Source organism: Dietzia sp. HMSC21D01 (assembly GCF_001815995.1).
GTDB classification, from domain to species: domain Bacteria; phylum Actinomycetota; class Actinomycetes; order Mycobacteriales; family Mycobacteriaceae; genus Dietzia; species Dietzia cinnamea.
In genome coordinates this window covers 1-40,951 of the sequence record NZ_KV823755.1, presented here as the reverse complement: position 1 = coordinate 40,951, position 40,951 = coordinate 1, and the positions used below count along the sequence as shown (strand labels likewise).

Annotated in this window: 43 protein-coding genes; 18 read left to right on the top strand and 25 right to left on the bottom strand. The window is 65.2% G+C overall.

What is annotated here, in order from left to right:
* Window positions 1–65: 65 nt before the first annotated feature.
* The 13 genes from HMPREF3086_RS03395 to HMPREF3086_RS03330 all read right to left on the bottom strand — a co-directional run bounded on the left by HMPREF3086_RS03395 (window position 66) and on the right by HMPREF3086_RS03330 (window position 12,764).
* Entirely contained in the window at window positions 66–518 is a 453-nt protein-coding gene (locus HMPREF3086_RS03395) for a DUF350 domain-containing protein (RefSeq protein ID WP_070720163.1), read from the bottom strand.
* A gap of 43 nt (window positions 519–561) precedes the next feature.
* Window positions 562–981, bottom strand: a complete 420-nt coding sequence (locus tag HMPREF3086_RS18840) for a DUF4247 domain-containing protein (RefSeq protein WP_070720161.1) — start codon at window positions 979–981, stop codon at window positions 562–564.
* On the bottom strand, window positions 981–1,553 hold the full coding sequence (locus HMPREF3086_RS03385; protein ID WP_070720159.1) for a DUF2617 family protein: 573 nt from the start codon (window positions 1,551–1,553) through the stop codon (window positions 981–983). The genes HMPREF3086_RS18840 and HMPREF3086_RS03385 overlap by 1 nt, the downstream gene beginning before the upstream one ends.
* Complete coding sequence (locus HMPREF3086_RS03380) at window positions 1,550–2,176, bottom strand: DUF4178 domain-containing protein (RefSeq protein ID WP_061228835.1); 627 nt, start codon at window positions 2,174–2,176, stop codon at window positions 1,550–1,552. Before HMPREF3086_RS03380 ends, HMPREF3086_RS03385 begins: the two co-directional genes overlap by 4 nt.
* Before the next feature lie 416 nt (window positions 2,177–2,592).
* Window positions 2,593–2,862, bottom strand: coding sequence for a hypothetical protein (locus HMPREF3086_RS03375; RefSeq protein ID WP_024357673.1), 270 nt, complete (start codon window positions 2,860–2,862; stop codon window positions 2,593–2,595).
* 28 nt (window positions 2,863–2,890) lie between these two features.
* On the bottom strand, window positions 2,891–5,377 hold the full coding sequence (locus HMPREF3086_RS03370) for an AAA family ATPase (protein WP_024357672.1): 2,487 nt from the start codon (window positions 5,375–5,377) through the stop codon (window positions 2,891–2,893).
* A 76-nt stretch (window positions 5,378–5,453) separates the two neighbouring features.
* Window positions 5,454–6,770 (bottom strand): OLD family protein, encoded by a 1,317-nt coding sequence (locus HMPREF3086_RS03365; protein ID WP_141763972.1) that lies wholly within the window; start codon window positions 6,768–6,770, stop codon window positions 5,454–5,456.
* Window positions 6,767–7,936 carry a DUF262 domain-containing protein gene (locus HMPREF3086_RS03360; protein ID WP_070720157.1) on the bottom strand — a complete coding sequence of 390 codons (1,170 nt, stop codon included), beginning with the start codon at window positions 7,934–7,936 and terminating at the stop codon, window positions 6,767–6,769. Before HMPREF3086_RS03360 ends, HMPREF3086_RS03365 begins: the two co-directional genes overlap by 4 nt.
* Complete coding sequence (locus HMPREF3086_RS17840; RefSeq protein WP_024357669.1) at window positions 7,926–8,987, bottom strand: hypothetical protein; 1,062 nt, start codon at window positions 8,985–8,987, stop codon at window positions 7,926–7,928. The genes HMPREF3086_RS03360 and HMPREF3086_RS17840 overlap by 11 nt, the downstream gene beginning before the upstream one ends.
* Window positions 8,977–10,635: an HsdM family class I SAM-dependent methyltransferase gene (locus HMPREF3086_RS03345; protein WP_024357668.1), complete on the bottom strand. Its 1,659-nt coding sequence runs from the start codon at window positions 10,633–10,635 to the stop codon at window positions 8,977–8,979. Before HMPREF3086_RS03345 ends, HMPREF3086_RS17840 begins: the two co-directional genes overlap by 11 nt.
* A 178-nt stretch (window positions 10,636–10,813) precedes the next feature.
* The gene (locus HMPREF3086_RS03340; RefSeq protein ID WP_024357667.1) at window positions 10,814–11,995 is read right to left on the bottom strand and encodes a tyrosine-type recombinase/integrase; all 1,182 of its coding nucleotides are present in this window, start codon (window positions 11,993–11,995) and stop codon (window positions 10,814–10,816) included.
* Complete coding sequence (locus HMPREF3086_RS03335) at window positions 11,988–12,245, bottom strand: helix-turn-helix transcriptional regulator (protein ID WP_024357666.1); 258 nt, start codon at window positions 12,243–12,245, stop codon at window positions 11,988–11,990. Before HMPREF3086_RS03335 ends, HMPREF3086_RS03340 begins: the two co-directional genes overlap by 8 nt.
* Before the next feature lie 144 nt (window positions 12,246–12,389).
* Window positions 12,390–12,764: a hypothetical protein gene (locus HMPREF3086_RS03330; protein WP_024357665.1), complete on the bottom strand. Its 375-nt coding sequence runs from the start codon at window positions 12,762–12,764 to the stop codon at window positions 12,390–12,392.
* A gap of 200 nt (window positions 12,765–12,964) precedes the next feature.
* On the opposite strand from HMPREF3086_RS03330, the gene dprA reads away from it, so the two are divergent.
* On the top strand, window positions 12,965–13,957 hold the full coding sequence (dprA, locus tag HMPREF3086_RS03325; protein ID WP_024357664.1) for a DNA-processing protein DprA: 993 nt from the start codon (window positions 12,965–12,967) through the stop codon (window positions 13,955–13,957).
* 53 nt (window positions 13,958–14,010) lie between these two features.
* Here dprA and HMPREF3086_RS03320 read toward each other — a convergent pair whose 3' ends face one another.
* The 4 genes from HMPREF3086_RS03320 to HMPREF3086_RS03305 form a co-directional block, all read right to left on the bottom strand.
* A complete protein-coding gene (locus HMPREF3086_RS03320) occupies window positions 14,011–16,599 on the bottom strand; it encodes an AAA family ATPase (RefSeq protein ID WP_024357663.1) in 2,589 nt (862 codons plus the stop codon).
* A gap of 143 nt (window positions 16,600–16,742) precedes the next feature.
* Window positions 16,743–20,276: a MobF family relaxase gene (mobF, locus tag HMPREF3086_RS03315; RefSeq protein ID WP_083324280.1), complete on the bottom strand. Its 3,534-nt coding sequence runs from the start codon at window positions 20,274–20,276 to the stop codon at window positions 16,743–16,745.
* A gap of 64 nt (window positions 20,277–20,340) precedes the next feature.
* Entirely contained in the window at window positions 20,341–21,219 is an 879-nt protein-coding gene (locus tag HMPREF3086_RS03310) for a hypothetical protein (RefSeq protein WP_082914219.1), read from the bottom strand.
* Between the two features lie 305 nt (window positions 21,220–21,524).
* Window positions 21,525–22,772, bottom strand: coding sequence for an IS256 family transposase (locus HMPREF3086_RS03305; protein WP_070720151.1), 1,248 nt, complete (start codon window positions 22,770–22,772; stop codon window positions 21,525–21,527).
* Between the two features lie 390 nt (window positions 22,773–23,162).
* On the opposite strand from HMPREF3086_RS03305, the gene HMPREF3086_RS03300 reads away from it, so the two are divergent.
* Genes HMPREF3086_RS03300 through HMPREF3086_RS03280 form a run of 5 tightly spaced genes read left to right on the top strand, consistent with a single transcriptional unit; the run spans window position 23,163 to window position 26,971 of the window.
* The gene (locus HMPREF3086_RS03300) at window positions 23,163–23,810 is read left to right on the top strand and encodes an acrylate utilization transcriptional regulator AcuR (protein ID WP_076624041.1); all 648 of its coding nucleotides are present in this window, start codon (window positions 23,163–23,165) and stop codon (window positions 23,808–23,810) included.
* Window positions 23,810–24,793, top strand: a complete 984-nt coding sequence (locus HMPREF3086_RS03295; RefSeq protein WP_024357659.1) for an acrylyl-CoA reductase (NADPH) — start codon at window positions 23,810–23,812, stop codon at window positions 24,791–24,793. The genes HMPREF3086_RS03300 and HMPREF3086_RS03295 overlap by 1 nt, the downstream gene beginning before the upstream one ends.
* Before the next feature lie 37 nt (window positions 24,794–24,830).
* A complete protein-coding gene (locus HMPREF3086_RS03290) occupies window positions 24,831–25,472 on the top strand; it encodes an SDR family oxidoreductase (protein WP_024357658.1) in 642 nt (213 codons plus the stop codon).
* Window positions 25,473–25,484: 12 nt separating this feature from the next.
* Window positions 25,485–26,438 carry a TIGR03571 family LLM class oxidoreductase gene (locus tag HMPREF3086_RS03285; RefSeq protein WP_024357657.1) on the top strand — a complete coding sequence of 318 codons (954 nt, stop codon included), beginning with the start codon at window positions 25,485–25,487 and terminating at the stop codon, window positions 26,436–26,438.
* A gap of 47 nt (window positions 26,439–26,485) precedes the next feature.
* Complete coding sequence (locus tag HMPREF3086_RS03280; RefSeq protein WP_024357656.1) at window positions 26,486–26,971, top strand: Dps family protein; 486 nt, start codon at window positions 26,486–26,488, stop codon at window positions 26,969–26,971.
* A gap of 77 nt (window positions 26,972–27,048) precedes the next feature.
* On the opposite strand, the gene HMPREF3086_RS03275 is transcribed toward HMPREF3086_RS03280, so the two are convergent.
* Entirely contained in the window at window positions 27,049–27,459 is a 411-nt protein-coding gene (locus tag HMPREF3086_RS03275; protein ID WP_024357655.1) for a RidA family protein, read from the bottom strand.
* Window positions 27,460–27,532: 73 nt separating this feature from the next.
* On the opposite strand from HMPREF3086_RS03275, the gene HMPREF3086_RS03270 reads away from it, so the two are divergent.
* Complete coding sequence (locus HMPREF3086_RS03270; RefSeq protein ID WP_020622155.1) at window positions 27,533–27,910, top strand: winged helix-turn-helix transcriptional regulator; 378 nt, start codon at window positions 27,533–27,535, stop codon at window positions 27,908–27,910.
* Window positions 27,911–27,953: 43 nt separating this feature from the next.
* On the opposite strand, the gene HMPREF3086_RS03265 is transcribed toward HMPREF3086_RS03270, so the two are convergent.
* Genes HMPREF3086_RS03265 through modA form a run of 4 tightly spaced genes read right to left on the bottom strand, consistent with a single transcriptional unit; the run spans window position 27,954 to window position 30,708 of the window.
* A complete protein-coding gene (locus HMPREF3086_RS03265; protein ID WP_024357654.1) occupies window positions 27,954–28,529 on the bottom strand; it encodes a hypothetical protein in 576 nt (191 codons plus the stop codon).
* Window positions 28,513–29,250: an ABC transporter ATP-binding protein gene (locus HMPREF3086_RS03260; RefSeq protein WP_024357653.1), complete on the bottom strand. Its 738-nt coding sequence runs from the start codon at window positions 29,248–29,250 to the stop codon at window positions 28,513–28,515. Before HMPREF3086_RS03260 ends, HMPREF3086_RS03265 begins: the two co-directional genes overlap by 17 nt.
* Window positions 29,247–29,999, bottom strand: coding sequence for an ABC transporter permease (locus tag HMPREF3086_RS03255; RefSeq protein ID WP_308208606.1), 753 nt, complete (start codon window positions 29,997–29,999; stop codon window positions 29,247–29,249). Before HMPREF3086_RS03255 ends, HMPREF3086_RS03260 begins: the two co-directional genes overlap by 4 nt.
* 31 nt (window positions 30,000–30,030) lie before the next feature.
* Complete coding sequence (gene modA, locus HMPREF3086_RS03250) at window positions 30,031–30,708, bottom strand: molybdate ABC transporter substrate-binding protein (RefSeq protein WP_020622151.1); 678 nt, start codon at window positions 30,706–30,708, stop codon at window positions 30,031–30,033.
* Window positions 30,709–30,992: 284 nt separating this feature from the next.
* Here modA and HMPREF3086_RS03245 point away from each other — a divergent pair, with 284 nt between their 5' ends.
* The 6 genes from HMPREF3086_RS03245 (at window position 30,993) to HMPREF3086_RS03220 (ending at window position 35,960) form a co-directional block, all read left to right on the top strand.
* A complete protein-coding gene (locus tag HMPREF3086_RS03245; RefSeq protein WP_024357650.1) occupies window positions 30,993–32,084 on the top strand; it encodes a ThiF family adenylyltransferase in 1,092 nt (363 codons plus the stop codon).
* Window positions 32,014–33,276, top strand: coding sequence for a molybdopterin molybdotransferase MoeA (glp, locus tag HMPREF3086_RS03240; RefSeq protein ID WP_307723497.1), 1,263 nt, complete (start codon window positions 32,014–32,016; stop codon window positions 33,274–33,276). The genes HMPREF3086_RS03245 and glp overlap by 71 nt, the downstream gene beginning before the upstream one ends.
* Window positions 33,273–34,229 carry a bifunctional molybdenum cofactor biosynthesis protein MoaC/MoaB gene (moaCB, locus tag HMPREF3086_RS03235; protein ID WP_024357648.1) on the top strand — a complete coding sequence of 319 codons (957 nt, stop codon included), beginning with the start codon at window positions 33,273–33,275 and terminating at the stop codon, window positions 34,227–34,229. Before glp ends, moaCB begins: the two co-directional genes overlap by 4 nt.
* Entirely contained in the window at window positions 34,222–34,635 is a 414-nt protein-coding gene (locus HMPREF3086_RS03230) for a molybdenum cofactor biosynthesis protein MoaE (RefSeq protein WP_020628091.1), read from the top strand. Before moaCB ends, HMPREF3086_RS03230 begins: the two co-directional genes overlap by 8 nt.
* A gap of 184 nt (window positions 34,636–34,819) precedes the next feature.
* Entirely contained in the window at window positions 34,820–35,323 is a 504-nt protein-coding gene (locus tag HMPREF3086_RS03225; RefSeq protein WP_024357647.1) for a redoxin domain-containing protein, read from the top strand.
* 238 nt (window positions 35,324–35,561) lie between these two features.
* Window positions 35,562–35,960 (top strand): nucleoside/nucleotide kinase family protein, encoded by a 399-nt coding sequence (locus HMPREF3086_RS03220; RefSeq protein ID WP_141763971.1) that lies wholly within the window; start codon window positions 35,562–35,564, stop codon window positions 35,958–35,960.
* Between the two features lie 122 nt (window positions 35,961–36,082).
* On the opposite strand, the gene HMPREF3086_RS03215 is transcribed toward HMPREF3086_RS03220, so the two are convergent.
* Both HMPREF3086_RS03215 and moaA read right to left on the bottom strand, forming a co-directional pair.
* Complete coding sequence (locus tag HMPREF3086_RS03215) at window positions 36,083–36,319, bottom strand: MoaD/ThiS family protein (protein WP_020625377.1); 237 nt, start codon at window positions 36,317–36,319, stop codon at window positions 36,083–36,085.
* A 2-nt stretch (window positions 36,320–36,321) separates the two neighbouring features.
* On the bottom strand, window positions 36,322–37,380 hold the full coding sequence (gene moaA, locus HMPREF3086_RS03210; protein ID WP_024357645.1) for a GTP 3',8-cyclase MoaA: 1,059 nt from the start codon (window positions 37,378–37,380) through the stop codon (window positions 36,322–36,324).
* Between the two features lie 213 nt (window positions 37,381–37,593).
* Between moaA and HMPREF3086_RS03205 the strand changes: the two genes are divergently transcribed.
* The 3 genes from HMPREF3086_RS03205 (at window position 37,594) to HMPREF3086_RS03195 (ending at window position 39,232) form a co-directional block, all read left to right on the top strand.
* Window positions 37,594–38,187, top strand: a complete 594-nt coding sequence (locus tag HMPREF3086_RS03205; protein ID WP_024357644.1) for a molybdopterin-dependent oxidoreductase — start codon at window positions 37,594–37,596, stop codon at window positions 38,185–38,187.
* A gap of 104 nt (window positions 38,188–38,291) precedes the next feature.
* Window positions 38,292–38,945 (top strand): FAD-binding oxidoreductase, encoded by a 654-nt coding sequence (locus tag HMPREF3086_RS03200; RefSeq protein WP_231880237.1) that lies wholly within the window; start codon window positions 38,292–38,294, stop codon window positions 38,943–38,945.
* A complete protein-coding gene (locus tag HMPREF3086_RS03195; RefSeq protein ID WP_024357642.1) occupies window positions 38,945–39,232 on the top strand; it encodes a DUF6510 family protein in 288 nt (95 codons plus the stop codon). The genes HMPREF3086_RS03200 and HMPREF3086_RS03195 overlap by 1 nt, the downstream gene beginning before the upstream one ends.
* On the opposite strand, the gene HMPREF3086_RS03190 is transcribed toward HMPREF3086_RS03195, so the two are convergent.
* Window positions 39,202–39,840 (bottom strand): TetR/AcrR family transcriptional regulator, encoded by a 639-nt coding sequence (locus HMPREF3086_RS03190; RefSeq protein WP_029746983.1) that lies wholly within the window; start codon window positions 39,838–39,840, stop codon window positions 39,202–39,204. The genes HMPREF3086_RS03195 and HMPREF3086_RS03190 overlap by 31 nt on opposite strands.
* A 400-nt stretch (window positions 39,841–40,240) precedes the next feature.
* Between HMPREF3086_RS03190 and HMPREF3086_RS03185 the strand changes: the two genes are divergently transcribed.
* The gene (locus tag HMPREF3086_RS03185) at window positions 40,241–40,732 is read left to right on the top strand and encodes a hypothetical protein (RefSeq protein WP_024357640.1); all 492 of its coding nucleotides are present in this window, start codon (window positions 40,241–40,243) and stop codon (window positions 40,730–40,732) included.
* Window positions 40,732–40,951: hypothetical protein (locus tag HMPREF3086_RS03180; protein WP_141763970.1), on the top strand; the 220-nt coding region annotated here is incomplete at its 3' end. The genes HMPREF3086_RS03185 and HMPREF3086_RS03180, both read left to right, overlap by 1 nt.

The window sequence follows — 40,951 nt, the reverse complement described above, 5'->3', positions numbered from 1 at the left end:
CACGCGGCGCGGGACGTCCGGCGGGCTCGGCCCCGGTCCGCACGGGGTCCGCCGTGCGGGCCTCGTCAGGCAATGGCGGCCGCGTTGACGGCGGCGACGGCGAGCAGCGTGGCGGCGACGGCGAGCACGGCGGTGCTGAACCGTGGGGCGCTGACGAGGTCGCGGAATCGACCGGGGACCAGCAGTTCCAGGATCACCAGCGTGACGGCCTGGAAGATCACCCCGAGCAGGCCGTAGACGGCGACGTCGATCAGCCCCAGCACGAGAGAGTCCGACGCGTTCGTCATCACCGTGACGACGATGATCGCGAGGGAGATCGCCGAGGCCGCGAACAGCGCGGCCGCGTTGGGACGGTGGTCGACGAACACGTGGTGTCGCAGGCTTCCGGGCGTGAGCAGATCGAGCATGACGAACCCGAGCGTGAGGACCAGGGCGCCGACGCCGAAGTAGGCCAGCGACACCCCGATCCCGTCCAACAGTTCGGGTACGTGGTCGGCGGGTCCGGCGGCGAATGTCACCGTGTCTCCTCGGGTTTCGGGTAGTGAGAGGGCGTCTCGTGAGTCACTTCGCGCCGACCCCGCCGGAGCTTCCTCCGGCGGACCGGGCGGGGCTGCCGGGTCCGAAGGCTCCACCGAGGAAGATGAATCCCCCGGAGCGGAGCGTGCGGGAGTTCTCATCGAGCTGGACGCGACACGGGAGATCGCCGGACCGGCCGACGACGATCATGTCGTCCCCGTACCTCAGGTACCGGGTGTCCTCGTTCAGCTGGTCGGCGTCCGGCCGCTCGTGGTCGCGGATGTCCCTCGCCGTGGCGTCGCGGTCGCCCCGACACTCGTAGGTCTGGGAGGCGCCCGCCACCGGGGAGTAGTTCTCCCGGACGTAGCGCACCGCGTTCTGACCGGTCCCCACGAGGACGAGTCCCAGCAGGACCGCGCACAGTCCGGCGGCCAGCGCGATGATCCAGCCGCGGTACGCCTTCACTAAGCCACCTCCGCCGGCGCGCCGAGCCCGGCGACCCGGAGTCGGGACGAGGTGGCGACGACGTCGCCACCTCCGCGCCCGGCGGGGTCGTCCGCCGGGTAGAGATGCCAGGTGTCCCACGACCAGCCCGCGTCGTCGGGAGTCGGGGCCACCACCGTGAGCGCCCCCTCTGCACCGGGGAACCGTCCCGCGAGAACGGCGGGATCGGCCGCGGCGAGCGCGGTCAGACGATTTACCAGCTCCACGAAGGGACCAGCGGGCAGGGTCTCGGTGGCCCCGCGAAGGTGGTGGACGCCCCACGGGCCGGGGCAGGACATCTCGGCCGGCAACGGTGCACCCCCGGCGGCCGTCGCCCGGCAGGACACCTCCTCGGTCATCGCGTCGCGACCGTCGATCACGAGCGTCACCGCGTGCGACGCACCGAGGATGGACAGGCGTAGAGCGACGTCGTGCGTCGGGTGCGCCAGAACGGTCGAGACGAGGGCGTCCCGCTCGGGTGTGACGCCGATCCGGTAGCCGAGTGCCGCGGCCGCCACGTCACTCGGCTCCGCGACGAGATCGTGCACGGTCACCGCCTGTAGTCCGGGTCGCCGGCCGCGGGCGGCGCCGGGTAGACCGTCAGCTCGCCCCGGGACACCGGGCGGCCGGATGAGACCTCCCAGCCGGCGCCGTCCCAGTTCTCGAACGACAGCAGCGAGCTACCGTCCCCCGTGCGCATGTCCTGATACCGCATCCGTCCGCGCTCGGGCAGACCTGTGGTCCCCTCGCACGAGTACTCCGCCTCGCCCGACTCCTCGAGACGGTGCACACGATCGTCGACGATCACCTCGGACCCGGGGCTGACGCCGAGGCCCTTGCGGGTGGTCCACCAGGTCAGCTCCAGGGTCCCCTCGTCCTCCTCCACACCGAGCCACTGCGCACCGTCCCCGCCCTCGAGCAGGTGCTCCCACCAGACGTACGGGCCCTGGCGCAGGGTGATCGATCCACGCACCACGTAGTCGACACCGCCGTAGGCGACGATCGCACCGGGGCCGAGCTCACGCGGTCCGAATCCGTGAATCGGCTGGTCGGCGGCCAGCGGGTCGCGGCGGGGCGCGGCCGTGGCAGGCCTCGTCCCGCCCCGGGCCTTGACGATGATCCCGATGATCGCGACCACCGCGACCACCAACCCCACTATGACGAGTAGCTCTCCCACCGCGCATCCACTCCCGGATCGATGATCGACGGTCGACCCGGGCCGCCGCTTCGTGACCAGGAAAGGCTAACCCACCCGGCTCCGTGCGAGGCGCCCGGTTCACGCGAGGCGAGTCCATCTCGCCGAAATGGACTCAGGGCCGGCTCCCCGCTCGGGAAACCGACCCTGATCTCGTCCACTCTGTGTCGGGCTGACAGGATTTGAACCTGCGACCCCTTGACCCCCAGGCGTCCAGACAGCGTCGTCGAGGCCGAAATCCGCGTGATTCCGGGCCTCAGATCATGGAGCGCGACTCACGAGATGCATGAATTGCATGGTTCTGGTCCCCTTCTGGTCCCCCGCTCGGAAGGCGATGAATAGGACCGAATCTGGCACGACGCGAGTCAGGAGCGCGGGGTCTATCTCGGCCCGGCGGCCTATACGTGCTTGCGAATCCACTCCCAAGTGTCCTTCGTCAGCCAGCCCTGACGATCCTGGCCTGAGATGTCGACGACGAACAGCCAGCCGCTGTCGTCCATCGCACCTCGTAGGTGGGTGTACACGGAGTCTGCCGACTTGTTGGATACCACAATCCATGTGGACTTCATCAAGTTTGCCCATGTGCCATAGGACTTGATGCGCTCTATTAGCGACTCATAGTCCTGCCCCGGTGCGTTCAGGTCATAAGTGACCAGGTATGCACTCATGCATTCTCTCCTCTCAAATCTCTTGCATTCACGCCTGGGAGACTGCCCCTGGGGCCGTGTCAACGGTTTCAAGCAAGCCAGCGTCGCTGGCGATCCCCGACGTTCCCTGTCGCGTGTCGGCACGGGGCGTGAAACCTACCGGCTCGTTCGCGGCTTTCCGCTTCCCGAGATATGCGAGTGACCGAAGAGCGGTGTGAAGCTCTTCAATATCCTCGATGGCCTCGCGTGGGTCATCATCGAGGTGGAACCGAGGTCGCCATGAGCGCATCTCAGCCCGAACGTCTTCGGCTTCCTCGGAGTTGTCGAGTTGTCCAGAGATCTCCTCGATGAGCAGCAGGACGTGCTCGCGCGTTGCAGTAGAGACATGCTCTCGCATGAATCGATCTCGCGCGCGGTTGATGCGGCTGGAGACGCGTTCGACGCTCTCGGCGCGAACCGCTGCTCGCTGTCTCACACCGAGAGCCGTGAACAGCTGACGGAAGTTCGCGGCCAGGAGCTGGCGATCCTCCTCTTGCACCGCGTCGCTCGCGAGTTCTGTCAGAACACTCCGGGCAAAGCCGATCTTGTTCAGTTCGAAGCTCGCCTGTGACGTGAGCTTGCGGATGGCTTGCTCCAGAGCGTCTATCGTACCTTTGGCTCCCGCTTTGGTCGGTGCTTCATCGAACACCGTGCCAGCGCTGAGCCCGAGCGTCGAGATATCAATGTCGGGGACGAATTCAGCGCAGTAGCGGCTCGCAGCTGCGATCGCGATGTTGAACGGGATCAGATCTTCAATGGCGACCCTGCCGTGCGGGTTGTCGGTCGTGATGCCTTCGAGTTCTGCATCGGATAGTTGAAGCACGAGGTCGTCCGCGATGAGTGGCTTGCGTCGAGCACCACCCTTTCGGATCGTTGCCCGAGCATCGTTGCCTGCTTTATCGCCGTCGAGCAGCGCTATCACCGCCGGCTGTTCGATGTCACGCCCTCGGGCCAGGTAGATCAGGTACGGCACCTGGCTGACCCCGCCGGCAGGGACGAGGGTGATGCGGTTGAGGTCAAGCCTTTCGCGGTCGGGCGCGTTCTGACGTCCCAGCCAGCTCGAGATCCCGGCGAGCAATATCTGATCCGACGGTCCTTCCAGCATGAGGTTGCAGGTGCCGATGAAGGCTGTCTCGCCCACGAAGCTCCCGAACGCAGATCTGAGGGGTTCGTAGTGGTTCTGCGCGACGCTCGCGACGATGCGCGTACCTTCGTCGTGCTCGCCCTTTTCGAGTACCCGAATGCGCTCGGCGTGGTTCTTGTCGATCAGGAATGGGGAGTGCGTGACGTACAGGACCTGAACTGGAGCGCGGGCGTCGTCTTCGGGGTCGGCGAAGTCTGCGAACACTCTTAGGAGATCCTGTTGACCGGAACTCGATAGGAAACGGTCAGGCTCGTCCATCAGCAGGATCTCTGGTCGTCCGTCGCTCGGTGCTTCGTGAGCGAGGTATTGCACGAAGTAGCTCAGGAAGTACTTGAGGCCATCGCTTCTCTCGTCGAATCCATACGAGCGTCCAGTCCGATCCCGGATCATGAAGACCAGGTCGTATTCAAAGAGGGCAACGAACAACTCGAACTGACTGTCCTGCGTCCACCAGTGCGGGAAATTGAGTGCCTTGGACAACTCGCTGTTGATCGTGTCGACGATGCTGTTCGCGTACCCGTCCTTGGTGCGGACTGCGTTCTGCAACTCCACGAACTGGGAACGGTCGAGGCCTGCGACCTTGAGCAACAGATCAGCGGCGAGATGGTACTTCTTGAGCTCCTTTTCGTCGATTGATGTCGAGGTCTTGAAGGAAGTCGAGATCTCGTTCGCCTGGCTGACAACGGAGTCTTTCGAGTCGAACCAGTTGGAGTTGTTCGTGAAGGCATCCCAGATGCTGCGAAGCACACTGCGTCCGACTGCTGTCGTCGCTTTTCCTGTGGCCAGGAACTCCAGGGGGACGCTATCTGGCAGGGGCACATCGGCGTCTATGTTGAACGGCGCTGGAAGTCCGGTTTCGTTCAAGAGCGTCGGCTTCTTGACATGGATGGGTTCCATCCACTGGTCGCCGCGGTGGGCGTATAGACGAAGTTGCGGGGTCGTGTTCATCCGGAAGATGGCAACACGATCAGTTCTGCTGAGTCCTGTCTCGCCGGTCGCTTCCTCTATCGCCTTGATGTCAGCATCACTGATATCTCGGAACTCGGCTCCGAACTCTGGCCGAATGAGTGTCTTGTCCACGGAGAAGAACGGCGAATAACGGCAGAAGTCGCTTCTCTCATATCCTTCGCCGGTCAGCGCCGCGCGGACGGCGGCGAGTACCTGGCTCTTGCCTGACTCATTGCCGCCGACGACAGTAGTGATCTGGTCTTCCAGGCGCAACCGCACGAACGGGTACTGCGCTCCGGAAGGTGTCCCGTCCCAGGGGTCAGGGCTGTAGTTCGGATTCGACAGTCGAACGTAGTCATAGTTCAGGGAGCGGAAGAATCTTGCGTAAACGGCGGTGAGCTTCATTGCGTCAACCTTTCGGGACAGGTGATATCGGTGGAGCTTTCAGACGGGTAGGTGAACACACGAAAAGCTCATGACCTCAGAGAGCTTTGCGCAGGGCCTCGAAAAACGACTTGACCGTCGTTTCATTGCTATCAACCCACAGTTCGGCGAGCACCCTGAGCACGCGCGGACGTCCGTATTCTGCGCCGAGGTCATTGACCCAGTCGTGCGCGTCAACGCCTTCTTTTGTGTCGAGGAATCGCGAGAGTTCGCCGTCGGGAACGTTCAGTTTCGCTGCCAGCCGCGGGACGTCTGCTCGAAGTGTCCGGAAGAGAACATCTGGGTCGCTCTCTGTGGGCAGGAAGAGGGCTGGCCACCGATTCTGTTTGGATTCATGGATTTCCGCGCGCTTATCGCCGTCGAAGAGGTATGCGTACACGATCTCGGGCTGCGGAGGCCGAGGGAAGTGCTCTTGAAGCTCGACCATGTATCCGGACCCGTTCCCCCAGACAACCGCGCTTGCTCTTGCGAACCGTCTGTCATAGGCCTCGATGAGGACGTGGGCAAGCATCCATGCCGACTCGTCCTCTACGAAGAAGACATGTCGAATCGGGGGCCGCGCGAGAAGAGTGTCGGCTACTGTCGGCTCGTCCTGGCAATGTGTTGCGAGAGCCGTGCCTTCATCGCCAGTACGCACGAGGACGAATGCCTGCTCTTCGAGCGCGTCCGCAATCATCTCAGAGGAGTGCGTCGTCACAATCAACCGCCATTCGCGGTCCAAGCAGATCCTGAGCAGGCGAACCAGTAGTGCTGAGGCACCAATTGGTGGCAGGTAGGCGTCGGGCTCATCGAGTAGGAGTGTGAGGCCCTCGACATCTCGGTACTGTTCGAGGATCCAAAAGAGGAGGTGAACAGAAAACTCGCCCAGCCCCATCTCGCGCGATGAGTAGTGAACCCCTTTGTGTTGGACTTCGAAGTACGGGAGCAGTGGTTGCTCGCCGCCCCAGCGGAATCGTTCAGCGACTGCCTTGTCGCTCGGCTCCACCTCGAGTGCATACCAATCAATGAGTTCGTACTCTCGGCCGATGACGCGCTGGACGTCGTCCTGCCGGTCCTCGTCGGGGCCGAGGACATCGAACTCGGCTTTCATCTCGTCGAAGTCTTCGCGTGACCGCAGCACCGTCAGTGCTTGTTCACAGAGAAAGTGAAGGTCCAGAAGTAGTCCGTCGTCTCCTAGATGGTCTGTGATGGAGCGCAAGAGACGCGTCTTTCCAGCGCCGTTGCGTCCCCCAATCACGAGGCACGGTGTCGACAAATCGAGGGTGATCTCGTCGAACTTGGCGATGGCTGGCGGGTCCGCTCGTCGCTTCTTCTTGAGAGAGCGCCAGACTTTGACCTCTTCAGCCCGTCTCACGGCGCTGCTTCGGGCTGGACGAGCGGGTCACCCCAACGGACCCTTTCGAGGTAATCCGCCACGAGCGTTTGGGCGGAATCTGGTTCCTTGTCGAGTGCCGCAAGAAGCTCGCTGGAGTCCCGGTGAGGTGGCGTACCGTACCGAGCCCCGGAATATAGATGGACAGCAAGGTCACGGATCAAGACCGACGAAACGTCCGTCACGCGGTATGAAGCTCGATCATCGTAAAGTCGCAGCATCGCTGCTAGCGCCCGACTTTTCCCGTTGTCCGCTAGTTGTTCGCCTCTCTTGACGAGCGCGCGGTCCACCTCAAACTGAGTCAGCAGTGTCGACGGCACCGACCCGTCAGCAAGAGGCGCCCAATGGCAATAGATCAGCCACGTCTGAAGCGTGCCCTTGTTGAACTTGACTCGCGCATCACTCTCGTTGATCTGTCGAAGCAACTCTGCACCGGCACCGCGAACACTTTCGATTGTCTCGTCTGAAAACGGCTTCGAAGATCGGTAAAACTCTTCAACAACGTTGTTGTTGATGTGCTGTCGCAGATTCCCAACTTCGAACGCGACACAAGTTCGCGCGATGATGTCATCGTAGGCAAGGCGCCCGTTGGTGAAGCCAATCTTGGAGCTATTCAGCAGGCCAATCTCGGTGAGGTCGTCCACCATCTGCCTGACCTGATCGCGAGCCTTACCATGAAGGGCGTTACGCTTTTCGGGCGGAGTAAGATTGTACGCCTGATTGAGCCGAAAGAAGAGTTCGTTTGGCTCCTGGGGTCCGTACTCGCTGAGAGTGATGATGGGCAAGACAAACCTGTTTACAGCTTTCCGAACGGCAAGTGGCAGCCTCGAGTACTTCAACCCATTGAGGCTCGCAACGAGTTCGTCGTGCGGCTCGATAGTGCCGTCGATCTTTACCTTGTCCGCGAAGAAGTCGCGAATCGCTGCAAGCCTTTGCTGCCCGTCTAGGACAACTTCCTCGCCGTCGGTATCCACCACGATGTGTATCGCAGGGACATACCATTCGCGAAGGATGGTGTCGACAAGGCGCTGGCGTCGCTTCGTATCCCAGATCTCTCCGCGCTGAAAGTCGGGCTGGAGGTCCAGTTCACCGGCGTTGATCCGGCTCACAATTGTTTCGAGCTGAAGATCGGACTTGTCAAGCTTCATGGGTCTGCTCCTCCACCAGCGAGTTGGCCCGCGTTCCCGCGTCCATCCGCCGTCTGCGAGCGACCTTATGCAAGTTCACTGGCGTGGCGTCAAGGACACGTTCTACCATCTTCGCGAGAAACGTCGATGGGCTGAGATGGTCCGGAACCGCGTCGTGCCGAATGGTGACGATTGGAAGGTTCGCCAGTGCGCGGTCAACTTCCGACGGTGGGACATCCGAAAGCTCAGTGCCAGCATCCTCGTCAACGGTCAGACCGGCCGCGGCAAGAGGATCTTCGAGTTCTTCACCACTTTCCGTAGGCGGAGCGAGTGTGTCAGCGTACTCGATCATCACTAGACAGGTCGCATGATAGGCGTCGTCTTCACGTCCGAGCTTACCGAGCAGGTCGATCAGCCACTCGGCGGTATCCGGCTCCTTCTGGAGGATGTCGGAACGCAGTCCGAAGACGAATCCCAGGGCAGCGAGGGGATGTCGCAGGCGAAGGTTCTTGGCGTCGCCGTAGGATTCTTCGACGCGGTTGGCAGCGTTCTTGCCGTACGAAGAGTCCATTCGTTTGGTGGAGATCAGCAACTCTGGTCCGGTTGCCCAGTCAGTCATGATGACGTCGACTTGTTTGAGGTAGTTCTTGCCCAAGATGTTGGCGCTGGCAGAGGTGACTCCGGCAACGGCCGAGCTCCGCGTCAGTCGGGCGTTGAGTTGCGCGCGTTCCTTCGCGGGGACGGCTTTGAGGAGGTTGGCGACGGGCATCGGCAGGATACGGGGATGAGTGCCGCGCGGCCAGGTTGCGTCAGCATCAAAGCCTGCGCGACGGAGTTCGTAGCTCAGCCACACGTCGAGGGATAGAGCTGGCACACCGGTGCGGGTGTCAACGCCGAGGTACAGCGGAACGCCGAGGAGACGTACCAAGGTTTCGTAATCAGGGGCGTACTCCAGTCGCCCGTCGGCGTGCCTGCTCCAAGGGTTCGTGTAGGCCCCGGCGGGAGCAGCTTCCGCGACGATGCGGTCGAAGATGACCCATGCTCTTTCCTTCGCGCTTGGTTCAGCGGCCACTTCGCCCCCTCGCTGTGCGTCGGTCAGTCATGGCCGCATGGGCTTCCCGGACTCGAGCCAGGTCAACTTCCGAGACAATGCCCGCCTCTGTAAGTATGACGCGGTCCACGAGATCCACAGCCTGAGCGAGCTTCCCATGCTGCAGCAGTGTCGCGACCCTCGGTTTGATAGCGCGGAGTGCGTCGGCGTGCGCCTGCACGTGTCCGAGTGAAGGCATGGCCCAGACATCGGCTTCGCGAGGTTCGAGCTTGAGAATCCCGCCCCCGTACGAACGGCCAACCATTTCAGCATTCAGAAGAGTGACGGAGTTCAGACTGGCGAGAGGCAGCAGCTCTCGCCCCAGCTCCCGAGCATCGTCCTTGAGGTAAACGCCGTGGACGGAATTCAGGTGCCCAGCCTGTGCGCTGTTGGTGGTCAGGCGTGGGGTATCGGCGTTCATGCAGGTCAGTAGCAGGTCCGCAGGCGGCAGAAGCGGGACTCGATACCAGGGCTTACGGACCCGGCACTTGTATGCCTCATCGACGCCGGCGAGATGTCCGGTCTCAATGTATGCCTGAGCCGCGGGAGAGGGGGTATCGGACGGGCGGAACAGCCAAGTAGCCTTGCCCTTCTGCCCCAGTCGGGTCATGGCATCGCTGGAAAGCTCCAGTCCGCGGAGATGGGAACTCCCTGGCGGGGAAAGCCTGACCAGGTCTCTGCGAGTGAGACCAAGCTCTTTCACCCGTGCGGGCGAGAGGGCGAAGTACCGGTTGTTGCCAGTCACCATTCCGAGGGTGGTGTCGCCCCAGGCTTCGAGGTTGGTGAAGTGTCCGCTGGCTTTCAGGGAGCGGAGCGGCTCGATCGCGTCCGGGTCGACGAGTACGCCGGTCCACTTGGCTGCGGGGTCCAGCGGTGTCCAGGTCAGCGGGCCACTGAGCGTGGAGAGGGCTTCGGCATCTTGTGCTTGATAAATGGTGGCGTGGTCGGTCGGTCCTTCGTCAAACCCTTCGGCCAGCAGCAGGACAACGTCCGCCTCGGCCTCGGGGAACACCTGCTCGGTGAACAGCACCAGCTCGACACTGCGAAAGCGATCGAAGAGGAACTGTCTCACAGCGGCGGCGTAGTTAACGCTGAGTAGTTCGGCGGGCAGCACGAGACCCATCCGGCCGCCAGGTTTAAGGAATAGGGCGGAGTGGATGGTGAAGGCGGCCCAGCTGGAGGCGAGAGCCGTCAATGCGACGCCGGCTTTGAGCGCGGCAGCGCGGGACCGTGTGCGGGACTCGCCGGTGAAGTCCTGGTAGCGGATATACGGCGGGTTTCCGATCACCACGGAGTAGCGGGGCTCGGGTTCGACGAGGAAGAAGTCACTGACGATCAGGTTGGGGTTGCCCCCGGCCTCCTTGACACGGGCGTGGGCGACGCGGGCGCTATGCGGGTGGATCTCCACCCCATCCACACGGGGTACCGAGGCACCTACCTCTTGGAGACGCCGAACGGCTTGCACAAGGAACGCGGCATCGCCGGCTGACGGCTCCAGCACGGAGTCCTCTGATGTGCGGATTGCCCAGTTCGTTATGTAACGAGTGATCGAGTCCGGAGTGAAGAACGCGCCGCGCGCCTTCCGCAGCTCAGCCGTGTCAACAGCGGCGGGTGCAGAAGAATCGAACATGTCTCCATTCTGCCGCACGCATCAGACAACGGTCGTGAGGCCGCGCTCAACAGCGCGGCGCAAGTGCCGCGTCTGCCCCCAGCCGGGCGTTAGTTGCCGGCACACGGTCGTTGTGCCCAGGTCGACAGAAAGCACGCCAGATCACATGGTCCAGGCGCGCCTTCTGTCGATCCGTCGCTCAGACGGCTTGGGCGAACACCTCGTCGAGTAGTCCGGCTGTGATGGGGTTCACGGTCTCGTCTCGCTGGATGTAGTGCTGCATCGTGATCCGCGGGTCAGTGTGCCCGAGGAGCTCCGAGGCGAGGAGCACGCCTTGCGCATCGTTGACAACCGTGGCGACGGTGCGGCGGAATCGGTGCGGGGTGACGTTCCCGATCCCGGCCGCGTCCATCACGTCGCGCAGAAGCCGGCGGATGTTGTTCGTCGTGTGCGGGGTCCTGACCCGCGTGCTGAACAACAGCGCGCCTGGGTCGGTCTCGCCGCTACGCAGCAGGCGCGAGCGGATTGCCTGCATCGCGAACGACGGCAGTGCGACGCGGCGAACCGAGCGATCCGTCTTCGGATGATCCTGCCGGTGCGTCGGCTCACCCTTGCGGCTGATGATCGTCCCGGCAATCCGTGCCGTCGGGATCGGACCGTCCAGATCGAGATCTTGGAGTCGGATGGCGAGTACTTCGCCGATGCGGGCGGAGGTGCCGAGCATGACCTCGACGATCTGCCCGAGTTGCCTATCCGGCCTCGGTCCGGCCAGTATCCGCCGGGATTCCCAGGTCTTGATCGCGGCGCGGATGTCCTGCACCTCGCCGATCGTGAAGGCGTCGGGGATGGTCTTCTTCCGGTGGAGTCGGGAAACGTGGTCCATCGGGTTGCGGGGCAGGATCTCGTGGCGGACCGCGAGCGCGAGGGCGAGGCGGAGGACGACGCGGGCGTGCTTGGCGCGGCTGTAGCTGCGCTTGGCGAGTTGTTTGAGGAAGTAGTCGCAGCGGGCGACTCCGATCTCCCGGAGGGTGAGGTCTTTGAATGCGGGGAGGACGAGGGTGCGCATGTCGCGCTCGTAGAGGTGTCTCGTGGTTCGTGAGAGGCGGTCTTCGATCTCCATGTCTTCCAGCCAGTACGTGACGAGTTCCGGGAACGAGCTGTCGGCGCTCATGCCGTTGAAGCCGGGCTGGTAGAGGGAGCGTTCTGCGAGCTTCTGCTTGAGCTTGCGCTCCGCGGCGGCCCGTGAGGAGCCGGTGGCTTGGACGAGTCGGTTGCTGCCGTCCCAGTCCCGGTACCGGGCGCGGGCCACATGGTTGCCGTTCGTCTGGGTACTGGTGGCGATGACTCCGAAGGTGCCGATGGGTGTGCGGGGCCTACCCACGTGCGCTCTCCCCTGCTCGGGGAAAGGTGGCCGCGCCGGTAGGGGCGGCGGGCTCGCGCATGGTGTCCATCCAGGCGCGGATGTCGGTGATGCCGAACATGATGCGCTTGCCTAAGCGGTAGGCGCGGGGGCCTTTGCCGTTGGTGCGCCAGTCGTAGATGGTGGAGACGGGGACGCCGAGGTAGTCGGCGAGTTCGTCGATGTTCAGGAGCGGTTCCAGGCCGTGCGGGCTGGACTGGTGTTGATTCATCCCTCCAGTCTCGAAGGACAAACGAGCGGGTTTGTTCTTCCGCCCTGCTCCTCGGCGGAGTTGATCGTCGCCGGGCATGTAGACCGCTGCGTGCCGTTGCGGCTTCGCCGCTCGAACGGTGCGGGCGAGGTCGCGATGCAGCTTCTATGGCATGTGCGCCGTTGTCGGCTCCGCAGGCTCGATCGGCCGAAGCGCACGACGGTCGCGGCGCCGGGTCGCCGACTCCTCCATGCGAGCGCAGATGAGGAGCACAACGCTGACCGGGCCCATGATGAGGAACTTGAGCGCGTTCCAGCAGAACACGAGCACGAGGAGGTTCAGCCACCTGAGGTCGCGATCCTCGATCAGGGTTAGGCAGTAGTTCGCGGCGAGGAAGTACGGCACGGCCAGGAGCATCGCGGGGATGCCCCATTTCAGGCCGCGGCGGGTGCGGATCGCGTCGAGTGCGATGTTGGTGGGCGTGTAGCGCCGCAGGTAGTAGCGGGCGTGGGCGCTGAGCGCCCAGAGCAGTCGGATCATGGCGTTGTCCTCTCGTGGCACGGTCAGGTGACGAGACAGTGCGTAGAGAGTGGCCCGAGGGCCTGTCCGCGAGGACGCCAGATCAAGGAGGAATCTGTCTCCTTCCAGCGTACGACTCACCGGCGACATCCGTAAGAGGTGCGCCCGCTCGTTCGGGTGGCGCTCGCGCACCTGTCTGGCACACACGAACGGGAGCCGGCATGGTCACGATCACTTTTCTCACGAAGGACGAGCGCGCCGCACGGGTCGCTCTGGCTGCAACCTTGGAGCCCGACGACGCGGTGACCGGCCGACTCATCGCCGCGGTCGGCGCCGTCGAGACTGTCCGCCTGGCAGCTGGCACCGGCGCGTTCCCGAAGCACGTCGATGCGATCGAGGCCGGGCTGTGGCGCAACAAGGTCACCTCACGCTTGGATGTCCACGCGGTCACGCAGGCACTGGCAGAGACCGACCGCCTCGGGCTGCGCATCCTCATCCCGGGCGACGACGATTGGCCGACCGCGCTCAACGACTTGGGCGAGCGTGCCCCGACTGCCCTGTGGGTTCGTGGCGTGACGTCGTTTCTCACCGCTCCGCTGAGAGATCGCGTGACGATCACCGGAGCCCGCGCCGCCACAAGCTACGGCGAGCACGTCACGGGCGAGCTCGCCTCCGATCTGACGCATGCCGAACGGATCATCGTGGCCGGCGGCGCCTACGGCATCGACGCCGCCGCCCACCGAGCCGCGCTCGCCACAGGCGGGCACACCCTCGCGGTGGTGGTCGGCGGCTTGGATCGGCTCTACCCGTCCGGTAACCGTGAGCTGCTGGAACGACTCGGAGATCTCGGGCTTCTCGCCAGCGAGATGCCGCCCGGCGCGACGCCGACCAAATGGCGGTTCCTCGCCCGCAACCGAATCCTTGGCGCTCTGTCCGGCGCGACCGTCGTCGTGGAGGCCGGCTACCGCTCCGGTTCCCTCAACGTCGCTGCGCGCGCCGCTGAACTCGGTCGGCCAGTCGGGGCTGTGCCCGGCCCCGTGACCAGCGCGGCCAGCGCGGGCACCCACCGGCTCCTGCACGAGGGCATCGCCGCCCTTGTCACCGACGCTGCAGACATCACCGCACTCTTCGGTTCTGCGGATGAAGGCTCGCAGGCGTTCTCACGCGAACCTAGCGTCAGCCATCCGATGCGGAGACCACCCCGCAGGCTCTAGCCTCGCCGTTCCGGGCTTGGCCGATGGTGCATCCTTGGTGATGCCCTCACCGTTCAAGCTGCAATATAGGCAGCTCGCGCTGCTTTGGCCTTCTCCCAGTCCTCCTGGACATCTCCGACGGTCGGTTTAGTGCTCATGTACTCGGCTGCGTGGGAATGCCCGGTCATCCGCTCGCAGGCGCGGTCAAAGAGAGGTTCGATGACCGCGATCGCGTCGTCGAGTCGGGAACTGTCGATCTTGGACAGGCGCGTCATCATGATGTTCTTGCGATAGCGTTGCGTGACGTTTTGCAGCAGCTCCTGCTCTACGAACGCCTCACACCAGGCTCGGATCAGGTCGTACGTCTCCTTGATGAGCGCATCTTGCACCACTGGTTCGGCACTGGGTATCTCCTGCAGTTTGGCATTGATCCGTTTCGCGAGGTCAGCGGGCGTATCCAGCCTCGGCTCGACGTCCGGTGCCAAGATCCCCTTGGTCTCTCCACCATCGCGGACCTCATAGATCCGTGTTCTTAGCTTCTTGTTCTGTCGGGCCGCGATGAGCGCTGACGCGAACATGATGTTGTGGGTCAAGACAACAACCTGATGCGTCTCGGCGAGGTTCTGGATACGGGCCGCGACCTCGTCGAGCCGTCTGTAGTCAAGGCTCGTCACCGGGTCGTCGAAAATCAGCGGCGCTTTCGTTCCACGCATCCGGCTTTCGGCGAGGAAGTCCGCCAGAGCCAAGACCTTCTGCTCGCCTTCTGAGAGCACAGCGGACGGTTTGTAGGACGCGACTGCTTTCTTGCGTTGAGCCTGCCCGCTCCTGCCTTGGAATCGGAGCGCGACCTGTGGTGCGCGCAAGCGGGCGCACTCTTCGGCGAAGAGAGTCTCGAAGTTCTTGTTCACAAGGTCCTCGCTCGCGAGTTTCGATTGCACCGTGAGCTGCTTCGATGCGCCGTTCGATATGACACGCGAGAGCTTCTCGAGTTGCTGAGCTCGTCGTGCACGTCGCACATACTCACGGGCCGCGGCGAGGTTTCGGTTCAGCTCGATGCGCGCGACCAGCTCCGAGACGGCCCTCTGCTTCTCAGCGAGCGCGGTAGCAGCGTTGGCCTTGTCATCTGCCATCTGCCGCACGGCAGCACTGGTGCTTTCCAGTTCTGTTGACACGGCAGTACCAACGGCTCGTGCGTCCTCGCGGAGGGTGCTCTGAGCGACGGGCTGTCCGTCCGCAGTCTCCTGCGCGATGACCCGTATCGCCCCGAGCACCTCACCCGCTTGGCTTGCCCATGCAGGAGGTTTCTCGCGGTCCTGCTGCTCCGAGGCGAACTCGATCGCGCGAGCCAGTTCTGCTTCGTTGACGGTGAACTTTGAAGCCGCAAGGGTGGCGTTCGCATCCTGCACCTGACGGATGAGCGTCTCGTCCAGGAACGTGCGGTAGCGAGTGAGCAGGTTCAGAGCCGTCGGGCTGAGTTCCTGCATGCAGTACAAGCAGGAGTCGCCGGTGGTCGGGTAGTGCTCACGGCCGAGGTGCTGTCGATACGAGTCGCCGGCAACGATGAACTCTTGCCACTCTTCATCTGCCGGTCCTGGCAGTTCGTCCTGGCTGAAGAGCTGTTCCCGTGCCTCTGCTCTCCGCTGCTCGGCCTGTTCGAGCTTGGATCGTGCCGTCTCGTAGGCGGCCGCGTCGAAGTTCTGCGCGGCGTTGAGGATGCCGCGCAAGCGTGTGAGTTGCCGCTCTGCCTCCTGCGAACTAGAGAGGATCGCGTCGAGAGAGTTCGAACGCAGCGCGGCGACTTCGCCTTCCAGTCGTTCGCGATCGGCCTCTGCGCCTTCGGGCAATGTTGCGAGAGCGTCGAGGTCCGCGAGGTCGGTGGTGGCGCCGAGCGTCTCGATCACGGGGTACACCTTCGTGCCGCGTGTGAACCGTGAGAGCAACGGGTTGCTCCCTGGCGCCAACGTGCTCACCTCTGCTGCGATCCGCTGCTGCACTCCTTGTATGCCTGTGGCGACGTGGGCAAACAGTGCGAGCTCGGCGGGCGTGTAGACATAGCCCAGGTCGCTGTCGACGTGCAGGGACACCGCACTGGCGTCGAAGACACTGATGCGAGTGAACGGTGCCAGGCCGGCTTCGTCGCGCCATCGCACCGACGACTCGGTGCCGGACAGGCGATAGGTGATGTCTGCGCTGGGAGATGGCGGGCTGTCGAGATGCACGGCGTGCGCGTTCGGCAGGATGTCCTCAGCCGTTCGCACTGCCGATAGCCGCTTCAGGATTCGCGCATACCCGGTCTTCCCTGATCCGTTCTGTCCGAACAGCACCGTCAGTTCCGAATCGAAACCGAGTTCCTGGTCCGCGGCGAGTGCGTTGACACCTTCGATGCTCGCCAGACTGACCAGTTCGAGCGTGTCCTCCTCTGCTGCATCTGCCGCTGCCAGCTCGAGTTTCGGGATTTCGGGCGCGTCGCCGTCACCGAGACCCTTCTCGGCGAGGAAGGTGGCGTAGGCGGCGTCCAGCAGGGCGTCACTCGGGGTCTGCCGGGAGAGGATCGTTTCAGCGGTGAGCTGACGCACCCACGCGTCCTGCCCGTTCGCCCAATCCACCAGCAGGTGTCGGGGCGTCGCATCCCCCAAGTTGACCGGGACCTCATCGGCGGCCACATCTAGCTCCCTCCTGGCGAACGGTGTCAGGAGATACGTGTCGCCGATTCGACTCGAACAGTCATGGTGCTACCCATGATGCCCGACCTCCAGGGCCGGAGCGAAGACGACACGGCGACCAACGCCCGCGCAGCCATCCTCGCTTACAACGACGGCCCGACCCTCCGCGCGCCCGTGCGGCGCGATGACCCCTGGTCAGGCTGCTCGGCCTGGGCGAGGTTCTTAGCCCGGTCGAGCGCGGCGCGGGCGCGGGCGGCGTCGATCTTCTGAGTCTCGGCCTCGGCGGGTGCTCCGAGGGGTGCAGGCCCAGTGACGCCGTAGCGGTCACGGTAGGCAGCGAGGGTGCGAGCGGCGTTCCGCCATGCGTGGGCTGCTCGCGCCTGCTTCGGCTGGAGGCCGAGTTTCGTGATCCACTCGTGCTTCTCAGTGAGCGCGGTGTCGAGGAGCACATCGGCCCGGGTCTCGATAAGGTCGCGTCGCTCGGTCAGCGCCTGCCGCATCTCGGACGGCACTGTGCCAGTGGCTTCGGGGATGAGGCCGGCGATCAAGCGTGGTGCCTTCCGCGCGCGACCGGACCCCGCCGGCCGCGCGGTCGCCTTGGCGACGCGGTAGTGCAGGACGGCCGCGATGTCATCGGCGTCCCCGAACCCGCGTGCTCCCACGAGGCGCGGCAGTAGGGTCTCGACGTCGTGCTGGTTCGCCTCTGCCCGGCGGAGCTCTGCGGTCAATGCGCCGAATGCGGGTGAAGCGATCGCGTCGTCTGCGTCGTCGTCGCTGAGCCCCGACGAGCGGACGAGTGCGGCCCAGCGGTCGTGTTGTGCGGCAGCAGCCAGGGTCTCGTACTCGGCAGCGAGCTGCGCAATTGAGCCCCAGGCGTCCTGCTCGGCGGTGATCGTCTCGTGCGCCGACAGCTCGGCGCCGACGTGCCGCAGCATCCCGAACAACACCGACCGGGCGGTGGCCTCGGTGTTCTCACCGGGGTGCAGGCCGTCGTGGGCGGGGTCGGGCTTATCGACAGCGACGTAGGCGATGTTCTCTTCGCGGCCACGGGTCATAGCGACGTAGAACGTCTCTCTGGTCATCGACGCATCCGCCAGGACGTGCGAGGAGTCGACCGTGATGCCCTGCGCCCGGTAGGACGTGACGGCGTAGCCGAGGTCGAGATGTTCGGCCGCGTACTTGGCCGGGACCACGACCGATGCGCCCCATCGCTTGCCTGCGCGGCGGAGGGTGAGGGCGCCGTCGTCCCGAACCTCGGTGATGTTCCATCTGTCGCCGTTACGGACCCAGGACCGGCCGGCGCGCAGGCGACGGTCGTTGCGGCGGGTGATGACGGTATCCCCGGTCGCGGCTCTCGTGCCGTCGTGCAGCTCGACCTCGCGGCGGGCGTTCACGATGCCATCGAGGATCAGATCAGCCCGCGCCCTGTTGTTGAGCGCTCGGACGGACTCGTTGGAGTCGGTCACGAGGACGCTGGCTCGCCCGGCCAGGGTGTCCGTACGCCAGGCGGTGTAGGCGGCGTCGATCATCTCCTCGGTCTCCCCGCCGATCACGCGGCCGTGCTCGGCGTAGGTGTCAATGACGTCGGTGCGGCCGTACCGCAGAGCGAGGGATGCGGTCTTCTCCCACACGTTGACGAACCGGTGCACGTCGACCAGCTCCGGGGCGTCGTCGCGGTCGTGAACGAGGAGGGAAAACGCGCCCCCGGCAGAAACGGACTGTAGCTGGGCGTGATCCCCGACCAGCAGCACCTTCGCCCCGGCCTCCGCCGCCAAGGTGGTGATGCGGTCGAGGGAGAGCGTGCCCGCCAGCGACGCCTCATCGACGATGACGAGCTGACCCTTGCGGAACGTCTCGCCGGTGCGGTCGTGGGTGTCGAGCCACTTCGCGGTGTTCTCGGTCTGGATGCCGAGGTCATCGGCCAGGACCTGCGCGGCGACCGCGGACGGCGCGAGCCCCACCACGCTGCCGCGCCCGTGCTCGTGCTCCCACGCCCGCCGCAACGCCGACATCGCCGTCGTCTTCCCCGCCCCCGCCGGGCCGACCAGCACATCGACCCTGCGCCCGGAGACCGCGATCTTCGTCAGCGCGGCCGCCTGGTCGTCTCCGAGCATCCGGCCCTTGCTGTCGGGGCGCTTCGTGATTCGTTCGACGGTGGTCAGCGGCACCGTCGGCGCCGTGGTGGTGCGGGCGCGCTCGAGGAGGCGGTCTTCGGCGGCCAGCAGCGCCTCGGAGGAGAACAGCGCGGAGTGCTTCGGACGGAACACGCTCGTGCCGTCCGGTCGGCGGAACTCCGCCGGGCTGGATGCGAGCTCCGGCGGGGTCAAGCGCAGCGAGGCCGCCTCGGCAGCGTCAACGACCATTCCGACGATGGCTTCGCGATCCTCGGTCGACGCGAACCGGTAGGCCATTGTCTGCCGAGCGGCCTCGGCGGTGAGGTTCCAGCGATGCCAAGTGGAGCGCTTTTCCGCAACCGCGGCCACGACGTCTGCCCCGAGCGAGTCGATCACGTCCAAAGGCACGTCGTCGGCACGCAACAGCAACGGCTCCTCGTTCGCCGTCACGCCGCGCGCCCACGAGGTCGCATCCGACCCGAGCACCCTCCCGGCCCGTTCCCGCCACGAAGCCGTGAGGGCGGCCAGCGACCGCACCTCCTTCTCCGGCCGAGTGGAGAGCGTGGCCTGGGCGCGGAGCTTCATGATCGTCGCCGGCGACGGCCGCCGCCCATGCGTCTCGACGTAGCGCTCGATGAGCCGGTCGGTCTCTGCGTCGATGTGCTGGGCACGCGTCGAGAACTCCTTGACCAGTGCCTCCGGCACCCCGGTGACCGCCCAGGCGGGGTTCCGGTCGCGGCCCATGTCGCGCGCCTCCCAAGAGACGCCGAGCATTCGGGTGAGGTGGTCCGCGAAGACCGCCTCGTGCAGTTCGGAGAGCGCGACCACTGCGGCGTGCATCGGCCGCCCATCCAGGCTGCGCCATTTCCCGTCGAGGACGGTCTGGACCTTGTTGCTGATGACGACGTGCGTGTGCAGATGGGGGTCGCCCGCCCGGCTGTCGTAGTGGTCGAACGCGGTGCCGATCAGACCTGCGACGTCGACCTGTGCAACCGCGCCGTCGCGGCCGGTTGCACCCGTGCGGGTCGCTGCAACCTCCCGCTCCATGAACGCAACCACCTCCGCAACCGCCGAGTGATGCGCGTCCGCGATAAGCGCCTGCGTCCCCGCATCGGCCACCGCCCAGAGCACACTGGCGGACTTCGGAATGGAGAAGGTGAAGTCGTAGCCCGCAACCGCCCGGCGCGTCCCGCGTGCGGCCTCCTCGGCCTCGATTGCTACGGTCGCCTCCGCACGGCTGGCCGGCCCGAGGTCGGGATCGAGCGCGGCGACGCGCTGCGCGATCCGCTCGGCCACGGACTTGTAGGCCGGATACTCCAGCCCGAGCGGAGCACCCGTAACCGGGTGCCGACCGAGACCGAGGAGGAGTTCGAGCTGGCCTTCGGTGACCTGATCGCCCTCCGCGATCACCCCGCCAAGCGCCGCGACGCCAGCGCCAAGCCACTGGCCCGGTGGAGTGCCAACCTCGGCGTAATAGCGCGTCAGCGGGGTCGAGAGCAATCTGTCGCCGTCGCCCGCAACGACCGTGCGTAATAGGTATCTGTAGCCGTAACCCGCGGACATCACTCGCATCGAGACCGTCACATGCAGCAGGTACGCCTCCCAGCGCTTGCCACGGCCGATCGCGTCAGGCGGGCAGCCTCTTGCAGGCGAACTCCCCGACCTGATCCTCGATGAGGAACTCGTCCCCAGTCAGGTCGGCGTACATTGCCGCGATGCCCTCCGGTTCACCCGCGGCTCGGAAACGGACGCGGTCAGAGTCCGTATGGATCAGATAGGCGCTGCACTCGCACGAAGCCATGAATGCGTAGAACCGTCCCTGGTGCGCTTCTCGCAAGAGCGCAACGGGGTAATAGATGTCGTGCTTGCGGCATAGCGCGGGGACTTTGACTGCACCATTTTCGAAGGCACTCCGCGGGAGGTGAGCTGCGTGGGACCAAGGTTGCAGTCGCACCTCACCGTCCAGTGCACGCAACGTACCCCCGTCTGCAAGTGCGAGCAGAGACTTCTCCGTGCATGTCCGTCCAGCTGGCCACGTCACCGACGTGTCTGATGGCCACAACTGTGGCATCCCGAGATCCGTCGTCGTGTCCGCCTGAAGACCCGGAGTGGTGAACCGCACACCGTGCAGCAGGAGCGCACCGACGACGACCGTCATCGCGTACCCCTGAGGCAGCGCCGGCTCGGGGAACCCCGGAATGCGAACCGTCAGCGGGGTAACACGTACAGCCGAGAACCCGTTGATTCCCTTGAATCTGCCGACCCAGAACTGACTGAACTCCAGCGGTTGCATCAACTCGCGACGTTCGTACAGTGCCCTGTACTCCGACGGAGAGAGCCCGTAGCCGTTCTCCCTCTGTTCCTTGCTGGACAGGAGCATCGCTGTCAGCGCGGTCTTCTGCACCCACGTCGCGATCGCTGCTTGATCTTCGAGCGTGATCGTTCCGGGCTCGTCCAGGATCAGCGGGGTCAACACCCGCTGCGCGACCGTTTCGAGATTGCTCATCCACCCGTTATTACACGGAGCACAGAAGCTCTTCACCGTTTGCCGGAATGGGGGCTGCTCCCCCATGACGCGCGGCAGAGCATTCAACGGACCCGCATGATGACGCATCGGTGCGAGATCCAAACCAATCCTGCTCACCCACTGACCGAAAACGTGCTCGCGGGTCAGGGGCCCCGGCGACCCACAGAAGGCACAGGATTCAGGCATCCACCCATTCTCCGGCACGGATACCGTTCCTCGACCTGCAAGAGGCGTGGGTCAAGTCCCTGGTAGTGGTGTAGCGGTCGGTCCTTCGATGTGAGGGGTTAGGCGCTGAGTTCGAGGACGGGGTCGGTCACCTCCGCGGTGCTGGTGTCGGTGACGAGGGTGAGGCGGCTCTTGGCGAGGATGTCGAGGCCGAGGTAGCGGCGGCCTTCGGCCCATTCGTCGGTCTGTTCGGCGAGGACTGCGCCGACGAGGCGGATGATCGCGTCGCGGTTCGGGAAGATCCCGACGGAGTCGGTGCGCCGGCGGATCTCTCGGTTGAGGCGCTCGTTCGGATTGTTCGACCAGATCTGCTGCCAGAGCCCTTCGGGAAACTGTGTGAACGCGAGGATGTCCGCCCTGGCGGTGTCGAGGTGCTCGAATGCGTCCGGGAGCTTGCCGTCGACGTAGTCCAGGAGCCGGTCGAATTGGGCGTGAACCGCGTCGGCGTCGGGCTGGTCGTAGACAGAGTGCAGCATCGCTTTCACCGCAGGCCACATGCTCTTCGGAGTCACGCTCATCAGGTTGGCGGCGTAGTGGGTGCGGCATCTCTGCCAGACCGCGCCGGGCAGGTTCGCGGCGATGGCCTCCACCAGGCCTTGGTGGGCGTCGGAGGTGACGAGGCGGACGCCGCCCAGGCCGCGGGCGACGAGGTCGGCGAAGAACGAGTTCCAGGCCGCTCCGGTCTCGGAGGTAGCGACGCGCAGGCCGAGGACTTCACGGCGTCCGTCCGCGTTGACGCCGGTGGCGATCAGGACGACGGCGCTGATGACCCGCCCGCCTTCGCGGACCTTCATGGTGAGCGCGTCGGCGGCGACGAACGTGAACGGACCGGCATCGCCCAGGGGTCGGTGGCGGAACTGGTCGACGTGCTCATCGAGCTCAGCCGCCATGCGGGAAACCTGGGACTTGGACAGTGAGTGGATCCCGAGGGTCTTCACGAGCTTGTCCATCCGACGGGTGGAGACCCCGGCGAGGTAACAGTCCGCGACGACGGTGATCAGCGCGGTTTCGGCGCGTTTGCGGCGCTCGAGCAGCCACTCGGGAAAGTAGGTACCTGCCCGCAGCTTCGGGATGGCGACGTCGATGGTGCCGACGCGGGTGTCGAGGTCGCGGTGCCGGTAACCGTTGCGCTGCGTGAGCCGGTCGGGTGAGGGCTTACCCCACTCCGCGCCAACGACGGCGTCCGCGTCCGCGGACAGCAACGCGTTGATCATCGTCTGCAGCAAGCTGCGCATCAGATCCGGCGACGCGTCCAACAGTGCTTCGCTGAGCACGCCAGCAGGGTCGACAATATGAGGAGCGGTCATCGTGATGACTCCATTCGAGTGAGAAGTAGAGAGCTTTCTCGAAGGATCACACGGTGACCGCGCTTACGTCGTGAACGACGAGCCGGACCACCGCGGGCTACACCACCCTAAGGGGCACTACTGAGGCGTGGTGGCTCTGAGGTGACGTTGGAGAGGAACTCCAGCGAGTCCAACGCAAGGTTAGGGCGAGGCAGGCCGCAGGAAGTCTCCGCGGGCACACAGCGGGTGCGCAGCATCCATCGCCTGCGCCATGGATTCGATGACGACTCTCCCGTCTGACATTGAGCTAATGACAAGCGCACTGGCCGATTACTGCATCAGATGGCCGATCTCTGCATGCTCTGCGCGCACTTGTAGTTATTTAGAGACGGTCGGTCTAAATTCGCTGTCATGACCGACATCGCAGCTCGACCACGCCGGGGACGGCCCCCGAAGATCCCTCGCGAGCACGGAGACACGCGGGAAGCGCTGTTGCGCTGCGGCATGGAAGTCCTCACAACGCAGGGCATGAGCGCGACCGGCATCGACGCGGTCCTGAAGCGTGTCGGCGTGCCGAAGGGCTCCTTCTACCACTACTTCGACAGCAAGGACGCGTTCGGATTCGAGGTGCTGCAACGGTATGCGGACTACTTCGCTCGCAAGCTCGACCGATGGCTGCTCGAAGAGGGGCCGTCGCCGCTGGAACGCCTGACGCGGTTCGTGGACGATGCCAAGGCCGGCATGGTGCGACATGACTTCGAACGAGGGTGCCTAGTCGGCAACCTCGGCCAAGAGGTCTCCTCCCTCCCCGACGGCTACCGTGAAGCGCTCGAAGACGTGCTTCGCGACTGGGAACGTCGCGTCGCGGCGTGCCTGCGACTGGCCGCAGACGCAGACGAGATCCCGCCCGGCTCCGACTGCGACGAACTGGCGTCGTTCTTCTGGGTGGGTTGGGAAGGCGCGATCCTTCGCGCCCGCCTGACCCGCGACGTCCGACCGATGGAAGTGTTCTTCGCCGGTTACCTCGCATCTGTCCGCATCCATCCCGGGAGAGCATGATGTTCAGCGCAATCTCCATCGACAAGACCGACGCCGGACACCAGGCAGCGCTGCGCGAACTCGACGAGAGCGAGCTACCTGACGGTGACGTCACGGTGCGCGTGTCGTACAGCGGCCTGAACTACAAAGATGCCCTCGCGATCACGGGAAAGGCGCCAGTCGTGCGTCGCTTCCCGATGGTGCCCGGGATCGACCTCGCCGGTGTCGTGGAACACAGCGACAGCCCCTCTTATGCGCCTGGTGACCGGGTGCTGGTGAATGGATGGGGCATCGGCGAGACGCACTGGGGCGGCCTCACCCAGCGGGCTCGCGTGAGCGCGGACTGGCTCGTGCCGGTTCCTGACGCGATCTCGGAGCGGCAGGCCATGTCGATCGGCACGGCCGGATACACGGCGATGCTCTCCCTCATGGCCCTCGAATCGCACGGCCTCAGCCCTGATGCGGGTGACGTCCTCGTCACGGGCGCGAACGGCGGAGTCGGCGGGTTCGCGATCGCGCTACTGGCAAGCGGCGGCTACTCGGTCGTTGCGTCGACCGGCCGTCCCGCTGAAGCCGACTACCTGCGCCGCCTCGGCGCGATGACGATCATCGACCGGACAGAGCTGTCGGAGCCCGGCCGGCCGCTCGGCAAGGAACGCTGGGCGGCTGCGATCGACTCCGTCGGCAGCCATACCCTTGCGAATGCCTGTGCCGGGACGAAGGCGGGCGGCGCCGTCGCCGCATGCGGGAACGCACAGGGCATGGATCTGCCCGCCACCGTCGCACCGTTCATCCTGCGCGGGGTGAGCCTGCTCGGCCTCAACAGCGTCACCCAGCCCCACGACAAGCGCGTCGCAGCATGGAACCGCCTGGCCGACGAGCTCGACCTGGACTTGCTGCCCGCTATGAGCCGCGAGGTCGGCCTGAGCGAGGCCCTCTCCGTTGCCGATGACCTTCTGGACGGCCGCATCCGCGGCCGGATCGTCGTCGACGTGAACCGCTGACCATCCCCCAAGACCACACAAACGAAAGAGGAAGTCCATGACGAAGATCACCGTGCTCGGAGCCGGCGGACGCATCGCAAAACACGCCATCGCCGCGCTCCTCGAGGAGCCTGCCAACGAGCTGACCCTCTACCTGCGTCGCCCCCAGAGCCTGCCGGATGTTCCCAGCGTCCGCGTGCAGGTCGTCGAGGGTGACGTGCTCGACAAAGATCTCCTCACACGCACTGTCACGGGACAGGACATCGTCTACGCGAACCTCGGCGGAAGCGACATCGAAGCTCAAGCCCGCGCCGTCGTCGCAGCGCTGACCGCCGCGGGAACGCGACGTTTGATCTGGATCTCGACCCTCGGCATCTACGACGAGGTTCCCGGCGAGTACGGCAAGTGGAATCACCAGATGCTCGACGGCGGATACCTGCAGACGTACAGCGCCGCCGCGAAAGTGATCGAGGAGTCCGACCTCGACTACACGATCATCCGTCCCGCCTGGCTGTCCGACGATGATGAGGTCGACTACGAGCTGACCCAGAAGGGCGAGCCCTTCCAGGGCACCGAGGTGTCCCGCAAGAGCGTCGGCGCGCTCGTCGCCGAACTCGTCAAGAACCCGGCCGACAGCATCGGCGCCTCGCTTGGCGTGAACAAGCCCGGCACCGACGGCGACAAGCCGTCCTGGTACTGAACGGAGCATGCCATGACCGCTTTGGACACGCTCACCGAGAACGGCTTGTCCCTCGGGATCGAGCTGCCCCTGGACAACGATCTCGCCCGACGAGACGTCTCCGGTCACGGGCTCTTCCCTGACCTGACCCGGCATCAGGAGCGTGCGCAGCTCGCCGACAGGCTCGGGTTCCGGGCGCTCTGGCTGCGGGACGTGCCGATGTGGCGACCGCGTGACTTCGGCGACGCCGGACAGGTCTTCGACCCCATCCCCTACCTCGGCTACCTCGCCGCATCGACCGAACACATCCTGCTCGGAACAGCGGGGATCGTGCTCCCCTTGCGGCATCCAGTTGCGCTCGCGAAGGAAGCTGCAACCGTCGATGTCCTCTCCGGTGGGCGGCTGCTGCTCGGCCTCGCCTCGGGCGACAGGCCGGGTGAGTACCCGTTCTTCGGAGTCGATTTCGATCGTCGGGGAGAGACCTATCGCGACGGTGTGCGCGTGCTGCGTGAGATCTGGGCGCAGGCGGCGCTGGGCCGGATCGATCAGGACTCATTCCTGCCCGCCCCTGCGGACGGGACGATTCCACTGATCGGGATCGGTGGCGCGCAGCAGTCGCCTGCGTGGGCGGCAGAGTACCTCGACGCGCACATGACCTACCACCGTGCAGGTCCGCAGATGCGCGCCGTCGCTGCGCAATGGCGGGCGATATCGCTCAAGCCGTTCATGACGAACCTCTACCTCGACCTCGCTGAAAACCCGGATGCTCCCTTCGAGCCGATCCGCCTCGGTGCACGAGTCGGCACCACCGGTCTCACCGATTACCTCACCGGACTGGCAGCGGCAGGGGTCGCGCACGTCAACCTCGTGCTGCGGCCGGGACGACGAGACGTCGAAGACGTCATGGAGGAGATCGGACAAGACGTCATCCCCGCCCTCCGAGCCCGAACCGCATCAGAGCCAGCCGGCGCAGACATCCGATCGTGACCGAATCCACCGAATCAAGAAACCAACGAGCAGGGAGAACGATTGAAATGAGCAGCACAGACACCGTCGCCACGACCGCGAGCGACCCGACAGCGGTTGTCGCGACCGCGCAGTTCCTCACCCCCGTCGTACTCGGCCTTCAGGCGCTGACCATCAACGCCAAGCAGGCGCACTGGCACGTGCGTGGCGCGAACTTCGTCGGCGTCCACGAGTTGCTGGACACCATCGCAGGCAACGCCGGCGAGTTCGCCGACGCGGCAGCGGAACGCATCGTCGCCCTCGGCCTTCCGCTCGACGCCCGCGTCAGCGCGGTCGCCGAGAAGAGCTCCGTGACAAGCGTTCCGGTCGGCTTCGCGAAATCAGACGACCTCGTGCACGCGGTGATCGCAGACATCGACAGGCTCCTCGCGGACGTCCGCGCAGCGGTCGATGGCCTCGACGGGATCGACCTCACCAGTCAGGACGTCGCGATCGAGATCCAGCGAGGTCTCGACAAGGACCGCTGGTTCCTCGTGTCTCACATCGCAGCCTGACCGACCTGCCAAGGCGCCTCTCACCGGTCCGGTGAGAGGCGCCGCGCGCACTACGTCGTGCAGTCGGACAACACGGGCTAATCGAGAATCGCGGTGACTTCGAGCTCAACGAGAACGTCCGGCTCGAAGAGGTAGTCGACCCCGATCAGGGACGCGGGCGGCAAGGGCTGAGGCAGCTTCAGCTCCTCAGCCACCCGAGCGATCCCGTCCATGAAAGGTGCGATCTTTTCGGGCTCCCATTCGGTGACGTAGAAGGTCAACCGAAGCGCATCGTCGAAGGATGCACCCGCGCCTGCGAGCGCACGAGCTGTGTTGCGGAGAACCTCCGCGACCTGACCCGCGAGATCGTTGATCGCGATGGGCTTTCCTTCCGCACTACGGGCGATCTGGCCGCTGATATGCACGTGACGCGTGCCGGTGCCAATGGCGACGTGATCATACGGCGTTCCTGGCTGGAGACCGGCAGGACTGAAGCGTGTGACTGGCATAGAAGGTCCTCTTCGTTGGTGGTTTACTATTGATACTTGGTAGTTGAAGGACACTTCAAGGAGACCTGGTTTCATGGCCGATACCGACGCCGTATGCGAAAGCGAGCTGCGTATCGCGACGCCGCATCGCGAGCTGCTCGACCAGGTGCTCGACAAGTGGTCACTCAGCGTGCTCAACGAACTGTGCGAGCGACCCTGTCGGTTCAACGAGTTACGGCGTGCGATTCCGGGAGTGACGCAGAAGTCCCTCACGGCGACGTTGCGTCGGCTGGAGCGAAACGGAGTCGTGCAACGCCGAGTCATCAGCACGCGGCCGGTGGCCGTCGAGTACGGGATCACCGCCTTGGGCAAGACGTTGCGCGGGCCGATTGACGCGCTCGTCGCCTGGGCAGATGAGCAACTGCCGAACATTGAACGCGCACGCATCGCCTTCGACGAAGACGAACAGTAGACGTCGGGACATCTTTCCCCTCGCGACCAAGCAAGAGCGCGGCTCAGCTCTCTGTCGGATGTTCAGGCTTTGCGCCTTCTCTGTCTCCCATGACGGCGTCCACCATGCCCATCGTCGCGTCGAACTGCGTCATGACCAGCGCCGCTGTGCTCGCGAAGCCGCACGCGAGAAGGATGAGCAGCGAGGGGACGAACTCAGTCGGATCGGGCACCCAGCCTCCCAATGTCCATGGCAGGACCATGGCGATGACGATGCCGGCGCTCGAGAGCCATTCGTTCACGAATAGAGCGCGTGAGGAGCCGGACCCGCCCCTCGCGAGGATACGACGTCCTGTTTCCACTGTCATCGCTACCAGGAGGATGCCGAGGACGATGAAGCTCAGCGCGCCCCAGAGCGGATCAAGCGACGCGAGCACGAGCGGAACAAGGAGCGGAATGGAGTAGGCGGTGAAGACCCAGCGGACCGACGAACGGAGATACCGGTCCGCAGCCTCCGACGCTGCGAGTCGGCGGTGCATCTCCGAGTCGATGTAGAAGAACACGCCCACGATGAACGTGCCGAGCATCGTTCCCGATACTCCGGCGAGCCCCAAGAGGAAGTCATCATCCGTACCTGACATCGTCTGCGTCCCTTCTTCCCTGGGCACCTGTGAAGCGGGCAATCCATGCGGTCGCAGGATTTCGTGCCAGATCGGCGAGGCTTCCTCGCTGCGTGATGCGCCCTGTCTCAAGGACGATCACCTCGTCAGCGAGCACCTCGACGTCTTCACGGTCATGTGTGACGAGGATCGTCGGACCGGCGAACTGGCGGAGACGCAGACCGAGGTCGGCACGCACCTCATCCCGGAACTCCACGTCCAGCGCCGCGAGCGGCTCGTCGAGGAGCAGTGCCTTCGGCTCGGATGCGAGGGCACGGGCTAGCGCTACACGCTGAGCTTGCCCGCCGGAGAGTGCACTGGGGTATCTCTCTGCCAGGTCCGCCATTCCGAAGCGAGACAGCCAGGGGTCTGCGCTGCGCCGGGCGGCGGACCAACGCCCACCGCGGACTTTGGCTGAGAAGGCGACGTTCTCGCGCACCGTGAGGTGAGGGAAGAGGAGCAGGTCTTGGAACATGACGCCGATCCTTCGCTGGTCAGCAGGAAGACCGGCCAGATCCTTGTCCCCCAGTCGAATCGTGCCGTGGGACTCGGTGAAGCCTGCGATCGCCGCGATGGCGCTGGACTTTCCGGCACCGTTCGGTCCGACGACGGCGAGCACACTTCCGGGATCCGCTTTCAGCTCCACGACTACGTCGAAGGCGGGGCGTGGGATACGTGCGGAGACGGTGAGCTCGAAGGTCATGCGGTGCCTGGCAGCCATCGGTCGCGGAGTGCGAGGAGCACACCCAGTGATACCGCGAGCAGGACGAGTGCGAGGGCGATCGCGGTGTCGGGGTCCGAGTTCATCGCGAGGTACGACGCGATCGGGAGTGTGCGCGTCACGCCGGGGAAGGAGCCGGCGAACGTGATCGTCGCGCCGAACTCGCCGAGCGCGCGGGCGAAGCACAGCACGGCGCCCGCGGCGATTCCAGGCGCGGTCAGCGGAACCGTCACGAGGCGGAAGATCTGCCACGGGCTGGCGCCCAGGGAGGCGGCGGCTAGTTCGCTGCGGCGGTCCGCTGATCGCAGCGCGCCTTCGACGGCGAAGACGAGGAAGGGCATCGCGACGAAGGTTTGCGCGAGCACAACGGCACCGGTGGTGAAAGGAATAGTGATGCCGACCTGCGTGAGCCATTGCCCGAGGATGCCTCGCCGTCCCAGCAGGAGAAGCAACGCAATGCCGCCGACAACGGGAGGCAGTACCAGCGGGATAGTGATCGCCGCCCGCAAGAGGCGGCGCGGCAGGACCTTCCAGTGAACGGAATGGCTCAGCAGGACGGCTAGCGGGATACCGAGGACGAGACTCAGGCCGGTAGATAACGTCGCTGTGAGTAACGAGAGCCCGAGCGCCTGCAGTACCTCTTGCCGAACGAAGAGTTCGCCCAGCTGGCCCCATGGTGCACGCAGGATGAGTCCGAGCAGCGGGAGAACGAGCAGCGCGAGACCGATCACCCCGAGGGCGAGGATGACCGGCTGCCGGCGTTCACGGGGCCGCGAAGCCTGCATGCTCGAAGACCTGACGTGCCTCATCGGAGCGGAGGTAGTCGATGAACGCCTGTCCTGCGTCGGGGTTCGGTGCCTCGGCAAGAAGGGCGACCGGATAGTTGTTGATCACCTGCTGCGCCTCAGGCACATCGATGCCTTCCACCGCGCTCCCTGCTGCGACGACGTCGGTCACGTAGACCAGTGCGGCGTCGGCCTCACCCAGAGAGACTTTCGTCAGTGCGGCACGCACGTCCTCCTCAAGTGTGTCCGGTTGGGCCTGAACACCAGCAAGGTCGAGCAGGGACTGCGCTGCGGCTCCACACGGCACCGCGGTGTCGCACAATGCGATTGTCAGCTCAGGCCGTGCGAAGTCGGCGAGACCGGTGATCCCTGCAGGGTTCCCGGCGGGAACCGCGATCTGCAGCGTGTTCGTGACGAGCACTTCCGGATCGGCAGCCAGGCCTGCGTCGACGACAGACTGCATCGTCGCCTCATTCGCTGAGAAGAACACGTCCACCGGGGCACCGGAGACGATCTGCTCGGCGAGCGCCGACGATCCGCCATAGCTGGCGACCACGTCGACATCTGCGTTCGCGTCCTCGAACCTCTCGGCGAGGACGTCGATCACGTCGGTCAAGGAGGCTGCGGCCAACACTGTCACCGTTCCGGATGTCATGTCGTCCTTGCTTGCCCCGACATCCGATTCGTCGCTTCCTGTGCCGGGCGATGAGCATCCAGCGAGCAGAAGGAGCGCTGCGGCTGCCGCAAGGAGGGAGGGGGCACGCACGACAGGAACTCCTCTGAAAGACGGTCGGTCAGGCGAACGAAGTTGCCGACCTGTCTCAAGCCTCCCGTAGCCGAGGTCGTGAGAATGGCCTGCGACTGCTGGGCTTTGTCTGCTCTCTGCTGTCTCGCCGCTTCCGACCTCACCCGCTGGGACCGGCTCCCTAGCCTGAAGGCATGCCGGTCAATCCGCTCTCTCCGACCTTTCAGAGGCAGCGCGTCCTCACGGGCTTCGGCGTTCCCGCTCAGGAGCGTCTTTCGAGAGCGCATGTGCTCGTGATCGGCGCGGGTGGGCTGGCCAGCACCCTGTTGCCGGTCCTTGCTGCCGCAGGCGTCGGCAGCCTCACGATCGTCGATGACGACACTGTCGCCGAATCGAACCTGCACCGGCAGACGATGCACACGCCCGGCGACATCGGTCGCAGCAAAGCGGTCTCAGCCACCATAAGGCTCGCGTCGCTCGCTCCTGATGCTGAGCTCCGCGCCGTCGAGGGGCGTTTCGACGCCGTGACAGCCGAGGGTCTGCTGCACGGTGTGGACGTGCTCGTCGATGCCAGCGACAACCCGGCAACAGTGATGCTGGCAGACCGTGTTGCTGCCGAACGCGGCATTCCGCTCGTGTGGGGGTCAGCACTGGGGTACGCCGGCCAAGCAGGCGTGGCATGGGATGCCAGAGGCACCGACTACCGCGACTTGTTCCCGCATGGTCCGGACTCCAGTGCGGACACCTGCGACATGATCGGCGTGCTGCCGAGCGTATGCGCCGTCATCGGGGCGTTCATGGCGACCGAGGCACTCAAGCTCCTCACCGGCATCGGAGAGCCGTTGATCGGCCGGGTCGCCGCGTACGACGCACGCACCGGCCGCACCCGCGAGATCGCCTACCGGCGCGACGAGTCCGCCCGTGCCGCAGCGCAGAGCATCGAGACCACTCCGCTGTCATCCGACGATCAGAACGCCGTCTCGCCCGAGGAACTGCGCGACCTGCTCACAGCTTCCTTCCCGCCGCTGCTGATCGACGTACGCGAACCGTGGGAGGCCGACATCGCAGCGATCCCGGGAAACGTGCTGATCCCCTTGACCGAACTCCCTCGCCGGGCACCAGAACTCGACACCGGTCACCCCATCGTGCTGTACTGCCACCGCGGCACACGCTCACGCCAAGCGCTCGATCAGCTCCTCCAACTCGGATTCTCCGATGTGCGGCACCTCACCGGAGGCATCGATGCCTGGGCTGTCCGCATCGACCCCACGGCGAGCAGGTACTGACATGCCCCGCACATCGGTCGCTGAGCACACGGCCCGAGTCCGCACCCTCCTGAACGCCGTGAGCCAGCGCCCCGTCGAGCAGGTCGCCCTGTCTGACGCGCTAGATCGGGTGCTTGCCCACCCCATACGGACTCCGATAGATCTGCCCCCGTTCCGGAACTCACAGATGGACGGCTTCGCCGTCCGTACGGTCGACCTCGCGCGGACGCCAAGCAATCTGCCGCTGCGCGGTGCGATCCCCGCTGCTCCTGGCACACCTGGGCCGCTTCGCCCTGGCCATACCGTCCGGGTCATGACCGGTGCGCCGATCCCCGACGACGCCGATGCGGTCGTCCCTGTCGAACACGCCACCGTCCAGGGAACGACAGTGACGTTCACGCGGAAGCCGGACGTCGGAGAGTTCGTGCGTGAAGCCGGCTCTGACCTCGCGGGCAGTGAGCCTCTGTTGTCTGATGGCTTCCGGCTCGCTCCTCGCCACCTGGCGGCGCTCGCAGCTGCGGGAGTGGCGTCCGTCCCCGTTCGCTCACAGGTACGTGTCGCAGTGATCTCGACCGGAAGCGAGCTGGCCGCTCCCGGTGAGCTTCTGGCTCCCGGCCAGATCTACGACGCCAACGGCCCCGCACTCGCCGCAGCGGTACGAACCGCCGACGCCCTCTTGGTCGATGAGCATCGTGTCGTCGATGACACGGCCGCGTTCGCGCGCGCTCTCGACGCGTCGTGTGCGGCGGGAGCCGAGATCTTGCTCACCAGCGGGGGCATCTCGGCAGGCAACTACGAAGTCGTGAGGGAGCTTCTGGAGCCGCTCGGGGCGCACGTCGATACTCTCGCGATGCAGCCGGGCGGCCCCCAAGCCACTGCCATCTACAAAGGCGTTCCCGTGGTGTGCTTCCCAGGCAATCCCGTGTCCGCGCAGCTGTCGTTCATGCTCTTCATCGAGCCGGTCCTCCGTGAGGCAGCAGGACTGCACGCGCGACAGCCCGAGCCGCGGACCCTGGCCGAGCCTCTCACCTCTGTCGCCGGGAAACGGCAGTTCCGCCGTGGTGTGGGGTTGCCTGGAGGCCGGGTGGCACCGGTTGGCGGCCCTTCCTCGCACCTTGTCGCCGCCATGGCGGCATCCGACATGCTCATCGATGTCCCGATCGATGCCGTCACCCTCGACATCGGGACACGCGTGGAGACCTGGAATCTATGAACGAACTGCCGCACCTCGACGATCACGGCCGGTCGCGGATGATCGACATCGGCGGGAAGGCGATCACTCGGCGCACGGCGATCGCGACCGGCCGCCTCGACACGACACCGGCGGTGCTGGAACTGCTCGCCGCCAACCAGCTGCGCAAAGCAGACGCGCTCCCGACAGCGCGGGTCGCGGGCATCCAGGGCGCCAAGCGCACCAGCGAACTCGTACCCCTCGCGCACACATTGCCCCTGGAGTCCGTCACCGTGGACTTCGAGCTCAGCACCTCATCGGTGGAGATCCGGGCCACGGTCGCAGCGACGGCGAAGACTGGGGCCGAGATGGAAGCCCTCACCGCCGTCGCCATCGCCGGTCTCGCTCTGCACGACATGATCAAGTCCGTCGATCCGGCCGCCGTGCTCGGAGACATCCACCTCATCGAGAAGACCGGAGGAAAGCGCGGGCACTGGGTTGCAGACGCATCCGTGCCCGCAGACCACGGACAGGCGGTCGTGATCGTCTCCTCAACGAGCACCGCGGCCGGTACGCGCGAGGATCTCACCGGTCCGGCAATCGCAGACTGGCTTCGCGACCACGGGTATCGGCCAGACGAGCCCGTCGTTGTCGCTGACGCGGATATCTATCAGGCGCTCACGGATGCTCTCACCAGCGAGCCGGTATTGATCGTCACGACCGGCGGCACCGGGGTGCATCCCGAGGACCGCACCCCCGAGGCGACGAGCGCGGTGATCGAGAGAGCACTTCCCGGCATCGCCGAGGCCATCCGTGCAGCGGGCCGCGCGGCGACGCCGACAGCCTCGCTCAGCAGGGCGCTTGCAGGGATCGCCGGACGCACGATCGTCATCAACCTGCCTGGATCGCCACGCGGCGTGGAAGACGGCCTCATCGCACTGGAGCCGCTCTTGCCACACCTGCACGACCAGCTGGCCGGTGGCGGACATGCCTGACCCGATCGGTTTCGTCACCGCTGCTCCGCTGGACAAGACGCAGCTGGAAACACGGATACGCAGTAGGAAGAACGGGGCGGTGGTCACCTTCGAAGGCATCGTGCGCGACCATGATCACGGAGAGGACGTCGGCTCTCTCGACTACGAGGCGCACCCCGACGCGGAACGAATCCTCATCGACGTGTGCACGAGGATCGCTCAAACCACGGACTGCGATGTCGTCGCCGCTCACCGCATCGGGCACCTCGAGATCGGCGACGTCGCACTGGTCACGGTCGTCGCCGCCCCGCACCGGGCAGAGGCGTTCGCCGTCTGCGGGAACCTCGTCGACGCGATCAAGGCAGAGGTTCCGATCTGGAAGCACCAGCACTTCACCGACGGCAGATCGGAGTGGGTGGGGTTGTAGATACACCGCACGACCTAGCGAACCCGCCGGGTGAACGATGGTGCAATCACCGAGGAAAGAGGCGCCAGATGACTGGCATTGAGACTGAAGCACACAACTTTCATGGCAACCGACTTCCCCCGTCAGAAGCCGCCCGCGTCGCACCCACCGATGCGGCCGCTCGGACCGTTCTTGCGAGCCTCTGATGTCGTTGCTGCGTGGTGGTGATGCGTTCCCCGCCCTCGAGCTGCTCGAGGTGGGAGGCACACGCCGAACGATCCCGGCCGTATTCGCCGGGCAGTACGGCGTGGTTCTCTTCTCTCGCGGAGCAGGCTGCCGGTCTTGCGTGGAGCAGCTGCGTGCGTTCCAGCGCGGCCTACGACGCTTGTCCGCCGCGGGTATCGCTGTCGTCGCGGTGACTGCGGACGAGGAGCCGATAACCGCGGAGCTCGTGGCGCGCTATGGGCTGACTTTTCCGATCGGACACAGCGTGGACGTGGAGCAGATCACCGCCGCGACTGGAGCGTTCGTCACCGTGGACCCGCCGCAGTTGCAGACGACCGGATTCGTGCTGGATCCCGATGGGACGGTCGTGATCAGCGTGTACTCCTGCGGAACGTTGGGACAACTCGTTCCCGACGATGTCCTCGAACTCATCCGGGAGTTGCCTCAGCATGCGGATGCGAATCGGAAGCAGGCAGACCGATGAAAACCATCGATGCCATCTCGAGAGCGCGGATGCAGACCGCTGCGAGAGCAGTCGGCAAGGATGTGCGCAACCAGAACAGGATGCAGACACATCCTCTCTTGATCGTTCCGCCGGAGAAGCGACGTTGACCTCGTCTCCGAACGCCTCAGGTGCCACTGGGACAGCCGTCTGGGAGGAGCTCGCTCAGGAGGTCCTCAGCAGAAACCCACGCGGCCGGATACTCGTCGCCATCGACGGCGTGGACGCTGCAGCCCGCATGCACTTCGCCGACGCCCTGGCGGCAGCGCTGCGTGCAGTGGGACGTCACGCGACTCGTCTCAGCGCGGCCCCGTTCACGGACGATGACGCCGTCCGAACCATACTGCGCATGTTCCGCCACAACGGACCTGAGAGCGAGCTCGCTGCCGCGCCTGAGGACAGGATGCTGATTGTCGACGGTTGGTCACTGCTGCGCTCTAGCCTGCGCTCGGCGTGGCACTTCACCGTCTTCCTCGACGGCGGTGAGCCGGCGCACCCAGACACCCATGAACGGCATCTCCGCTACATGCGCGAGGACATTCCACGCGAATCATCCGATGCCGTGTACGAGGTGAGCGACAGCATGCATCCCCAGCGCTTGTACTCCGATTCCTGCTGAGACAAGGATCTGGGCAGCACCGCGGTCGTCTCACGTAAGAGGATGGCAGCGCAGGAGACGAATGCAGTTCACGACACGTGGACCCCCGCGGTGGATCGGACCTCAGCCGCTTGTGGTTTGGCTCAGCCGCCGGAGAACGGGGGCAGCACGTCCACCTGCGCGGAGACCGGTCGCGCGGGATCGCGTGAGGCGATGCCGTCGACGAGGAATGTCCCCTTTGCGATCACCGGCTCGAGTGCCGGGTGAGCTGTGAGGAGCGCGTCCTTCGCCTCTCCGAGGGTCGTCGCCTCGACGTGCTCTTCTTCGCAGCCAGCCGCTTCAGCGGCGGCTGCGAAGTATCGGACGAGTATGCGTGACATCGTCAGCCTCCGATCGCTCCCATGGAACGGGCCGGTCGACGAAAACTCTTCTCTTCCATCCCGTGCCCAGCCTGTTTGTCCCACATCGTCGCCCGCCAGGCGTCGGCGATAGCGGCATCGTCTGCTCCACTTCGCAGCATCGTGCGCAGGTCTGTCTCGTCGTCTCCGAACAGACAGGAACGTACCGAGCCTTCGGCTGTCAGCCTGGTTCGGTCGCACGCGTCGCAGAAGCTGCGTGTGACGGACCCGATGATGCCGACGGTGGCCGGGCCTCCGTCGACGAGCCACTCCTCTGCGGGAGCGGACGGGTCTTCACGCCCGGCCGGGGTCAGCCGGTATCGGCGTCCGAGCACAGACAGAAGTTCTTCGGCGGAGACGAGGTGGTCTCTGCGCCATGTCTGATCTGCATCCAGCGGCATCTGTTCGATGAACCGCAACCGCACGCCGTTGGCAAGCGCCCACGCCAGCAGGTCGGGCGCATCCGCGAGGGTCTCGCGCAGCGCCACCGCGTTGATCTTGATCGGGCTGAGCCCTGCGTACTGTGCCGCCTCGATCCCCTTGAGCACGGCAGGCAGGCGATCGCGTCGGGTGACAGCGGCGAAATGCTCGCGGTCGATCGTGTCCAGCGACACGTTGATCCGCGTCAGTCCAGCCTCCACAAGCTGCGGCGCCTTGCGGTCGAGGCCGATCCCATTGGTCGTCATCGACACCGGCAGGCCGGGCACGGCTGTCGTCGTCTGGCGCACGATCTCGACCAGATCAGGTCGCGTAAGCGGCTCGCCGCCGGTAAAGCGCACCTCACGGACTCCGAGATCGTGGACGGCTATGGTGACCAGACGCGCGATCTCTTCCGGAGTCAGCAACTCCCCGCGAGGGACGATGGGCAGGCCTTCCGCCGGCATGCAGTATGTGCAACGCAGCGAGCAGGCGCTTGTGATCGATACGCGCAGGTCTCGCGCGGTGCGCCCGAACCTGTCCACGAGAAACGGTGTCTCGGGTCGGCCGACCGTCGAGCGCGCGCGATGGCGAACGGTCGGCATGCCGAGCGCAACAGGGCACATGGTCACAGACTTCTTCTCGATGCTTGCGGGGGGGCGAGGTCGCCCGGTGGGGCGTCCTGTTCCACAGTGTGGTCGGCACAGTGGCCCGTTTTCACCCCGGGGACTCATCACCTGCAGTCATGGGCAAGTTCCGCGCAGGACCAGGCGATCAGCGAGAGAGCTCCCGCAATATCGTCGGTGGTGTACAGCCAGAGAAGACGGAAGGGGCGATGTATGTCGTTCACTACTCGCGGATTCGCGGGACGCCGGCGTGGACCCGATGATCAGCTCCCTCCGGGACAGACGCTGTTCGACAACTGGCCGGTGCTCACCGCCGGTCCGACCCCCTATGTCGATACCGAGACGTGGGATTTCGCCATCCTCGATGAGACCGGTACCGAGCATCACTGGAACTGGGAGCAGTTCCTGGCGCTCGGTGCCGAGGACATCACGGTCGACATCCACTGCGTCACGCACTGGTCCAAGCTCAACATGGCCTGGCGCGGGGTGAGCCTGGACAAGCTGTTCGAGAACGTCGAGACATCCCATGACTACGTCATGGCGCACTCCTACGGCGGCTACACCACGAATGTGCCGCTTGAGGATCTCCTGGATGGCAAGGCCTGGATCGCGACCGAGGCCGAAGGCGCACCGCTCGACGCAGAACACGGCGGGCCGGCACGTCTCCTGATCCCGCATCTGTACTTCTGGAAGAGCGCGAAGTGGGTCCGGGCATTGACGATGATGCCGACGAACGACCCTGGGTTCTGGGAGCAGAGCGGCTATCACATCTACGGTGATCCGTGGAAGGAAGAACGCTACTGGTGATGGAGCAGACCCGGCTCGCTCCGCTTCGCCCCCGCGTGAGGCCGTCGTGGTTCGTCGCCACGGTTTCGGAGGTGCGTCCAGAGACGCCGACTGCGGTTCGGCTGGTGCTCGATGTCCCGGGGTGGCCGGGGAGCGAGGCGGGCAGCCATCTCGATCTGCGACTGACCGCTCCGGACGGCTATCAGGCGACACGTTCGTATTCGATCGCATCCTCCGAGACGGGCGGAACGATCGTCCTCGCGGTCGATGAGCTGCCCGATGGCGAGGTGTCTCCGTTCCTCGTCCGTGAACTGCGCGTCGGTGACCAGCTCGAGGTCCACGGACCGCTGGGATCGTTCTTCCTCTGGCGCCCGGGACAGAGCCAGCGCCCCGTGCAGCTCATCGCCGGCGGGTCAGGTGTCGTGCCCCTCTACGCGATGGCGGCGTCTCATGCGGCCGCATCCGATCCCGTTCCGTTCCGGCTGCTGTACTCGGTGCGCACCCCGGAGGACGTCTACTTCCACCAGGAGCTCCTCGAGCTGTCGGACGGGTCGTTCGCCATCGACCTCGTGTACACGCGACGAGCGCCAGCCGGATGGCGGGAGCCGGTCGGACGGCTCACAGAATCGGCTGTCGCGGCGCGGACGCTCCCTCCGGAAGACCGCCCACGCATTTTCGTGTGCGGTTCGACAGGCTTCGTCGAAGCCGTCGCGCCCTGGCTCGTGAAGCTCGGCCATGCGCCGCAGGACATCCTCACCGAACGATTCGGAGGCCTATGATGACCAGCCACCTCGACGGGAACATCCTCGCCGGACCTCTCGCCCAGTTCCTCGTGCCCGATGCAACGATGATCGAAGGACGGTGCGGAGGTTGCGGGCGTATCGCGCCCCTTGGCGAGGCAGTCGTGTATCCGGACGCCCCGGGGCTGGTCGTGCGCTGCAAGACGTGCAGCCACGTGCTGGCGACGATCATCGACGCCGGTGAACGCCTCTTCCTCAGCTTCGCGGGGATGACTGCGTTCGCGATGAGGCGGGATCAGGCTGAGGAGTCGGTCTCAGTCGCGTAGGCCCCGAGTTGTGCGATAGCCATGTCGAGAGCGGCACGCATCGGATAAACATCTCGACTCGCCTTCGCCAGAAGATAACCTCCCTGCAGTGCCGATAGCAGCCCACTGGCAAGCGCTCGCGAGTCCGCATCGCTGCGCAACACGCCGCGTGTCTTCAGCCTCTCCACGGCATCGATCAGCATCTCCAGCCACTCATCGAAGTGGGCAGCGATCGCCCGGCGGGCATCCTCGTTGTGGTCTGCGATCTCGTTCGCCAGAGACCCGAGCGGGCACCCGTACGCGCCGTTGCGTAGCGCGTTGCGTTCGACGAGCTCATCCCGCCACAGCTCGAACCCACGTAGGGATTCCACCCGTCGAAGGCGCCGGCGCTGCTGCGTCAGGACGTCCTCCGCCCGGGTCTCGATGACTTCCTTCACGAGTGCGTCCTTGTCGGCGAAGTGCTGATAAACCTGAGACTTCGATGTCGCGCTGGCGGCTCGGACGTCGGCAAGGGTCGTCGCCGCAACGCCTCGCTCATACATCAGCTGGTTCGCTGCGTCGACGATACGCGCCCTCGTTGCCGCCCCTTTCGGCGTCAACCGGCGCGCACTCGTTCCGTCGGCAGTCACGCCTCCAGGGTAGTCTCCTCCGTCCGCAGGACTCGAAGTCGTCCGTCACGCGATGCCAGCCCGGCCGGCCCAGTGAAGTCCAGCGGAGCGGGACGCTCGCATCTCACACCTTCACAATAATGGACCTCGAAGTCCTTATCCAAGTCGACCCGAAACACCTAAGGCGATCCGAGCGCCCTGCTTTTCAGACCTACGACACCTCTCATCGATCGACGTCCGGCTCATACTTTGGTCTGGCGAGTCCTTTTCTGTCGTCGTAGGCTAGTGGTCATGATGTGCGGGAAGCCACGCGGCTCACGGATCTTCCGTGTGCGCGAGAACGTCCGAGCCGAGGGCTCGGTGCGGCTGCCCACGCGCGCCCGTCGAGAACGTTGCGCGCTCCGCAGGAGAGGGGCGTTCGGTGGACCTGCCTGTCAAGCTCGGTGACGCGCAAGAGTTTCTGATGCTCGTTCCCTCGCCTCTTGCGGAGCGGGTGGCTGAGGACGAGCGCCTGGTCGTGGCGGCCTATCGGTTTCGTAGGGGCCTGGGCATCCGGGCTCGACGGGCGTTGGCCTCACGCATCGAGCATGAGGTGACCGCCGCGCTGCACATCGTTCGGCCCGGAACGGTGGTGGTGGCGTTCGACGGTGCCGGCACGATGTCTCGAGCCCGAGTACACAGGTTGGCGACGGGCGTAGTCGGTGAGGTGAGCAGGAGCGCCACCAATCTCGTCGGCGCGGACACGACCGTGATTGGAGTCGTGGTGATGTCACCGGCCGAGCGAGATCTCGCCGCCGCGTGCGTGCGGCATGTCGCAGAGCAGCCACCGCACCGGGGCGACGGGCTCGTCTTTCACGCCAGCGACCTCCGCCGGGCGAACATCTATGAGCTGATCGAGGAAGCAGTCCTGTGATGACGGTCAGCTCTCCCCGTGGTCGCAGCGAGGACCACCTGTTAGTCATCTACCAGCGTCGGAACGCCTCGGTCCTGTCGCTGCAGGGGCGGGACGCTGAGCTGACCCCCGGGAGCATCGTCGTTGTCCCCCGCTCGACGGTGGAGAGCGCGATGCCCACCGAGGATGCCGATCGCATGATCGTCGAGGTGCCGTTGGGTGTGGTGGGGTTGACGGCGG

What these genes read in the sequence shown, in the direction of transcription:
- HMPREF3086_RS03275 (WP_024357655.1), bottom strand. Translation starts at nt 27,459, where the DNA reads ATGCCAGTCACACGCTTCAGTCCTGCCGGTCTCCAGCCAGGAACGCCG.
- HMPREF3086_RS03265 (WP_024357654.1), bottom strand. Translation starts at nt 28,529, where the DNA reads ATGTCAGGTACGGATGATGACTTCCTCTTGGGGCTCGCCGGAGTATCG.
- HMPREF3086_RS03270 (WP_020622155.1), top strand. Translation starts at nt 27,533, where the DNA reads ATGGCCGATACCGACGCCGTATGCGAAAGCGAGCTGCGTATCGCGACG.
- HMPREF3086_RS03345 (WP_024357668.1), bottom strand. Translation starts at nt 10,635, where the DNA reads ATGTTCGATTCTTCTGCACCCGCCGCTGTTGACACGGCTGAGCTGCGG.
- HMPREF3086_RS03310 (WP_082914219.1), bottom strand. Translation starts at nt 21,219, where the DNA reads ATGAGCAATCTCGAAACGGTCGCGCAGCGGGTGTTGACCCCGCTGATC.
- HMPREF3086_RS03260 (WP_024357653.1), bottom strand. Translation starts at nt 29,250, where the DNA reads ATGACCTTCGAGCTCACCGTCTCCGCACGTATCCCACGCCCCGCCTTC.
- HMPREF3086_RS03335 (WP_024357666.1), bottom strand. Translation starts at nt 12,245, where the DNA reads ATGAATCAACACCAGTCCAGCCCGCACGGCCTGGAACCGCTCCTGAAC.
- HMPREF3086_RS03285 (WP_024357657.1), top strand. Translation starts at nt 25,485, where the DNA reads ATGACCGCTTTGGACACGCTCACCGAGAACGGCTTGTCCCTCGGGATC.
- HMPREF3086_RS03295 (WP_024357659.1), top strand. Translation starts at nt 23,810, where the DNA reads ATGTTCAGCGCAATCTCCATCGACAAGACCGACGCCGGACACCAGGCA.
- HMPREF3086_RS03330 (WP_024357665.1), bottom strand. Translation starts at nt 12,764, where the DNA reads ATGATCCGACTGCTCTGGGCGCTCAGCGCCCACGCCCGCTACTACCTG.
- HMPREF3086_RS03230 (WP_020628091.1), top strand. Translation starts at nt 34,222, where the DNA reads ATGCCTGACCCGATCGGTTTCGTCACCGCTGCTCCGCTGGACAAGACG.
- HMPREF3086_RS03360 (WP_070720157.1), bottom strand. Translation starts at nt 7,936, where the DNA reads ATGAAGCTTGACAAGTCCGATCTTCAGCTCGAAACAATTGTGAGCCGG.
- HMPREF3086_RS03305 (WP_070720151.1), bottom strand. Translation starts at nt 22,772, where the DNA reads ATGACCGCTCCTCATATTGTCGACCCTGCTGGCGTGCTCAGCGAAGCA.
- HMPREF3086_RS03375 (WP_024357673.1), bottom strand. Translation starts at nt 2,862, where the DNA reads ATGAGTGCATACCTGGTCACTTATGACCTGAACGCACCGGGGCAGGAC.
- HMPREF3086_RS03225 (WP_024357647.1), top strand. Translation starts at nt 34,820, where the DNA reads ATGTCGTTGCTGCGTGGTGGTGATGCGTTCCCCGCCCTCGAGCTGCTC.
- HMPREF3086_RS03280 (WP_024357656.1), top strand. Translation starts at nt 26,486, where the DNA reads ATGAGCAGCACAGACACCGTCGCCACGACCGCGAGCGACCCGACAGCG.
- HMPREF3086_RS03290 (WP_024357658.1), top strand. Translation starts at nt 24,831, where the DNA reads ATGACGAAGATCACCGTGCTCGGAGCCGGCGGACGCATCGCAAAACAC.
- HMPREF3086_RS03300 (WP_076624041.1), top strand. Translation starts at nt 23,163, where the DNA reads ATGACCGACATCGCAGCTCGACCACGCCGGGGACGGCCCCCGAAGATC.
- dprA (WP_024357664.1), top strand. Translation starts at nt 12,965, where the DNA reads ATGGTCACGATCACTTTTCTCACGAAGGACGAGCGCGCCGCACGGGTC.
- moaA (WP_024357645.1), bottom strand. Translation starts at nt 37,380, where the DNA reads ATGTGCCCTGTTGCGCTCGGCATGCCGACCGTTCGCCATCGCGCGCGC.
- HMPREF3086_RS03195 (WP_024357642.1), top strand. Translation starts at nt 38,945, where the DNA reads ATGACCAGCCACCTCGACGGGAACATCCTCGCCGGACCTCTCGCCCAG.
- HMPREF3086_RS03370 (WP_024357672.1), bottom strand. Translation starts at nt 5,377, where the DNA reads ATGAAGCTCACCGCCGTTTACGCAAGATTCTTCCGCTCCCTGAACTAT.
- glp (WP_307723497.1), top strand. Translation starts at nt 32,014, where the DNA reads ATGTGCGGCACCTCACCGGAGGCATCGATGCCTGGGCTGTCCGCATCG.
- HMPREF3086_RS03245 (WP_024357650.1), top strand. Translation starts at nt 30,993, where the DNA reads ATGCCGGTCAATCCGCTCTCTCCGACCTTTCAGAGGCAGCGCGTCCTC.
- modA (WP_020622151.1), bottom strand. Translation starts at nt 30,708, where the DNA reads ATGACATCCGGAACGGTGACAGTGTTGGCCGCAGCCTCCTTGACCGAC.
- HMPREF3086_RS03205 (WP_024357644.1), top strand. Translation starts at nt 37,594, where the DNA reads ATGTCGTTCACTACTCGCGGATTCGCGGGACGCCGGCGTGGACCCGAT.
- HMPREF3086_RS03215 (WP_020625377.1), bottom strand. Translation starts at nt 36,319, where the DNA reads ATGTCACGCATACTCGTCCGATACTTCGCAGCCGCCGCTGAAGCGGCT.
- mobF (WP_083324280.1), bottom strand. Translation starts at nt 20,276, where the DNA reads ATGTCCGCGGGTTACGGCTACAGATACCTATTACGCACGGTCGTTGCG.
- moaCB (WP_024357648.1), top strand. Translation starts at nt 33,273, where the DNA reads ATGAACGAACTGCCGCACCTCGACGATCACGGCCGGTCGCGGATGATC.